A 57,671-nucleotide genomic window follows, 5' to 3' on the forward strand; every position below is an offset into this window, starting at 1 on the left:
GCTCCAGGTCGTCTTGCCGCAGGTGGTGCAGGCGGTGGGGAAGCACACGGGACGTTCTCCTTCAGGGTGGGGGTCGTGCGGGGTCGTGCGGGGGTCGTGCTCAGGCGAGCGTGAGGAAGAGCTTCTCGAGCTCGGCGGTGGTGATGCCGTCGGCGCGCTCGCCGTCGGGCTCCGTGACGCACTCCTTCATCGCGGTGGCGATGACGGCGAAGCCGGCGCGGTCGAGCGCGCTGGACACGGCGGCGAGCTGGGTCACGACGTCGCGGCACGAGCCGCCGTTCTCGACGGCGTCGATGACGGCGCTCAGCTGGCCGCGGGCGCGGGTCAGCCGGTGCAGGATGCGGCGCTGGGCGTCCGCGTCGGTGCTGATCACGAGGGTCCTTCCGGTCGGGCGGAGGTCGGGACGAGTGGGCTCAGACGAGGGCGGGTGCGGCCGTCAGCATGGCGTCGGCACGCTCACCGAGCACCGCGCGCAGCGTGAGGACGCCGCCGGACAGCGACGCGGAGTCGACGCCCGCCTGCGCGAGGACGCGGTGCGCGATCGCCGAGCGGACCCCGGACGCGCACAGCACGCGCACCGGCCGGCCGGCTACCGCCGCGCGCACCTCGTCCAGGCGCGCCCGCAGCTGCGTGTGCGGGACGTGCAGGGCGCCGGGCAGCATGCCCGTGGCGACCTCGGCGGCGGTACGCACGTCGAGGACGAGCGCCGAGTCCAGCACGGCGTCGAGGTCCTGGGCGTACCAGAGCCGCAGCGTGCCGTCGAGGACGTTGGCGCCGACCATGCCGACGAGGTTCACCGCGTCCTTGGCCTGCCCGTAGGGCGGGGAGTACGCGAGGTCGAGGTCGATGAGGTCGTCGACGGCGAGGCCGGCGCGCAGCGCGGTCGCGAGGACGTCGATCCGCTTGTCGACGCCGTCCGTGCCGACGGCCTGCGCGCCCAGCAGGCGTCCGTCCTGCGCCCCGACGTGCACGACGAGGTGGATCTGCGCCGCACCGGGGAACCAGCCGACGTGCTGGTTCGGGTGCAGGTGCAGCGTGCGGTACGGAACCTGCGCCGCGTCGAGCGCCGCCCGGTTCGCGCCGGTCGTCGCGGCGGTGAGCGCGCCGACGCGCACGACCGCCGTGCCGAGCGGTGCGGGCAGCGGACGCGCCGACCCGGGGCGCAGGATGTCGTCCGCCACGAGCCGCCCGGCACGGTTGGCCGGACCGGCCAGCGGCACGGGCCGGCGCACGCCCGTGACGGCGTCGGTCGACACGACGGCGTCCCCGACCGCCCACACGCCGGGCGCCGACGTGCGCCCGTGCTCGTCGACGACGATCGCGCCGCGCTCGCACACGATCCCCGCGGCCTCGAAGGCCTCGGTGTCCGGCCGCACGCCGGCCGACAGCACCACGAGATGCGCGGGCACGCGGGACCCGTCCGACAGCACGACGACGTCGTGGTCCGTGCCCGCCTCGACGGCCGTCGCGGCGGTCCCGGCGCGCACGTCGACGCCGAGGCGCGCGAGCTCCTCGGTGACGGGGCGGGCGATCTCGTCCTCGAGCGGCGGCAGCACGTGCCCGGCCCGCTCCACCACGGTCACCTGCAGCCCGCGGTGCGCCAGCGCCTCGGCCGCCTCGAGCCCGATGAACCCGGCTCCCAGCACGACGGCCCGGCGGGCGCCGGCGTCGACGCCCGTACGCAGCGCGACCGCGTCGGCGACGGTGCGCAGCGTGCGCACGCGCGGCGAGTCCAGGCCCGGGACCGGCGGTCGCACGGCCCGCGCGCCGGGGGCCAGGACCAGCGCGTCGTACGCGAGCTCCTGCTCCCCCGCGGCCGTGCGAACCGTCACCACCCGGCGCTCGGTGTCGACCCCGCGCACGTCGTGGCCGGGGCGCACGTCGAGGCGGAGCGAGGCGCGCAGCGACTCGGGTGTCTGGACGAGCAGCCCGTCGGCCTCCTCGATCTCGCCGCCCACGTGGTACGGCAGGCCGCAGCTCGCGAACGAGACGTGCTCCCCGCGCTCGAGCACGACGATCTCGGCCGACTCGTCGAGTCGGCGCGCACGCGCGGCGCAGCTCATCCCGCCGGCCACGCCCCCGACGACGACGAGCCTCATCGCGGCGCCCCGGTGGGGTCGGTCGCCGCCACGACGGCGGGGAGGGGCGGGCCGGCCGCGGGCGCCGTCGGCGCGGACGCGGGGCGCCGGGAAGGGGAGGTCGTCATGCCGTCGACCATACCCCCGGGGGTATGTGCACCCGGTGGCCGTCACGTGAAGGTCCCCGACGCGCGCCGCCCCGGCCCCCGCCGTGCGGAGGGGACCGGGGCGTGGCGCCCGCTCGGGACCGGACGGGCTGGGGTCAGCCCGCGGCCACCACCGGCACGCCCTCCGACGGCTGGACGATGACGAAGCCCGGCCCGTGGAACTTGTACTGGAACGCCTCGCCCGTGCCGCCGCGCAGCAGCGACGACACGTTCATGCTGGAGACGACCTCGGGCGACAGGTTCGCCGACCAGCAGACCGCGGCGGTCGGGTCGACGAACGTCGGCTGCTGCGAGCAGTCGAGGATGACCGGCGGGCCGTCGGACGTCAGCGCGACCGAGCCGTGCCCGTGGATGAGGGTGCTGAACAGGCCGCCCGTCATCATCCCGGCGCCCCGCGTGCGGTGCAGGTCCCACTGCAGGGCCGCGTCGAACGCGAGCAGGTTGCCGCCGCCGATGCTGAGGGCGTCGCCCTCGAGCTCGAGGATGAACACGTCGTGCGCGTAGCGGGCGAAGAACACGTCGCCCTGCCCGGAGACGGTCATGAGCGCCTGGTCGTCGGAGCTGATGGCCCGCTTGACGAACTTGGCGAGGCTGTCGGCGCCCTTGTGGTGGAACTGGACGGCGCCCTGGTACGCCACCATCACGCCCTTGGCGGCGATGACGGGCTCACCGAGCGCCACCTTGAGCATCTTGCGGTTCTGCAGGGCGAACCGGCGGCTGCCGTCCACCTCGAGGTTGGCCTGGTCGAAGATCTCGCTGCGCATGGGCGCCATCCTGCCGGTCCCCGGGCGCCGGCAGACCGCACCGGCGGGTGAACCGCCGTGGCGGCCCTGCCCTCCTTCGGGTGGAGCGGGCTACGCCGCGAGGACGTGCGGCGGGAAGCCGCGGGGGCGCACCTCGGCACCCTCGGGGACGTGCGCCTCGGGGGCCACGACCACGCCGTCCTCCAGGCGCGCGCCGGCGCCGACCTCGGCCCGTGAGCCGAGCCGGACGTCGCGGCCGAGCACGGCGTCGCGTCCCACGTGCACGTACGTGGCCAGGTGTGCACCCTCCGCGACGACGGCGCCGGGCTCGACCCAGCAGTGCCGGCCGACGTGGGCGCCGGCCTGCACCTGCGCGCCCGGGTCGACCCAGGTGCCGTCGGCGACGAAGGCGTCCTCGGACACGCGTGCGCCCTTGGCGACCATGCCGCCGCCGTTCCGGTGCCGGACGTAGCGGATCACACGGCCGTCGTCGGTCTCGAGTTCCTCGTATCGCTTCCTCATAGCACATGTCCTAACGCGGTACAGACATGGGATGTTCCCATGATCCGACGCGAACCGGACGTCTGTCCAACCGGCCGCCACCGGCGGCCGCCGCCTCAGCCCAGCGGCGCACGCCACGTCGTCGTCCGGGCCACCGACACCGCGTCGAGTGCACCCAGCGGACCGCGCACCGACCGCCGTCGGTCGGCCGCGTCCGCCGGGAGCCAGACGCGGGCGTCGGGGTGCAGCGGCAGGACGCGCACGCCCACGCGGTCACCCTCCGCGCCGTCGAGCACGTCGAGGTCGACGTGCCACGGGCTGCCGTCCCCGAACCGGTCCGCGACCACCCGGCCGTCGACGAGCAGCTGGGCGACGTCCCCGGCCCAGTCGACGCGCAGCAGCCGCACGGTGCCCGGCACGGGGGTGCCGACGTCCGCGAGCCGGTGCTCGGCCGCGAGCGCGGCGACGCGCTCCGGCGTGGGCGCGGACGCACGGCCGCCGGCCTCGCCGTAGGACACGGGCACGTCGCCGGCCGGGCGTACGCACGCCGTGCGCACGGCCCCGCCGGACGGCGCGGCCTCCCCCGCCACCGGCGCGTCGGGGGCCACGTCGACCGCCGCCCACCGGTCGCCGACCCACCGGCGCACGACCGGCACGTCGGCGGAGCGCACCACCACGTCGTCCCCGTCCGTCCACAGCGGCGCGTCGGCGAGCAGCAGCTCCCGCCCCGCCGGTCCCTCGACGACCCAGACGCGGTCGGCGTCCGACGCGCCGACGACCAGCACGCGCGCCGCCCCGCCCGCGAGCGCGAGCAGGCCGCCCGTGCGCGGGTCGGCCCGGTGCACGCCGGGCGCGACGGTCGTCCAGCCGTCACCGGCCGCCTCGACCGCGGCGTCGACCGCCACCTCGGCGGGCAGACCGTCGTGCGCGAGCAGCACGAGCGTGCCGTCGCCCAGCTCGGTGAGCGCCGACGCCGTGGCCCAGCGCAGCCGCACGCCGGCCTCGCCCCCCACACGCAGCCCCAGCGGCCAGCGGGCGAGCGTGCCCGGCGGCACGTCGACCGGCGACGACGGCAGCACGAGCGGCCCGCCGGGCAGGTCGACGCGCAGGCGGACGCCGCGCAGCAGGGGCAGCGCCACGTGCGGCTGGTGCCACGCCAGCAGCGCGAACCCGGTGCCGTCGTCGTCCGCGCGCACGGCCCAGCGCAGGCGTGCCGCGTCGTCGACGCCCGTCGGCACCTCGTCGGGGAGGGTCGAGGGCATGGTCGCGAGCCGGTCCCCGAACGCGGCGAGGAACGCGTGCTGCACGCGCAGCGCCGCGTGCGACGGCGCGAGCACCCCGGCGGCGCCGATCGGGGCGTGGAAGTCGTAGTCGAAGGTCGGCACGTCGTTCGGGTAGCCGGTCGCCTGCGACTCCTGCAGCCCGGCGGCCGGGTTCGTGCCGCCCGCGTACATGTAGTAGCCCTGCCACGCGGACCCGGCCGCGAGCTTGGTCTGCGCGACGGTCGCGACGTCGAGCGCGGTCGGCGCGTGCCGCCGGTGGTACGCCGTGGCCATGCCGCCGCCGAGCTCGCACGTCGCCGGCGGCCAGGACTCGTCGCGGTCGACCGTCGCCGCCGCGGGCTCCTCGCCGCGGACGTCGGCGCCGATGCCCGGGTCGTCCCACGTGTGCGAGACGAGGTAGTGCGCGCGGAACGCGGGGTGCCAGCCCGCGTCGGCGTCGACCCAGAACCCGTCGCCGTACCCGCCGTACAGCGGCAGCACCTCACCGTCGGGCAGCTGCGCACCGCCCCACGCGGTCGCCGTCCACAGCGGCGCGACGATCCCCGCCTCCCGCGCGAGCCGCTTGAGCGTCACCAGGTGGTCGGGCTGGTCGTAGAGCTCGTTGTCGAGCTGGACCGCGAGCACCGGGCCGCCGGGCCGGCAGACCTCCGCGAGCTGCTCCCCCAGGCGGCCGAACCACTCCCGCACGAGCTCCAGGTACGCCGGGTCGTCCGTCCGGTGGCGCACCGGCGCCGCCTGCACCCAGTCCGGGAAGCCACCGTTGCGCACCTCGCCGTGCACCCACGGCCCGACGCGCAGCACGACGTGCAGCCCGAGCTCGCCCGCGAGCCGCACGAACGCCGCGACGTCGAGCCCGCCGGTGAAGTCGGCGCGCCCGCGCTCCGGCTCGTGGTGGATCCACGTGACGTACGTCGAGACGACGTCGACGCCGCCCGACCGCACGAGCTGCAGCCGCTCGCGCCACCGCTCGCGCGGGATCCGGGCGTAGTGCACCTCCCCCGAGACCGGCACCCACGGCCGCCCGTCGCGCTCGAGGTACCGCGAGGTCAGGGCCAGGCCGGGGCGGGCGTCCTCCTCGTTCGCCATCGCGGGTCGGGTCAGGGGGCGCGACCAGCCGCCCGGGCGGACGTGCAGGTGGGCGGGGACCTCGGAGGTGCTCATCACCCCCCATCCTCACCGACGTCGCGGGCGCCGCGCGCCCGGCGTACGGTCCGCAGGACGGCACCGCAGCCGGCGGCACGCGAGGAGGCGCCCGTGGACCGGCACACCGCGGCCGCCCGGCTCGTCACCGAGCTCACGCGCGGCTGCGTGCTGGAGGTGGGCAGCGGCCCGCGGGGCCTCGCGTCGCACCTCGTCGGGACCGTCGCCCGGTACGACGCGCTGGACCGGTCCGCCACGGCGACCGACCGCCTGCGCACGTGGCTGCAGGTCGGCGCGCCCGCCGGGGCGTGGGGCGTGCACACGGGCGCGCTCGCCGACCTCGGCCGCCTCCCGGACGCCCCGCCGCCCGCCGACGTCGTGGTCGCGGTCAACGTCAACGCGTTCTGGACCGCGCCGGCGGACGCGGGTCTGGCTGCCGTCGCCGCGCACCTGCGCACCGGCGGCCGGCTCGTCCTCGTGCTGGAGACCCCGGACGACGTCGACGCGCGCGTGGACCCGGCGCTGCGGTCCCGGCTGACCGCCGCCGGCTGGTCCTGGGACGAGCGCACCGACCTGGGCGGGCCCCGTCGCGTCGCGCTGACGGCATCCCCGGGTGGCTCGCGCGCGGCGTCTCCGGCAGGGTGAACGGGTGGTGGACGACGCAGGGGGGCGGCAGCCGGGGGACGCGCCGGTGCAGCACGTCGTGGTCATGGGGGTCGCCGGCTCGGGCAAGACGACGCTCGCCACGGTGCTGCGCGAGCGGCTGGGCTGGCCGTACGCCGAGGCCGACGAGTTCCACCCGCCCGCCAACATCGCCCGGATGACGGGCGGCACGCCGCTGGACGACGCCGACCGGTGGCCGTGGCTCGAGGGCATCCGCGACTGGCTGACCGAGCAGGCCCGCGCGGGCCACCCGTCCATCGTCGCGTGCTCGGCGCTCAAGCGGAGCTACCGCGACGTGCTGCGCTCGGCCGAGGGGCGCGTGCGGTTCGTCCACCTCACTGCCCCGCGCGAGCTGCTCGCGCGCCGCATGTCCGGCCGGTCCGGGCACTTCATGCCCCCGACGCTGCTGCCGTCGCAGCTCGCGACGCTCGAACCGCTGGCCGAGGAGGAGCAGGGCGTCACGATCGTCGTCGACGTGCCGCCCGACGCCGTCGCGGACCGCGCCATCCGTGCGCTGGGGCTCGTCCCCGCGGGACGCCCGCCGTCCGACTGACCGCCCGACCCGCACCGCGGGACACCGCGGGCGCCGACCGCCAGGGGGAGCCGTGCCACCGGAGGACTGGGAACAGACACTGGGAGCCGGGCCGCTGCTCGGCATCGCGGCCGCGGCGATCGCGCTGCTGCTCTTCCTCATCATCAGGCTGCGCCTGCACGCGTTCCTCGCGCTGATCCTCGTCTCGCTCGTCACGGCGTTCGCGACGGGTGTGCCGGCCGGGTCGGTGGTCGACGTGCTCACCACCGGCTTCGGCACGACGCTCGGGTCCGTGGCCCTGCTCGTCGGCCTGGGGGCGATGCTCGGCCGGATGGTCGAGACGTCCGGCGGCGCGAAGGTCATGGCGGACACGCTCGTGCGGCGGTTCGGGGAGCGGCGGGCCCCGCTGGCGCTGGGCGTCGCGTCGCTCATCTTCGGGTTCCCGATCTTCTTCGACGCCGGCCTGGTCGTCATGCTGCCGATCGTGTTCGCGGTCGCGCGGCGCCTCGGCGGGTCGGTGCTCACGTACGGGCTGCCGGCGGCGGGCGCGTTCTCCGTCATGCACGTGTTCGTCCCGCCGCACCCCGGGCCGGTCGCGGCGTCGGAGCTGCTGGGCGCGAACCCCGGGCTGGTGGTGCTGCTCGGCCTCGTCGTCGCGATCCCGACCTGGTACGTGACGTCCTACCTGTTCGGCCTGTGGGCCGGGCGGCGGTGGGTGCTGCCCGTGCCGGAGCTGCTCGGGAAGACGTCCGACGAGGAGCACCCCGACCGCCCGCCGTCGTTCGGCACGGTCCTCGGCGTGCTGCTGCTGCCACTGCTGCTGATCTTCGTCAACACGGGCCTGGACACCCTCGGCAGCGCGGGCGTCGTCGACGAGGACGCCACGTGGGTGCAGGTCGCGCGCGCGATCGGCTCGACGCCCGTCGCGCTGCTCGTCGCCGTGCTCGTCGCCGCCTGGGTGATGGGCCGGCGGCGCGGGCGCGACCGGACCGCGGTCGAGCGGCTGCTCGAGTCGGCGCTCGGCCCGGTGTGCTCGGTCATCCTCATCACGGGCGCCGGCGGCATGTTCGGCGCGGTGCTGCGGGCGTCGGGCATCGGCGCCGCCCTCGAGGACGCCCTCGGCGACCTGGGGCTGCCGATCATCGTCGCGGGCTTCCTCATCGCGACGGTCCTGCGGATCGCGCAGGGCTCGGCGACGGTCGCGCTCATCACCACCGCGGGCCTGATCGAGCCCGCGGTCGCGTCCGGCGGCTTCTCGGCCGTGCAGCTCGCCGCGATCGTGCTCGCCGTCGCCGCGGGGTCGGTGATGACGTCGCACGTCAACGACTCCGGCTTCTGGCTGGTCGGCCGGTTCTTCGGCATGGACGTCCGCACGACCCTCAAGACGTGGACGGTCCTCGAGACCCTCATCGGCCTCATGGGCTTCGCGATCGCGCTGGTGTTCTTCGCGGTCGGCTGACCGGGGGACGCGGGACCGGGTGCCGCGGCCGCCGGCACCCGGTCCCCTGCGGCCGTCCACCCCCCGTGCGAGGATCGGCCGCATGACGACCGAGCAGGACACCCCTGCCCCCGCGGGGGACCCGATGGCCAACGCCGGTGACACCGCGCTCTGGCTGGAGCGCACCGGTCCGCGCCGCTACACCGGTCGCAGCTCGCGCGGCGCCGAGGTGCTGATCGGGTCCACCGGCGACGAGGGCTCCTTCTCCCCCGGCGAGCTGCTGAAGATCGCGCTCGGCGCGTGCACGGGCCTGTCGAGCGACGCCGCGCTCACGCGCCGGCTCGGCGACGACGTGCGCGTGACGATCCGCGTCGGCGGCCTCGCACACCCCACCGAGGACCGGTACCCGCACCTCACCGAGGAGCTCGAGGTCGACCTGTCGTCGCTCGACGACGCCGCGCGCGAGCGGCTCGTGGCCGTCGTGCACCGCGCCGTCGAGCTGAAGTGCACCGTCGGCCGCACGCTCGAGGCCGGCGCCACCACCACCCTGCACGTGACCGAGGAGCGCTGAGCATGCCGAAGCTCGTCCAGACGGCCCTCGACAAGGCCGTGACCATCCCGTCCGCGACCATCCACGCGCACGTCGAGAGCCTGCGCCGGCGCAACCCCGAGGCCGGGCCCGACCGGATCATCGAGCTGCTCGAGAAGGAGTTCCTGCTCGTCGTGGCCGGTGCGGGCGGTGCCGTCGGGGCGGCCGCGGCGGCGCCCGTCGTGGGCACCGGCATCGCGACGGCCCTGACGGTCAGCGACGTCGCGACGTTCTTCGGCGCGTCGGCGGCGTTCTCGCTGGCCGTCGCGTCGGTGCACGGCATCGAGGTCGAGGACACCGAGCGGCGTAAGGCGCTGCTGCTCGCGAGCGTGCTCGGCGAGGACGGCGCGAAAGCCGTCGAGAGCGCCGCCAGCATGTCGTCCGTGCGCATGGGACGCCTGCTGCTCACGCGCATGCCGCGGTCCTCGGTGAAGCAGGTCAACAGCACCCTGACGCGCAAGCTGCTGCAGAAGCAGGCGGCCAAGTTCGCCGGGCTCGCGCTCGGGCGCCTCGCGCCCTACGGCATCGGCGCCGCGATCGGCGTGGCGGGCGGGCGCGCGATGGGCCGGACCGTCGTCGACGGCGCGCGCCTCGCGTTCGGCCCGCCGCCGCAGCGGTTCCCGGAGGTCGTCGAGGGCGTCGCGCACGACGTCGACCGGCCGCGCCTGAACGGCCGCACGCCGTCGCTGCCGCGCGGTCGCTGACGCACGCACGGACGGGGCCCGGTGCGGGTGGGGTCGCCCCCACCGGCACCGGGCCCCGTCCGTCGTCGTGGGCGCCCCCGCGTCACCAGCGGTCGTGCACGTGCTCCTGGATCCGCCGGTCGTAGACGTCCGCGAGCGCCGCGAGCGTGGCGTCGTCCAGGGGCGGGAGCTGCTCGGCCGCCGCGTTCGCGCGCGCCTGCTCCGGGGTGCGCGCCCCGGGGATGACGACGGAGACGCCCGGCTGGTCGATGATCCACCGCAGCGCGAGCTGGGCCGTCGACGCGCCCGCCGGGGTGTGCTGGGCGACCTCGCGCGCCGCCTCGACGCCGATGTCGTACGGCACGCCCGCGAACGTCTCGCCGACGTCGAACGCCTCGCCGTTGCGGTTGAAGCTGCGGTGGTCGTCGTCCGCGAACCGCGTCGACGCGTCGTACTTGCCGCTCAGCAGGCCGGACGCGAGCGGCACGCGCGCGATGATGCCGACGCCCGCCTCCGCCGCGGCGGGCAGCACCCGCTCGAGCGGCTTGCGGCGGAACACGTTGAGGATGATCTGCACGCTCGCGACGTGCGGGCGCGCGATGGCGGCGAGCGCCTCGTCGACCGTCTCGACCGAGACGCCGTAGGCCGCGACCCGCTTCTCCTCGACGAGGGCGTCGAGCGCGTCGAACACGTCGTCGCGCGCGTACACGGGCGTCGGCGGGCAGTGCAGCTGCACGAGGTCGAGGGTGTCGACGCCGAGGTTCGTCCGGCTGCGGTCCGTCCAGGCGCGGAACGCGTCGGCCGTGTACGCGTCGGCGACGTGCGGGTCCGCGCGGCGGCCCATCTTGGTCGCGACCGTCACGCGCTCCGCGACCTCGGGCCGCTCCGCGAGGAAGCGCCCGATCACCTTCTCGGACCGGCCGTCCCCGTACACGTCGGCGGTGTCGAGGAACGTCACGCCGGCGCCCACCGCGGCGTCGAGCACCTCCAGCGCCGTGTCGTCGCCGACCGTCCCCCAGTCGCCGCCGAGCTGCCAGCAGCCCAGCCCGACGACCCCGACCTCACGTCCTGTCCTACCCAGTACCCGCGTCCGCATGCCCCCGACCGTACCCCGGTGCAGGATCGGTGCATGCCGACGCCGACCCCCCTCGCCACCGGCCCCGCCGTGCCCGCCGGTGTCACGGGTGCGCGCGTCACCCGGAGGTTCCCCGCGCCCGCGCGCACCGCCTTCGCGGCCCTGACGGACGCGCGCAACCACGCCCGCTGGGTCCCGCAGACCCGGGTGCGCACGGACGGCCCGCCGCGGCGGGGCTCGGTCGTCGAGGCGGTGTCGGGGCCGTTCGCGCGGTTCGGCGCCCCCGGGCTGCCGGACCGGATGACGATCACGCGGTACGAGCGGCCGGGCGGCGAGGCTGCGGGGGCCGCACCCGGTGTCGCGGTGTTCGCCAAGCACGGGCCGCTGCTGCTCGGCGAGGCGACGATCCGGGTCGAGCCCGTCGACGACGCGAGCTGCCTCGTGACGTGGGAGGAGCGCGTGCCGCTCGCCGGGCCCCTGCCCGGTGCGCTCACGTCCCGGCTGACGGCGCCGGCGCTCGCGCTGATGCTGCGCGTCGTGCTGGCGCGCGCCGCGCGCGAGCTGGCGGTGTGACGCACGCACGTCCTCGACGTCACGCGCGCGTTTCGGCGCAACGGACCGGTGGTCGGCCGCGCCCGCGCGCAACGGATGCGGCCTCGACGCGCAACGCGACGTGCCGGATCCGCCGCGCGGGCGCTCGTACGCTCGTGGGGGCCGGTGCGCCACCCGTGCGCCGGCCGCCCGCCCCGCGCACCCACGAGGAGCCCCATGACCGCGCACGCCCCCGGCCGCACCGCCCGCCAGTACCTGATGTGCGAGCCCTCCCACTACACGGTCTCGTACGAGATCAACCCGTGGATGGACCGGACGCGGCACACCGACGTGGACCTGGCCGTGCGGCAGTGGCGGACGCTGCGTGACACCTTCCTCGACCTCGGGCACACCGTCGAGACGATCGACCCGCTGCCGGGGCTGCCCGACATGGTCTACGCCGCCAACGGCGCGACCGTCGTCGACGGCGTCGTGTACTCCGCGAAGTTCCGCTACCCCGAGCGCCAGCCCGAGGGGCCCGCGTACCAGAAGTGGTTCGCCGACCGCGGCTGGGTCACGCACACCGCCGAGCAGACCAACGAGGGCGAGGGCGACCTGCTCGTCGTGGGCGACCTGATCCTCGCGGGCACCGGCTTCCGCACGTCCCGCGCCGCGCACGCCGAGCTCCAGGAGCTCGTCGGGCGGCCCGTGATCTCGCTCGAGCTGGTCGACCCGCACTACTACCACCTCGACACGGCGCTCACGGTCCTCTCCTCCGACGCCGCCGCCCCGCAGGTCGCGTACTACCCGCCGGCGTTCTCGCCGGGGTCGCGCGCCGTGCTCGCGCAGCTCTTCCCCGAGGCCGTGGTCGCGACCGCCGACGACGCCGCCGCCCTGGGCCTCAACGCGGTCTCGGACGGCGAGAACGTGGTGGTGGCGCCGGCCGCGACGCACTTCGCCGGGGCGCTGCGCGAGCGCGGCTACACGCCCGTCCCCGTCGACACGAGCGAGCTGCTCAAGGGCGGCGGCGGGGCCAAGTGCTGCACCCTCGAGCTGCGGCGGTGAGCACGGTGGCGACCGGCGCGGGTGCGCACGGGGGGACGCCCGCGGGCGTCGGGTCGGCGCTCGCGCCGAACTACCACCCGCTGCCCGTGACGGTCGCCACGGCCGAGGGCGCGTGGGTCACCGACACCGCCGGGCGCCGCTACCTCGACCTGCTCTCGGCGTACTCCGCGCTCAACTTCGGCCACCGGCACCCGGCGCTCGTCGCCGCCGCGCACGCGCAGCTCGACCGCCTGACGCTCACGTCGCGCGCGTTCGACCACGAGCTGCTCGAGCCGTTCGCGCAGGCCCTGGCCGGGCTCGTCGGCCCGCTCCTCGCCGGCCGCTCGCACCTCGTGCTGCCGATGAACACGGGCGCGGAGGCCGTGGAGACGGCGATCAAGGCGAGCCGCAAGTGGGGCTACGAGGTCCGCGGCGTGCCGGCGGACCGCGCGACGATCGTCGTCGCGGAGGGCAACTTCCACGGCCGCACGACGACCGTCGTGTCCTTCTCCACCGACCCCGACGCGCGCCGCGGCTTCGGCCCCTACACGCCGGGCTTCGTCACCGTCCCCTACGGCGACGCCGACGCGGTCGCGCGCGCGGTCGACGCGACGACGGTCGCCGTCCTGCTGGAGCCCGTGCAGGGCGAGCAGGGCGTCGTCGTGCCGCCGGACGACTACCTGCCGGCGGTGCGCCGCGTGTGCGACGAGGCGGGCGTGCTGCTGGTGGCCGACGAGATCCAGTCCGGCCTCGGCCGCACGGGCTCGACGCTGGCGTGCGAGCGCTGGGACGTGCGGCCCGACCTCGTCACGCTCGGCAAGGCCCTGGGCGGCGGCATCGTGCCCGTCTCCGCGGTCGTGGGACGCGCGGACGTGCTGGAGGTGCTCACCCCCGGCACGCACGGGTCCACCTTCGGGGGCAACCCGCTCGCGTGCGCGGTGGGTCTGGCCGTGGTCGACCTGCTCACGCCGGGCACGCTGCAGGCCCGCGCGCGCACGGTCGGGGAGCACCTGGCGGGCCGCCTCGACGTGCTCCTGGACCGCGGCCTGCTGCACGGGGTGCGGACCGTCGGCCTGTGGGCGGGCCTGGACGTGGCGCCCGGCCTGACCGGCGGGCCGGCGTCGGGGCGCGAGCTGTGCGAGCGGCTGCTCGCCCGCGGCGTGCTCGCCAAGGACACGCACGGCGCGACCGTGCGCCTCGCGCCCCCGCTGACGGTCGAGGTGCCCGACCTCGACCACGCCCTCGACGAGCTGACGACGGCCCTGACGACCCCCTGACGCGCCGGCGCGCGCCCCTCAGCCGAACGTGATGGACGTGTACATCCACCCGTCGTGCAGGACCACGCCGATGTACGCGGTCGAGTAGCTCCCGAGCATCTGCGCGTTGTGCCCGCCGGACGCCGCGTAGGCGGCGATCATGCGGCTCGCGCTCGCCGGCGAGACGCGCCCGACGATCTCCGGCCGCGCCTTCGGTGAGCCCGTGCGCGTGCCCGAGTGCCAGATGCTGTCCGACGCGGCCATCTGCATCGCGTGCTCGCCGCGCGCGCCCGACGAGGCGATGCTCAGCGCACCCAGCCCGTTGGCGGCCCGGTGCGCGTTGAGCGCCGCACCGACGTCGCCCGCGCCCACCACCGAGCCCGCGAGCGGGAGGCCCGCGGCAGGTGCGGGGGCCCCGCCGCCACCGGACGCGGCCGGCGCCGACGTGGTGCCCCGGGGTGCGCGCGCAGCGGCGGCGCGCGGGGCGGCGGCCCGCGGCGCGCGCGCGGCGCTGCCCCCGGCGGACGCGCGCGCTGCCGCGGCGGCGGCAGCAGCCTGCTCGGCGGCGGCGCGCTCGGCCGCGATGCGGGCGTCCTCGGCGGCCTGCCACGCCGCCTGCGCCTCGACGACGGTCTTCTCCGGTGCGGCGATGGCCGCCGTGGTCGCGCGCATCGACGTCAGCGACACGGCGGACGCCCCCAGCACGGCGGACGTCGCGTCGACGGCCTGCTGCAGCGCGCCGCGCGGGCCGTCGCCGGCCTGCGGCGCGGCGGCGAGCGTCGCGACGGCGTGGTCGGCCGCCGCCCGCGCGGAGGCGGCAGCGGCGCTCCGCTGGCCCGCGGCGACGGCGGCGCCGGCGAGCGCCGTCTCCGCGCGCGGCGCGGCGAGCTCGGGTGCGCGGGCCTCGACCGCGGCGGCGACGCGGGCGGCGGCGGCGGCCTCGGCCGAGGCGCGCGCACGGTGGTCCTGCTCCGCGGTCCACACGGTGCCGGCCGCGGCGAGCACGGCCGCCACGGCGACGAGCGCGGTGGCGCGGCGGGCGCCGTGGGGGCGCGCCGCGTCCGCGGCCGGCCGCTGCTGCGGCACGTGGTGCAGGCCCCCGACCCGCGCCGGGTCGGCGTCGCGCCCCGGAGCGGGCAGCTGCTGCGGCTGCGGCACGGGGTCGGCGGTGGGGTGCGGCACGAGCGGCGTGGGCGCGGACACCACGGGCCCGGCCTGCGTCGGCAGCAGCGGCGCCACGGGCGCCGGCACGGCCGGCGTCGGCGCGGAGGCCACCGGTCCCGCCTGGCGCGGCACACCGGGCGCTGCGTCACCCCTGGTGCGTCGTGCCCCGGTGCGTCCCGGTGCTGCTGCGTCCCGGCGCATGCCGGAGTCCTGCCGTCCGCTCATCGGTCGTTCCCCCCTCGGCGAGGTCGCGTCGTCACGACCCCATCGGCATCTGCAGCGTCCGACCTGAGCACATGTGCCGCAATCGGTGGCACATCGGACCAATGGCACTGCACGGGCGTGCACGGCGCGACCCGCGCAGGCGTCAGGATGGGACGGTGCACGCCGACCGCCTCGACGACCTCGACACCGCCATCCTGCGCGTGCTCGCGCACGACGCCCGTGCGACGTTCGCGCAGGTGGGCGCCCAGGTGGCCCTCAGCGCTCCGGCCGTGAAGCGGCGCGTGGACCGGCTGCGGGAGCGCGGGGTGATCCGCGGGTTCACCGTCCGCCTCGACCCCGCGGCGCTCGGCTGGCACACCGAGGCGTTCGTCGAGCTGTTCTGCCACGGCTCGACGAGCCCGGCGACCATGCGCACCGCCGTCGAGGACTACCCGGAGGTCGTCGCCGCGAGCACCGTGACCGGCGACGTGGACCTCGTGCTGCAGGTGCGGGCGCGCGACATGCGTCACCTGGAGCGTGTGGTCGAGCAGCTCGCGGCGGAGCCGTTCGTGTCGCGCACGCGGTCCACCGTCGTGCTGTCGGCGCTCGTCCGCCGGCCCGACGTGCCACCCGCGGCCGGCTGACGGCCACGGCTCAGCGGGCGCGGTCCCCCGCGGCGCGGGCGGTCACGACCATGACGGGGCAGCGCGTGTGGTGCAGCACCGCCTGGCTCGTCGAGCCGAGCAGCAGCCCCGCGAACCCGCCGCGGCCGCGCGAGCCCACCACGATGAGGTCCGTCGCCACCGAGAACTCGGTGAGCAGCTCGGCGCCCGTGCCGTCCAGCACGTGCCGCTTCACCGTGACGCCGGGGTGCTGGGCCAGTGCGCGGTCGACGACCACGTCCAGCCCCTCCGCGGCGTCGCGCAGCACCTGGTCGTGGTCCACGGCCGAGGGCAGCCACGCCAGGACGCCGGCCATCGCGTTGACCGGCACCCCGGACACCGCGATGAGCTCGGCACCCCACGCCTCCGCCTCCCGGATCGCCAGGCGGAGCGCCACCTCGGCGGACGGCGAGCCGTCCACGCCGACGACGATCCGCCGGATGGGCCGGACGGGTGCGGGGTCGTCCTTCACCGGACGGCCGTCGGCACCGCGCAACGGCACGACGACGGTCGGGCACCACGAGTGGGCGGGCAGCGCCGACGACACCGTGCCGAGCAGCCGCTCGGCGAAGCCGCCGCGCCCGCGCGTCCCGACGACGACGAGGTCGGCCGTGCGGGACGCGTCGACGAGCACCGCGGCCGCGTCGCCCGTGACGACGCGCCCCTCGACGGGGACGCCGCAGCGCCCGACGTGCAGGAGCGCCTCGTCCAGCACCGACTGCGCACCGGCACGGATGGTCTCGTCGTCGATCACGGCGTAGGCGCCGTCGAGGCCGGCGACCGTGAACGACGGCAGCGCGTACGCGACCAGCAGGCGGAGCCGGGCGCCGCGGGTGCGCGCCTCGTGCGTCGCCCAGTCGAGGGCGTGGAGGCCGGCGACCGACCCGTCCACCCCGACGAGGATCTCGTGCTCGCGCGTCATGCCCGCCTCCGCGTCGGTGCCCGTCGCGCCGTCACGACGAGTCTGTGGTGCTGACCTGACCCCATCGTGGCACATCCATGACGATCAGCGGACGGACCTCGGTCCCCCACCTCCGGCCCACGGCCGGCCCACCACCGGCCCGAACCCCGCCGCCCTCAGGCGACGAGGTAGGGCGACCAGGCCGGCTCCGTGCGCGCCGCGGCACCACCGACCGTGAAGGACCACCGGGGTGCGTGCGGACGAAAGGGCAGCTCCCACCCGAGCTCGTGGAGGGTCCGGTCCGCCTTGCGGTGGTTGCACCGGACGCACGCCGCGACGACGTTCGTCCACTCGTGGCGGCCGCCGCGCGAGCGGGGGTGCACGTGGTCGACGGTGTCGGCGCCACCACCGCAGTAGGCGCAGCGGTGGCCGTCGCGCTGCAGCACCGTGCGGCGCGTGGGCGGCACGGGCCGGCGCGCGGGCACGTGCACGTACCGGGTGAGGACGAGCACCACGGGCAGGGGCACCTCCTGGCGTTCGGAGTGCAGCACGCGGCCGTCCGACTCGAGCACCGTCGCCTTGCCGGTCATCACCAGGACCACCGCGCGGTGCATCGTCACGACGCACAGCGGCTCACCGCTGGCGTTGAGCAGCAGCGTCCGGTTCGGCACGGGCACGGGTGGGGGGCCGGGCGGGCCCTCCGAAGGGACGGTCGTCAGCACGGTGCACTCCTGACCTCGGTGGTCGGCCCGGCTGGCTGCCGGTCCGCGACGAGAAGGAACAGCGTCGATGCGGGACCAGGGTACGCGCACGCACATTCGGTCCGGATGCGACGAGGCCCCGACGACCATCAGGTCGTCGGGGCCTCGTCACGTCGGCGTCGGCCGGGTCAGCCGATCCGGATGAACGTCGGCGAGCTCTGCCAGATCGAGCGGAACTGCACCGTCTTACCGGGGCGGGGAGCGTCGATCATCATGTCGCCGCCGGCGTAGATGCCGATGTGCCCGGGGCTCCAGATGAGGTCACCCGGCTGGGCCTCGGCACGCGACACGACCGTGCCGGCGTTGCGCTGGGCCGACGACGTGCGCGGCAGGGTGATGCCGAGCTGCGCGTAGACGTACGACGTGAAGCCGGAGCAGTCCATGCCCGAAGGCGACGCGCCGCCGGAGACGTACGGGACGCCCACGTAGCGGGCGGCGACCTCGAGGACCGCGTTGCCCGACACGCTCTGCGGGATCGGGTTGTTGGACGCCTTCTGCGTCGACGCGGAGGCGGTCGAGGCCGACTCGGTCGAGGCGGCGGCCCGCTCGGCCGTGCGGGAGGCGGCGCGCGTGCGCACCGGCTCGGGGGCCGGGGGCGGCGGCGGAGGCGGCTTGACGGCCGAGACCATCGGGGCGTCGACCGTGAAGACGGCCTCGGCCGGGGCCGAGACGACCGGGGAGGTGTTGAGGACGGCTCGTGCGGAGGCCGTCAGGGCAGCCGTGTCGACGGCCGCCAGGCTGCCGGCGGACTCGCCGGTGGCAGCGCTCGAAGGAAGGGCCAGCATGGAGACCATGAGCCCCGAGGACGCGGCGACGACGGCAGAACGGCGGCCGACGGTACCCATCTGCTCGGAAGCGGCGCTGGCAAACTCGGTCAGTGGCGTCGACGGACGACGCGCGGCGCGGTGGCGCGCCCGGGTGATGCTCTCGGACAACGTGTGCCTCTCCTGGCGCCTACGAGGTGAGCTGTCGGGTTCGGGTGGGAGAACACCCGGCCGGTCGTCCGTCCCGACCACGCGCACCGAGGTGCGTGCTGTCGTTCCGTCCGCCCGGCTTCACCCCAAGGGCACCGTCTCCGGTACCCGCGATTTGGGTCCCCCGCCCCTGCCGGCGAGTCGTACGGAACCTGTGAGCGGCGGCAGGGTTCGGCGTTCCGCTCGTAGGGCTCCCACGGAGGAGGGTTCCGAGAAGCAGGACGAACGTACATGACGCTCTGCGCGATTGTCACGCTCCGGTCACGACGATCTCGGAACGATCATGGACGGCCGTCCGGGGCCGCCGGCGCGGCCGGGCACCGGCGTGCCCCTGACGTGCAGGGCAGCGGTCCCGGGCGCCTCGACGCCGCGCGTGGGAACGCGACCGGCGTGACAGGGTTCACCCGTTCGAGGGACGCGCGTGCGCCGACCCCGTCGCGTCAGCCGCGTCCGACGAAGATGTGCCGCGCGATCTCCAGCGGCAGGTCCACGACTGTGCCCGAGCCGGGCACGCCGATCGTCACGATGCCGGGCCCGCGCTCGACCGAGACCTCCACGCCGGGCTGCACGCCGGCGTCGGCCAGCCGCTCGAGCAGCTCGACGTCGACCTGCAGCGGCTCCGCGATGCGCGCGACGACCGCCGTGGGGCGCACCGCGGCGTCGGCGGACGTCAGCGGGACCACGCCGTCGAGGAACCGCACGGGCGTGCGCTCCTCCCCGATCTCGTCGAGCCCGGGGATCGGGTTGCCGTAGGGGTCGAAGTGCGGGTGGTCGAGCAGGGCGGCGAGCCGCTTCTCCACGCGCTCGCTCATGACGTGCTCCCAGCGGCACGCCTCCTCGTGGACGTGCGGCCAGTCCAGCCCGATGACGTCGGTGAGGAGGCGCTCGGCGAGGCGGTGCTTGCGCATGACGCGGACGGCCTTCGACTGGCCCACCTCGGTGAGCTCGAGGTGGCGGTCGCCCGTGACGACGACGAGACCGTCGCGCTCCATGCGCGCGACGGTCTGCGACACGGTCGGGCCCGAGTGCCCGAGCCGCTCGGCGATGCGGGCGCGCAGGGGGGTGATGCCTTCCTCGGTGAGCTCGTAGATCGTCTTGAGGTACATCTCCGTCGTGTCGATCAGGTCGCTCACCGCTCGGCCTCCCACTCGCGCTCCGGCGGCGGGTCGACCGCCGCGTGTGCGGGACCAGGGTAGTCGGCGCCCCCGCGCGCGGGTGCGGCCGGACGGAGGGCCCCGGGGCGACCCGCGGACGCCCCGCCCGCCGGCCGGACCGGCGTCGTTATCCTCGGCAGGTGCCCGATGCCCAGGCCCCCGCCGTCACGATCCCCGCCGACCTGCTGCCGCGCGACGGCCGGTTCGGGTGCGGCCCGTCCAAGGTCCGGCCCGCGCAGGTCGACGCCCTCGCTGCCGCGGGCCGCTCGCTGCTCGGCACGTCGCACCGGCAGGCGCCCGTGCGTGCTCTGGTCGGGCGGGTGCGGGCCGGGCTGTCCGAGCTGTTCGGCGCCCCCGACGGGTACGAGGTCGTGCTCGGCAACGGCGGCTCGACGGCGTTCTGGGACGTGGCGACCGTCTCCCTCGTGCGCGGGCGGGCGGCGCACGCGCAGTTCGGGGAGTTCGGCGCCAAGTTCGCCGCCGCGACGTCGCGCGCCCCGTTCCTCGCCGACTCGCACGTGGTGAGCGCCCCGGCGGGCGAGGCGGTCGTCCCCACCCTCGTCGACGGCGCCGACGTGTACGCGTGGCCGCACAACGAGACCTCCACGGGCGTGCTCGCGCCCGTGCGGCGCGTGCCGGGCTCGCGGGAGGCGGGAGCGCTCGTCGTGGTGGACGGCACGTCCGCCGCCGGCGGCGTCACGGTCGACGTGGCCGAGACCGACGTCTACTACTTCGCGCCGCAGAAGTCGTTCGCCGCGGACGGCGGCCTGTGGCTGGCGCTCGCGTCGCCGGCGGCGGTCGAGCGCGCCGCCGCGGTGGAGCGGTCGGGCCGGTGGGTGCCGGAGTTCCTGTCCTTCACCGCGGCCGTGACGAACTCGCGTGCCGACCAGACCCTGAACACCCCGGCCCTCGCGACGCTCGTGCTGCTCGCCGAGCAGGTCGAGTGGCTGCTCGCGCAGGGCGGGCTGACGTGGGCCGCCGCGCGCACCGCGGAGTCCTCCGGCCACCTCTACGCGTGGGCGCAGGAGCGCGCGTGGGCGACCCCGTTCGTCGCCGACCCCGCGCTGCGCTCCCCCGTGGTCGGCACGGTCGACCTCGACGCCGCGATCGACGCCACGGCCGTCACCGCGGTCCTGCGCCGGCACGGAGTCGTCGACGTCGAGCCGTACCGCAAGCTCGGGCGCAACCAGCTGCGGGTGGGCATGTTCCCCGCCGTGGACCCGGACGACGTCCGGGCGCTCACGGCGTGCGTCGACCACGTCGTCGCCCGGCTGGGCTGACCCCCTCGTCGCGGCGTACCGCTCCCCGGCGTCAGCCCTGGCGGCGCCGGCGGAGTGCGACCGCGCCCATGCCGAGGGCCACGAGGCCCGCGGCACCCGCGGCCAGCACCGCGACCTGGGCGCCCGTCGCCGCGAGCACCTCGGAGCGCTCTCCGGCTCCGTCTCCGGGCCCGACGCCGGGCTCGGCGCCGGCGGCGAGCACGTCGCTGCGGGGTGGGGCCGTGAGGCACACGGGCGACGACGGCGGGTAGGCGACCGTCACGGTCGCCGCCGGGTTGACGTCGAAGCGGACCGTGACCTCGGGCCGGACCCAGTCGTACTCGTCGCCCTGCACCCACGTGCCGCCCTCGAGGCGCCAGCCCGGCCAGTCGACGGGCCGGCCGCCGGCGTCGACCACGGCGCCCGGCCACGGCACGGTCCCGGACAGCGGCTGGTCCGCCTGGACGACGTCCTCGCCGTCCGGGTTCACCCAGGTGACGTCGACGGTGTCGCGCGCGGCGCCGACGACGGTCAGGGCGTACCGGAGCTTCGGCACGTCGGCGTCGCAGACGGGCGAGAGCACCTCGACGCGGACCTCGCACGGCAGCGGGGCGCCGTACTCGTCGACCGCGGGCGTGCAGTCCGCCGCCGGGTCGGCCGCCGGCGTGGCGGAGGCGACTGACGGCGCGACGCCGACCGACGCGAGGAGGAGGGCCGCCGCTCCCGCGGCCCGGACGGTGTGGCGCATGGCGACTCCCTCGTCGATCCGGACATTTCGGGACCATCGTCACTCCACGGGCACGCGTCGGCGAAGCTGCACCCGGGTGAAGCGTGTCCGTTTCGTCCTAATTCACCCGTCCGTGGGACGGTCAGGGGCAGCGGAAGGACGCGACGCCGGGCGACGAGACCGTCGGCGTCGTCCAGAGGGTCAGCGCGCCGTCGTGCAGCGGCAGGTCGACCGCGACCTCCTGGTGCGCCCCCGGCGCCAGCACGGACCCCACCTGCTGGACGTCGCGGCCGGCGAGCGTCGTGGTGGTGCCGCCGACGGCCACCCCGTCGCGGCGCAGCGGGGCCGGGCCCGCGCCGAGCGGCGACCACACGGACACCGTCGTGGTCAGCGTGCCGAGCGGGACGCCGAGGGACGGCGAGCCGACCACGCGTTCCGGCAACGTCGCCACGTCGGCCGGCGGCCGGTAGTCGAGCGTGAGGACCGCGGTCACACGCGGGCGCGCGTCGTCGCAGCGCGCGTCGCGGAACGTCACGGCGGCCGCGAGGTCGACGCCGAGCTTGCCCTGGCTCGCGTCGTCGAGGAACAGCCCGGCCTGCGCCGCGAACGGAGCGTCGAGGAAGGCGCCGCCCACGACCGTCCCGGCGAGGACCTCCTGCTCGTCGGCGTGCGCCGACCACACCCGCACGCGGCGGTCGTCGACCGCGCCGGTGAGCGCTGCCACGAGGTCCTCGGTGCTGCCGGCGCCGCCGGCGACGGCCGCGACGACCGACGAGGCCACGGACGCGAAGTACGCGTCGGACGCTGCGCCGTCGGGGTGCCGGACGTACACGTCCCGCAGGACCGTGCGCAGGAACCCGTCGGCGCTGAGGGTGCCCCCGTCGGGGTCCGTCAGCGGGCCGACGGCGCCGACGAGCGCGCCGATCGCGACGGGGTCGGTGGCGACCACGCCGTCGACGGGGCCGCCGACGTCCCGCCGCCAGCGCGCCGCGACGAGCTCGGCGGTGCGCGGGAAGTGCGGTGTCAGGGCCGCGTTCTGCAGCCAGCGTCCGAGGCGGTCCGTGTGCGTCGCGACCTCCTCGGCCGTCAGCGGCAGGATCGGCGCGTCGAGCGAGCGGAGGTCCTCGGTGCTGCGCTGGTCGACGACCCGCACGGCGCCGTCCTCGACGTGGACGGCCGTCACGGAGCCGACGATCCCGCCGGGTGCGCGCAGCTCGGCGGAGTTGAGGGCGAGGACGAGGTACGTGCGCGGCGCGTCGGCGCCGAGGAGCCCGGGCACGAGCGCGAGGCCGCGCGCCGCGGGGGCGAGGGCGGCGTCGGCGCGGGCGACGGCGCCCTGCACCTCCCGCACGGGCCCGGCCAGCGGGCCGACGAGCTGCCCGGGGTCCAGGGCGTCGAGGCGCTCCCGGGCGGCGGAGGTCGTCGCCGCGGCGGTGCGCAGGGAGTCGGCGCCGCGCTGGACGGCGGCGACGTCGACCCGGCCGTCCGGGCCGCGCAGGCCGTCGTCGAGGAGGCCGCCGAGCGCGTCGACGGCGGGCAGCGCGTCGCGCACGAGGTCGTCGACGGACGTCGCCACGACGCGCACGGCCGTCAGCTGGTCGCCCGCCCACGGGACGACCTCCGCCGCCCGCCACACCGGGTCGGACGCCGCGTCGCGGGCGCGCGACGTGTGCGTGCGCAGCCCCTCCAGGTCGCCGGCGGCCGCACCGGCCGCGCGGGGGTCGACCTCGACGCCGGCCAGCCCCGCGCGCGCGTCCTGCAGCGCCCCGGCCGCCTGCGCCACGCGGAACGCGACCCACCCGGCCGCGGCGAGCAGCAGGACGACGAGGGCGAGGAGGACACGGGCGACCGTCCGGCCGCGGCGCCGACCCGCGCCGGCATCCGCGCCGCGGGGCCGGCCGGCGTCCGCGCGCGGCTCGTCGGCGTCCGCGCCGGCGTCGCCCGCGCCGGTCCCGGTGGACGGGTCGGCACCGCGGCCGGGAGCGTGCGTCGGCAGACCGGGGTGCTCCACGCCGACGATGCTGACATCCGGGACGTACCGGACACCGGCGTCCGGCCGGGTTTCACCCGGACCGTCACCCGCGGCGCGGGGCCGCGCGGCCTCGTCAGGCCGCGTGCTGGCGGTCCGCGGCCTCCTGCGCGCCGACGCGCGCGGGCGCGGACGCGGCGCGCCGCTCGCCGGCGGCGTTCGCGCTCAGCGCGTCCTCGGCGTCCGCGTCGCCGCCCGGCAGGCCGAGGTGCACGACCTCGACGTGGGGCCGGCCCGTCACGTGGTAGCGGAGACGCACGTTCCAGTGCGACCGGGCCCACCACGCCGCGCCGACCGAGACGAGGAGGGCGCTGATCGACCCGACGCCGATGGACCACCGGGCACCGAACGTCTCGCCGATCCAGCCGACGATGGGCGACCCGATGGGCGTCGCGCCGAGGAAGACCATCATGTAGAGCGCCATGACGCGTCCGCGCATCGCGGGGTCGGTGCTCATCTGGATGGCGGTGTTCGCGGCCGTCATCATCGTCAGGGACGCGAAGCCGACGGGGATGCACGCGATCGCGTAGCTCGTGTACGTCGGCATGAGCGCCATCACGCCGGTCGTGACGCCGAACGCGAAGGCGGCGCCGATGACCAGGCGCACGCGCGGCCGCTCGCGCCGGGCGGCGAGCAGCGCACCGGTGAGCGAGCCGATCGCGAGGACGGACCCGAGGATCCCGTACTCCTGCGCGCCGCGGCCGAACTCGAGGCGCGCCATGAGGGCGCTGGTCAGCTGGAAGTTCAGGCCGAACGTGGAGACCACGCCGACGACGACCATGATGACGAGGATGTCGCTGCGGTTGCGCACGTACGCGACGCCCTCGCGGATCTGCCCCTTGGCGCGCTTGGCGTGCGGCATCGGGTAGAGGTCGGCGCGGCGCATGAGGACGAGCGAGACGATCGTCGCCGCGAACGTCACGGCGTTGATGACGAACACCCAGCCGGTGCCGACGGCGGCGATGAGCAGCCCGGCGGCGCCGGGTCCGATGAGCCGTGCCGCGTTGAACGACGCGCTGTTCAGGCCGACCGCGTTCGAGAGGCGCCCCGCGGGGACGAGCTCCGCGACGAACGTCTGCCGGACGGGACCGTCGATCGCGGTGACGCAGCCGAGCAGGCCGGCGAACACGTACACGTGCCAGAGCTGCGCGTGCCCGCTGAGCACGAGGGCGCCGAGGCCTGCGGCGAGCACGCCCTGCGCGACCTGCGTGAGGACGAGGAGCTTGCGGCGGTCGAACCGGTCGGCGAGCACGCCGGCCCAGGCGGACAGCACGAGCGTCGGCCCGAACTGCAGCGCCGTCGTGATGCCGACGGCGACGCCGGAGTCGGCGGTGAGCTGGGTCAGCACGAGCCAGTCCTGCGCGACGCGCTGCATCCAGGTGCCGACGTTGGCGACGAGGGCACCCGCGAACCACAGGCGGTAGTTGCGGAAGGTCAGGGAGGAGAAGGTGGCACTCACGAGGCGGCGATCCTCCGGAGCAGCTCGGCGGCCTGGACCAGGGTGGCCCGCTCGGCGGCGGTGAGGTCGGCGAGGCGGGCGGACAGCCACGCGTCGCGGCGGCGGCGCGTCTCGGCGACCTCGGCCTCCCCCGCCTCGGTGAGCGTGACGACGACCTGGCGGCCGTCGGTGGGGTGCTCCTCCTTGCGGACGAGCCCGCGCTCCACGAGGCAGTTGACGGTGCGCGTCATGGCGGGCGGCTGGATCCGCTCGACGTCGGCGAGCCCGCCGGGGGACATGGGTCCCTCGCGCAGCAGGATCGCGAGCACGTTGAACTGCGGGTCCGACAGCCCGGCCTCGCCCCGCTCCCCCTTGAGGCGCCGCGTCGCGCGCCCGAGCGAGACGCGGAGCTCGGCGGCGAGCGCGAGGTCCGCGGCGAGCGTCACGTCGGCGGCGGGGACGTCGGAGGTCGTGGTCACAGGTCATTACTTTACATCATTACCCGGGGAAACGGTTGGTGCGCCGGGTCACTCCTCCCCCGTCGGGCCGTGGCAGCATGCCCGGGTGCCCCACGACGACCCCTCCCCCGCGGCGGCGCGGCGCGCGCCGCTGCCGGGCACGGCGGTCCTGCTGTTCGCGCTCGCCGCGGTGCTCCTGGTGGTCGCGGTCGTCGTGACGCTCGGGACGAGCCGCGGGGACGGTGCGCCCGTACCGGCCGGGGAGCCGAGCACGCCGGCCGTCCTGGACCTGGCGGGCGTGGACCCCGCCGACTACGCGCGCGAGCTGCTCGCCGCCGCGACCGCCGAGCGCGTGGCCGCGGGGCTGCCCGCGTGGGGCGACGCCCCCTGCGCGGCCGATGCGGCCGGTGCGCGCGCCGCCGCCCTCGTGGGGCAGGCGCTCGAGCACGCCCCGCTCACTGACGTGCTGGCGGCGTGCGCGCCCCGCAGCACCGCGGCGGAGAACCTCAGCCGGGCGGCCGCCGACCCGGTCGACGTGGCGGCGGCGTGGATGGCGTCGCCCGGCCACCGCGCGAACGTGGTCGACCCCGGTCTGGAGCAGGCGGTCACCGCGTGCACGCGCGACGGCGACGCGATGGTCTGCACGCTCGTGCTGGTCGGGCCGTAGCGGCCGGAGGGGGTACCGGGACGCTCAGGGGCGCCCGAGCGCCCGGTACGTGAAGCCGGCGGCGCGCCACGCACGCGGGTCGAGCACGTTGCGACCGTCGACGATCGTGCGCCGGGCGACCACGGCGCCGAGCTCGGCCGGGTCCAGCTCGCGGTACTCGGCCCACTCGGTGGCGAGCAGCACGACGTCGGCGTCCTGCGCCGCCTCGAGCGCGGTGGCCGCGTACTTGAGGTCGGGCCACTTGGCGCGCGCGTTCTCGACCGCCTGCGGGTCGGTCACCGTGACGTGGGCGCCCTGCAGCTGCATCTGCGCGGCCACCGAGAGCGCGGGCGAGTCGCGGACGTCGTCGCTGTCCGGCTTGAACGCGGCGCCCAGCACCGCGACGCGCCGCCCGACGATCGACCCGGCGCAGACCTCGCGCGCCAGGTCGACCATGCGCACGCGCCGGCGCATGTTGATGGAGTCGACCTCGCGCAGGAACGACAGCGCCTGGTCCACGCCGAGCTCGCCGGCGCGGGCCATGAAGGCGCGGATGTCCTTGGGCAGGCAGCCGCCGCCGAAGCCGAGCCCCGCGTTGAGGAAGCGGCGGCCGATGCGGGCGTCGTAGCCGATCGCGTCGGCGAGGCTCGTCACGTCCGCGCCGGTCGCCTCGCACAGCTCGGCCATCGCGTTGATGAAGGAGATCTTCGTGGCGAGGAACGAGTTGGCGGCGACCTTGACGAGCTGGGCGGTCGCGTAGTCCGTGGTGACGAGCGGCGTGCCCTCGGCGAGCGGGGTCGCGTAGACGGCGTCGAGCAGCGCGTGCGCGGCCTCGCCCGCGGGCGTCGGGTTGCCCTCGTCGTCCGTCGGCAGGCCGTACACGAGGCGGTCGGGGTGCAGCGTGTCCTTGACCGCGAAGCCCTCGCGCAGGAACTCGGGGTTCCACACGAGCGCCGCCCCCGTGGGCGTGAGCCGGGACGCGAGCGCCTCCGCGGTGCCGACGGGCACGGTCGACTTCCCGGCGACGACGTCACCCGGTGCGACGTGCGGCAGCAGCGCCGTGAACGCCGCGTCGACGTAGGAGAGGTCCGCGCGGAACTCACCGTGCTTCTGCGGCGTCCCGACGCAGAGGAAGTGCACCTGCGCACCGGCGGCGTCGGCCATGTCGGTGCTGAACCGCAGCCGGCCCGTGCTGCCGACCTCGGCGAGCAGCTCCGGCAGGCCCGGCTCGTAGAACGGCGCGGTGCCGGCGGCCAGGCGCGCGACCTTGTCGGCGTCGACGTCGATGCCGACCACGTCGTGCCCGAGCGACGCCATGCTCGCCGCGTGCACCGCGCCGAGGTAGCCGCAGCCGATGACCGAGATGCGCACGAGTGCTCCGCCTGTCGTCGAAGGATGGGGTTGGGGCGACTCTAGCGGCGCCGCACCGCGCTGGCCTGGGTGAACATCCGCGCGCGGCCGGGCGGGCATGCTGGGCCGATGCCGTCGTCCGCGCCGTCCCCCGTGCCGTCCCCGGTGCCGCGTCGCGTCGTCGTGCCCGTCCTCGTCGGCTACCTCGCGGCGGTCGCGGCGGTCACGCTGACGCCGGGCCGGACGCACGACGGGTCCCTCGGGGTCGTCCGCACCGTGCTCGCGTGGCTGACCGACCGGGGCGTGCCGCTCACCTTCGAGGCCCTGGAGGCCGTCGCGAACGTGGTCATGTTCGTGCCGTTCGGCGTGCTGGTCGGCCTGCTGCTGGGCGCCCGGCGGTGGTGGGCCGTGGTGCTGCTGGCGCTCGCGACGAGCGTGACCATCGAGACGGTGCAGCGCGCGCTGCCGGACCGGTTCCCCACGGTGCAGGACGTCGTGCTCAACACCCTCGGCGCGGCGGTGGGCGTCGCGGCGCTCGCCTGGGCGCTGCCCCGGGTGCTGCGGCGGCCCGGACGCACGCGGCCCGGGTCCGCGAGTGCGGACCCGGGCCGGGGGCAGAGCCGGCCGGCGGCCGCCGAGGGCGGGCCGGCGCGGTAGACGTCAGATGCCGAGGGCGTCCTGGATCGGGCCGAGCGTGAAGTACAGGACGAACGCCGCCGCGGCGACCCACATGAGCGGGTGCACCTGGCGGGCCTTGCCGAGGGCGATCTTGATGACGACGAACGCGATGAAGCCCGCGCCGATGCCGGTCGTGATCGAGTAGGTGAACGGCATGAGCGCCAGCGTCAGGAACGCCGGGATGGCGATCTCCGGCGACTTCCAGTCGAGGTTCGCCACCTGCGTGACCATGAGGAAGCCGACGACGACCAGCACGGGCGCGGCCGCCTCCGACGGGACCATCGCCACGAGCGGCGACAGGAACGTCGAGAGCAGGAACGCGATGCCGGTGACGACCGACGCGAGGCCCGTGCGCGCACCCTCCGCGACTCCGGACGTCGACTCGACGTAGGCGGTGTTGGAGGAGACCGAGCCCATGCCGCCCGCGACGGCGCCGAGGGAGTCGACGAGCAGGATCTGCTTGGTGCGGGGCGGGTTGCCACCCTCGTCGAGCAGGCCGGCCTCGGACCCGACCGCGACCATCGTGCCCATCGTGTCGAAGAAGTCGGCGAGCAGGATGGCGAAGACGAGCAGCGCCACGGCGAGGATGCCGATCTTGCCGACGGCCCCGAAGAGCGAGAACTGGCCGAGCAGCGACAGGTCCGGCAGGGACGCGAGCGAGTCGGGCAGCGCCGGGACGTTCTGGTGCCAGCCGGTCGGGTTCTCGCCGCCTGCCGTGTCGCCGATCTTCGCGATGGCCTCGACGACGACCGCGAGCACCGTGGTCGCGATGACGGCGATGAGCAGACCGCCGCGCACGCGCCTGACCATGAGGACGATCGCCGTGATGAGCCCGAGCACGAACACGAGCGACGGCCAGCCGGCGAGCGAGCCGCCGATGCCCAGCTCGAGCGGCGTGCCGCCGCCCTGCCGGACGAAGCCGGCGTTGACGAAGCCAATGAGCGCGATGAACAGGCCGATGCCGACGCCGATCGCGGTCTTGAGCTCGCGCGGGACGGCGCGGAACACGGCGGTGCGGAACCCGGTGAGGACGAGCGCCAGGATGATCAGGCCCTCGAGCACGACGACGCCCATGGCGTCCGCCCACGTCACGTCCGGCAGGGACGCGATGGTGAACGCCACGACGGCGTTGAGGCCGAGACCCGCGGCCAGGGCCATCGGGAAGTTCGCGACGAGGCCCATGAGGACGGACAGCACGCCCGCGACCAGCGCGGTCGCCGCGGCGATGAGCGGGAGGTTGCTGCCGTCGCCCGTGCCGCCGCCGAGGAACTCGCCGGTGCCGTCGGGGACGAAGCCGAGGATGAGGGGGTTGAGCACGATGATGTAGCTCATCGTGAAGAAGGTGACGAGGCCGCCACGGACCTCGGTGCCGATGGTGGAGCCGCGCTCGGTGATCTTGAAGAAGCGGTCGACCGCGCTGCGGGGGGCAGCGGTGGTCTCGACCGGCATCTCCTCAGGGGGAGAGGTCGCCATGCGGCGCAGTGTGGCAGAGGCGTGTTACGAGCGGTGGCGGCGTCCGGCCCGTGATGCGGCGACGGGGGCCGCGCCACGCGGTCGCCTCACCGGCCGCCGCACATGTGGGTGAATTCCCCCCACGATTCGCACCTTTGCGTCATTTTATGGCGCCGAATGTCCGGTTTATGCCCGGCGCCCTGCTCGAGTGACCCTGTTAGCGTTCCCGGTTACTGGGTGGAATGCAATTCCACATCACCCGAGGGGGACCATGGGCGCGACGGTGGGAGTCACCGCGCGCAGGGTCGCCGAGGACGCCCCGGCGACGAGCGCGAGCGCACCTTCCCTGCACTGGGCACGGGCCTACGCCCACCGGGTGGCCGTCACCGACGCAGCCGCCGTCGTCGTCGCGGTCGCCGTCGCCTATGCCGTGCGATTTCCCCTCGACGACCCCGCCGTCGTCTCGGGCGAGTTCTCCCCCTCGTATCTGAGCGTGTCCCTCGTGCTGCTCGTCGCCTGGTGCGCCGCACTCACCTTCGGCCGTACACGCGACCGCCGACTCGTCGGGACGGGCCCGGGTGAGTTCACGCGCGTCACGCAGGTGACGTGGCACCTCTTCGCGTCCGTCGCCGTCATCGGCTTCCTCTTCCGCATGGAGATCGGCCGCGGCTACCTCGGCATCGCGGCGCCCCTCGGGCTCCTCCTGGTGCTCGCCGGCCGCATGGCCTGGCGCCGTCGGCTGCACCGCAGTCGCGACGCCGGCGCGGACCGGTCGGACGTCCTCGTCGTGGGCCCGCGCAGCACCGTCGCCGCACTCATCCACGAGTTCCACCGCAACCCCCGCGCCGGTTACCAGGTGACCGGCGTCTGCCTCGTCGACCACGACGCACGGCCACGCGCGCACGCGGTGGCCGGCGTCCCCGTGCTGGGGGCGCACACCGACGCGGCCCGCCTCGCCCAGCAGCAGGGGGTCGCAGCCGTGGCGGTCGCGGGCTCGTACTCGATGTCCAACGAGGAGGTGCGTGCGCTCGCCTGGGACCTCGAGGGCAGCGGCATCGACATGGCGATCACACTCAACCTCACCGACGTCGCCGGCCCCCGCGTGCTCATGCAGCCTGTGAACGGCCTGCCGCTCGTCTACGTCGACGAGGCCCGCTTCACGGGGTCGAAGTACATCGTGAAGTCGCTGTTCGACTGGTTCGGCGCCCTCGCCATCACGCTCGTGATCTCCCCGGTCCTGCTGGTCCTCGCGCTGCTGGTGAAGCTCACGAGCCGCGGACCCGTGCTGTACAAGCAGGAGCGCATCGGCAAGGACGGGCGCCCGTTCCACATCTACAAGTTCCGCTCCATGCAGGTGGGCGCGCACGACAGGCTCGCCGAGGTGCTCGCCGCCGAGGGCGTGACGGCGGTCGGCGTCTTCTACAAGCCGAAGAACGACCCCCGCGTGACACCGGTGGGGCGCGTGCTGCGCCGGTACTCGCTCGACGAGCTGCCGCAGCTGTTCAACGTGCTGCGCGGGGAGATGAGCCTGGTGGGGCCGCGGCCGCAGATCGAGGCGGAGGTGGCGACGTACGACCGGGCGGCCCACCGCCGGCTCCGCGTGCGGCCCGGGCTGACGGGTCTCTGGCAGGTCTCGGGCCGCTCCAACCTCGACGCCGAGACGGCGATGCGGATGGACGTCGCCTACGTCGAGAACTGGACGCTCTTCGGAGATGTCATGATCCTGGCGCGAACGCTGCGCGCCATGCTCGCGGGCGAGGGGGCGCGGTAAGAGCGCAGTGAACGGCGCCGCGCCTACCCTTCCTCGAGCAACAACTAGCGGACAGAGACTGATGCGACTAGGGCACTACGGGACCTTCGACGTCCTGAACTACGGCGACCTTCTTTTCCCTCTCCTTGTGCGTCATCGGTTGAGCGACCTTTTCGACGAGATCGTCCATGTTTCGCCGGTCGGGGGGCAGCCCTACCTGGACGTCCCCGCGTCGATCTCCACGCGCGAGGCCACTGCGCTCAGCTTCGACGCCGTGATCGTGGGCGGGGGCAATATCCTGCACACCCGGACGACGAACCTTCCGACTTACCGTTCGGTCCGCTCCAGCGCGTACGCGGACCTGTGGGTGGGCGCGGCACGTCAGGCCATCCGCGACAAGGCACCGCTGGTCATCAACGCCGCCGGTGCCCCCCGCGCCCCGATCGGGCTTTCGCGGCCCGCCGCCCGAGCGGCGCTCCGCGCCGCGGACTATGTAGCTGTGCGGGACGAAAAGAGTGCCGCCACCCTTCAGCTTGACTCGGACCTCTCCCTCGCCGTGGTCCCCGACACCGCGCTCGAACTGTCGGACGCGGCCCCGGACACCCGAGACGGGCGCGGGGAGTGGCCTGATGAGCTGCGCTCTGCACCGGCGCACGGATACGTCGTTGCCCACCTCAACGGACGCTACGGTCACCGGGACCACCAGCACGCCGCCGCCGCGCTGGACGCCGTGGCCACCGCCACCGGCCGACGCATCTGCCTGATCGGGATCGGCGAGTGCCACGGCGACGACGAGCTGGCACGGTCCGTCGGTGCAGCCATGGCGACGGCGCCGATCGTCTTCGACCGCCCTCGGTCCGCTCGGGCGGTGATCGAGGCGATCCGCAACTCCGCCGGATACGTGGGTTCCTCGATGCACGGGTACGTGACTGCGGCGTCGTACGGCGTTCCAGCGGCGCTAGTCGTGGATTCGGCGGCGCAGCACAAGTTCGACGGCCTCCTCGCGCACCTCGGCGGGACGCGCGTCTCCTGGAAGAGCTGGGACGAGGCAGCCGGTGCCTTGACCCGAGGGGGGCTTAACGCGCTGGGCCGCCTCGACACGACACGTGCGCGCAAGGCGATCAACGCGCACTGGGATGAGGTCCGTCGCGTCCTCACTGATCGCCCAGCGCGTAGCGGGGACGTCCACGTAGCTCTGCGAGCAGGTCCTTACCGGGCATCGGTTCACCTGCCGGCCGAGGCGCGTCAGCTGATTCGCGATGCCAGACATCGTTCGCGTCGGCTCCTCCGGTGAGCGAGGCCAATCTTGCGGGAAAGGCCGTGCGGGGGACGCGTACCAGCCTGCTGGGACTCGCGGCGAAGGTCGGACTCCAGATCGTCGGACTCCTGGTCCTGTCCCGGCTCCTCTCGCCGGCCGACTTCGGCCTTGTCGCTGTGCCGGTGGCGGCCGTCGGTGTGGGAGAGGTCATCCGTGACCTGGGACTGTCCGTCGCAGCGATCCAGGCAAAGGAGCTCAGCGCGAGTCAGCGCTCGAACCTGTTCTGGGCCAACCTCGTCGTCGGAGTGCTGTTGTGCGCCCTCTACATCGCAGCGTCACGGCCCATCGCCGCGGCCTTCGGCTCGCCCGAGGCTGCGGTGATAACCGCGGTCCTCAGCTCGACTTTCGTGCTCAACGGCTTCGCAGCGCAGTTCCGCGCGAGCCTCAACAGGGACATGAGGTTCACCGCGCTGGTAGTGGCCGACGTCGTCGCGGCCACGCTGGCGATCTTCGTCGCAGTGGTTCTCGCGGCGAACGGCGCCGGCTTCTGGGCGGTCGTCACGCAGTACGTCTGCAGCGCCGGGGTGGGCGCCGTGATTCTGGCCGCGGCGGCACAGTGGTGGCCCGGCATGCCGAGCTCCCTGGCGGAGAGCGCGCACCTCGTACGCTTCGGGGCAAGCGTCTCGGCGGCCCAGGTCGTCGCCTATCTCGGGAACAACGCCGATACGTTCGTCCTCGGGTTCACGACTACACCGCAACGGCTCGGCCTGTACTCGCGCTCGTTCCAACTGGTGGTCGCTCCCCTCGGCCAATTCAAGACCCCTCTCACGACAGTGGCACTCCCCGTCCTCTCGCGCCTACGAGGAGACGGACAGCGCTATGCCCGGTACCTACGAGTGGGCCAAGCAGCCCTCGGCTACGGGGTCATCCCCATTGCGGCGGTCGCCATCTGCGCCCCGGCGGCACTCGCCGACTTCGCGCTAGGCCCGCAGTGGTCTGCTGCCGTCCCCGTCATCCAGGTACTCGGCGCCGCAGGCGCGTTGCAGCAGGTGTCATACGTCGCCTACTGGATCTTCGTCTCACACGGCCTCGGCAACAGCCTCCTTCGGTACAGCGTCGTGGCGGCCGTGGTCCGCACGGCAGCAATCCTGGCTCTCTCTCCCCTTGGACCCGTCGGAGTCGCGTGGGGCTACGTCACTGGCTCAGCGCTGATGTGGCCGGTTGCGCTCGTGTGGTCTTGCCGCATGGCCGGCGTTCCGCTGCGGCCCGTGCTTACCGGCGCCGGCCGAATCGTCCTGTGCACCGGTACCGGCGTCGCTGCGGCCTGGGCCGCAGTCTCCGCTCTCGACGCACCGGCGATTCTGGAGGTCCTCGCTGTGCCGTGCTGCTTCGCGCTCGTCTACGTCCTGGCGGCAATCGTCGTACGCCCGGTGCGCATGGACCTACTTGGACTGTGGGACCTCGCCCGCCGATTCGTCCGGCGCGGCGGATGACGTCTCGCGACGAGCGCCGCGCCGTACATTCGCCGTCGACAGGGAAACCATCTGTGAGAGTCGTCTTCGTCACCCCAGCCCTCGGCGACAACTCACTCGGCCGCACGTACGCGCTGTGGCTACTTGCGCGGCACCTGGGGTGGGAGACCAGTGTGGTGGCGCTCCACGACGCACAGCTCTGGGGCCCTCTGGCCCAGACGGCCTTCGCCGCCGACTGCCGCGCCGTCGGTACGTCGCCACACGACGTCGCGGCAGCCCTGGCCGGAGCAGACCTGTGCGTCGCAATCAAGCCCTTCGCCAACTCCTTAGGCGCCGCTCACGCGGCTGCCCGAGCAGCAGGTGTACCGCTCCTGGCCGACGTCGATGACCCGGACATCGAGAAGACGCTCGCATTCGGCAACACGGCGACGGCGTGGACGAAGCGCGTCGCTCGCGAGCTAATGCGTCGACCGAAGGTCGCAGAGATGCGACGCATGCGAAGGCTTCTCCAAGACGTCCCGGTTCTCACGAGCAACCCCACACTGCAGCAGCGCTACGGCGGCACGGTGATCCCGCACGCCCGGCCGGATCTCGGGCAGGGCGCGCCCCACGTACATCGACGACCGACCGTCGCCTTCGTGGGGACCAACCGCGCACACAAGGGCGTCCCGGAACTGAGGGCAGCGGTGGCCCGCCTGCAGGACGACGGCTACCGCCTCGTCATCACGGACGACGCGCCGTCCGACGCGCACACGTGGGAGACGTGGATGGGCACCACGACCCTCGACGTCGGCCTATCCGTGACGCGCGACTCCGACGTCGTTGCCATCCCTAGTCACGCCGGGATCGTCTCTCGCGGGCAGCTTCCGGCCAAGTTGATCGACGCCATGATGCTCGGGCGGGCGATCGTAGCGAGCGATCTGCCGCCCGTGCGGTGGGCGCTCGGCGAAGCAGGCATTCTCGTCCGGCCGGGCTCGGTCGCCGAGCTCACTGCCGCTTTGGCTCGACTCGCCGATCCCGGTTTGCGCACATCTCTCGGCGCGAGGGCAAGGAAGCGCGCTTTGAGCCACTTCACGGTTGAACAACTCGCGCCCGAATTTGCAGCCGCCTCTAACCGACTCGTTTGACGCACAGGAGCGTCGAGCTTGGCTCCACCGCCGGGCCCCTTGGCGAAAAGCGTGTTCGAGCAAAACCATGTGCTTAGCTAGCGCTGGAACGCGCTGAGCTCCCCGCTGCCCGGCTGGGCTTCCGCGGTCCTGGTCGGCGACGATGGTGCATTGGTGCGATGGATTGAACCGGCACGCCCACGGTGAAGGCCCTGGTGCCTGGGCGCACGGTCACCGCTTCATCCGCTCTGAGCGTACGGACGGCGACAGCGAAGGTCACCACCGCAGCCAGTGCCAGCAAGCGCCCGCCATAGTTGAAGAACCACGCATTGGTGGACCAGAGGATCGACGCTACAACGCCCGCATACATTGCGGCCGCGACAGTCCGTCCGGCCAGTGCGCGGCGATATACCGCCTGCGCAACGATGCCGTACGTCGCCATACTGACAAAAGCAGCAAAAACCCCCGCCGTCGAGAAAACGCTTCGCATCATGGTCGCGGCATTGGAGCTCAAGCCGGCACCGATGTACTCGTATCCTCCAGAGTCGTCGCCGCCCTCGGTCCCTGCGCCGAACAGCGCGTACACGCCGCCGAGGAGCCCGGGCGAGACCTCGCCCGCGTTTGACCCACCATTGTCATACCAGGCAGAGAATGTCGGAATGTATCCCGCCACCCAAAGTCGCGCCGAAGCGAAGGTGTCGCCGCTGAGGCTCGCTCCATCGCCACTGACGCGCACGGCCCGAAAGTAGACCACTAGGAGCGCCAGCACAGCGACCGATGCACCCGCTCGAAGCAGGGTCTTCGGCGGTAGAACGAACGTACCTTGACGAACAGCCGCCGCTACGTATCCTGCAACTGCCCACACCGCCAGTATGAGCAGATACGACCGCTGCGTGGTGATAGAGCTCCAGAGCATGGCCGTGAGCAGGAACGCACCGCACCACATCACTGCGGTGCGAGAGCGCTCTAGCCGCACCTTGGCACCCGCAAGCACCGACCCTGCCTGCAGGAGGGCGAAGGACGCCTTCTGCAACTGCGTCAGTTCCGCTTCCCCGCGGAAGATCAACACGGCGTTCTGTTGCCCCGCAGAGAAGAGCTCACCGAGGGAACGTAGTTCGAGCAGGGCCGTCCCGAAGGAGCGGCTTAACTCAACGGCACCGAGCAGGCCTACCCCCACACATGCCAGCAAGATCCAGGACGGGATACGTCTCGGCATGGTGTCGTCGCGCCGCTCGCCATCCCGCGGCGCGCTGTCCACCAGGACCGCGCCGACATTGAATGTGAGCACCGCCAAGAACAGGATCATGACCGCGTTCGTGGAGTATATGAAGTCGGCTCCCAACGCGCCCGTAGCGAGGAACAGCACCGCCCATGCCGCGTTCCATAGTGGCGCGGGTGCCAAAATCGAGGACGCCCTGTAAGCGGTCAGCGCAAAAAGCAGCACCAGGACCGATCCGAAGATGAAGAGATGTGCGGGGCTCACGGTCGACCTCTGTTCACAATACGCCGCATCGAGCTGGGGCTTTAATTGCGGGTGTCCGCTGGCGCCGGTCGCTCACCGGGAGACAGGCGGCGTCCACGTCGACACCGTGCGTCCTCTCATCGCAAGCATCACGCCGGCGAGCGTCGCCACCATAGCGAGGAGCACCTCGAGCACCGAATCCACGGATGTCAGCCGCCGGCCGCGCCACGCGACCAGCAACGTGGCTCCAAGCAACACTGCCGCAAGGGCGACCGACGCGCGGCCGACGAGCACCGTACCGGCAAGAGCGACAATACTGGCCCAAAGCGCACCCCACCAACGTACAAATTTGTGGGAGAAGTACTTGAATCGATCGAACCGGCGCATGGCACGAACCCGTCCAATCATTTGACGATGGGTGTGATACGCGCGTGCCGCGATACGCACCTTCCGCCGGAACTCGTCGCTGCTGCCCGACACCAGGCGCTCGTAGGCGACGACATCGTCCACGTAGATGAGGCGCGCGCCGGCGAAGACGACGGACATTGTCACCGTGAAGTCGTCCTGCACGGTGTCGGGGAATTCGGGGTACAGGGTGCGCCGGACAGCAAAGATCGAGCCGTCGCCCCCCATGACGTTACCGGTGGCGGACTCCCGCTTCTTGATCTGCTCCTCGATGCGCCAGTACCGCCCGCCCACCCGTTCGGTCGCGGTCTCGGACTGAAACAGGTACTCGAGGTGCCCGCACACGCCACCGACGGACGGGTCCGCGAACCATGCCTGCAGCGCCGACAGCGCGCCGTCATCAAGGAGCACGTTCGCATCCGTGAACACCAGGAGCTCACGGTCGGTCCGCGCCACCAGGGTCTTCATGCCATGGGCCTTGCCGCGCCGGCCCTCTCCGACGACCAGCGTCAGGAGGTCGCCGGCCGCAGCCAGCATCTCCCGCGTGCCGTCCGTCGAGCCGTCGTCGTAGACCAGCACGGCGAGCGCGGGGTACCGATCCCGCAGCTGTCGTAGGTTCGCCAGCTTCTCAGGGAGGACCGCCGCCTCGTTGTACGCCGAGAACAGCAGCGCGAACGATGCACCGTCACTCGGACGCGCTCGGCGCGCTACCGGCTGGGGAGAGAGGCGCCCGAGGACCCACGGATAGACTACGTACGGGTACACCACCGCGAGTGCCGCCAGCCCGGCCAGCCCCACGAGGACCAGGTCAACGACCGTCATGAGCGGAGCGCTCCGCGGACGGGTGCGACCCTGCTCCGGTGGAGTCGGCTCATCGCGCGACCTTGAGGCGCCCGCGGACCTTGCGGAGCCGCGCCCGCACACCCACGTAGAGGCGACGGACCGCGGCGTACTGCTGGCCGGCGACGCGCACGAGCAACGAGCGGGTGGCGACGTCCAGGGAGACGGGAACCAACGCCGCGATCTCGCCAAGGCGCATCCGTCCCACCACGTCCTTGATCTCCGCTCGTGCCACGTCCGCCGAGCTGAGCCGGAGCGCGGTGTTGACGCGCGCGAGATGCCACGCGTGGTAGTCGTAGTGGAGGAGCAGCCGCTCCCGTCCCTCGCTCGGTGGCAGCGTCTCCGCGACACGCCGCACCGTCTCCCGGCAGCGATTCAGGTTGTCCAGCACGGGGTGCCGGGAGTTCGTGATGGAGCCTTCGCGGATCACGTGGTGGTAGAGGACGTCGGGCACCGTGGCGACGGTCGCGGCGGCCGCCAGCACAGGGACTAGGCCGCAGAAGTCGCTCTGCGACTGCATCGGGGGGAACGGATCCGCACCCAGCAGGTCGCGGCGGAACAGCTTGCTCCAGAGGTAGCCCCTGAAGCGGCCTGCCAGGACGAGATCGAATGCCTCCGGGCCCGTGAGCGTCCGTGCGGCCGGCAGCCCATCGAGCACCGCGGTGTCGAGCCCGTCGGGCTGACGCCACGTCGCCCGGCACACGACGACGTCAGCGCGCGCTTCTCGTGCGCGCTCAACGAGCTTCTCGGCGATCGACTCGTCCCACTCGTCGTCCCAGTCGAGGAACCACACGTACTCGCCTCGCGCGAGGGCCAACGCGGTATTGCGTGCGGCGGCGACACCGCCGTTCTGCTCGAGGAGGACCGGCCGGACTCGCGCGTCCCGTGCCGCGAACGAACGGACGCGGTGCGCGGTACCGTCCGTCGAGCCGTCGTCGACGACCAGGATCTCCGCGTCCGGCAGCCGGGTGCGGGATATCCGGGCGAAGCTCTGCTCGAGCGCCACCCCCGCCTGGTAGACGGGCAGGATGACGCTCACGGCCGGTTCACCCACGAGGAGCCCCTGGGGCCACGGCACCGGCGTTGCTGCCATCGCCGTCGAAGGCATCGACGACGGGACGAATGTGCCCGCTCCACGTGAACCGGCGGGGCGCTACCTCACGTGCCTTGTCGCCGAGCGAACGCCGCAGACCCTGGTCGACGATGACGGATCGCAGAGCGGCGACCAAGGCCGCACTGTCGTGCCCGTCGACCAGCAGCCCTGTCGAGGCGTGGTCCACCACCTCCCGAGGTCCGCCGGCATCCCCGCTGATCACCGCGCAGCCGAACGACATCGCGTCGGCGATTACGAGCCCGAATCCCTCGAAGTCCCGCCCCTCCCCGACGTGGGTGTGTGGGTGCAGGAAGACGTCGGCACGCTGGTACAGGCGGGGGAGCTCCTCGTCCGGGACGTACCCGAGAAAGTGGACCTTGTCCGCGAGGCCGAGTGTCTGCGCGAGCGCCTCCAACTCCTCGCGCATGGGCCCGGTCCCGGCCACGTTCATCTCGAATGCATCGACGCCCTCCTCCCTCAGCACCGCCAAGGCCGCCAGGCTGCCCTGGACGTTCTTGCGAGGGACGAGCCGCGAGAGCGACAGGATTCTCACTGGTCCCTCGGGGCGAACGGTCAGCACGTCGTCGGACGAGAGAAAGGAGAGGCCGTTGTAGCTGACCTTCCAGCGTGGCCCGTCGACGGACGGGCCCAGTTCGGCGCGCGCAGCGGCCCGGGTCGCCTCCGAGACTGCGACGACTACATCGGCGCCGCCCAGGACCCATCGCATCGCCGGCCGCAGGAAGGCAGGCACGTTCATCACCTCACGGCCGTGAACCGTGACGGCCTTCGTGGCTCGTCCCATGACGAGCGCCGCGACAAGTGCGACGCGCCATGTGGTCGCGTGCACGCGAGCGACCGGCCGGCGGCGGACGAGGCGCCTCGCCTCGCCCAGCATGCGGAGGAAGGTCAGTGCCTGACCGCCACTGCCCGCGTTCCACAACGTGTACGGGCGCCCGTTGGCACGTCGCGTCGTCCAGCCGCGGCTGCCTGTCGTCTGGGTCAGCACAGCGACCTCGTACCCGACGGCCAGGTAAGCGGCCGCGACCTCCCCCGAGTACTTCTCCACGCCACCTGTCGTCGGGGGGTAGCCCTTCGCGAGCACCACCACCAGGTCACCGGTCGTCGGCGGCTGACTGCCGTCCTTCGTCATGTCGTCCGTCTTCCGTGGGATCGAGGCCGGTGGCGTGCGACGCACCGACGGACCGGCCGGCAAGTCCCGTCCGTCGAGGTCGCGCTACCTGGCACCACGCTGGTGCTGCGGCGACAGCCCTCGTCGCTCGCGGAGTGCTGCCTCGGACATCGACTCGCCGGGCCACAACGGGGCGGCGTGCCCGGCCGCGCCGGACTGGAGGGGCGGCGCCACCTCCGGCGCCGCCAGGCGAGCCGCGGACCTGACCTTCGTCGACCTCGTCCGTCGACTCGGCTTCCGGGGCGCCGAGGAACCTGAGCGGTCCGACGTGTACTCGTAGTACTGGTACGCACTGCTCTGGCGTCGCGGCTCGCGGTTGACCACGATGCCCAGCACGTGCGCATCGACCGCGTCGAGCGCGCCCAGCGCCTCCGCGAGCTGATTGCGGTGAACGCGGCCAGCACCGACCACGAGGAGAACACCCCCCGACAGGCGGCCGAGGATCGCGGCATCCGTCACGGGCAGCAACGGCGGCGTGTCGATGAGGACGATGTCGTAGAGGCCGAGCGCCTGCTCGAGGAGCGTCGACATGGCCTTCGAACCGAGAAGTTCGCTGGGGTTGGGTGGGATCTGTCCCGACGGCAGCACATGGAGCCTGCCGTTGCCCCACGGCTGGACAACGTCGGTGAGCGACGCACGGCCGATGAGGACGGTCGTCAGGCCGACGCTGCCCTCGATCCCCAGCCTCTTCGCGACCGACGGCCGGCGCAGGTCCGCGTCGACGAGGAGCACGCGGGTACCAGCATCCGCAAGAGCGATCGCGAGGTTGATCGTCGTCGTCGACTTACCCTCGCCTGGCAGCGACGACGTCACCACGATGGTGCTCGGGCGATCGTCCACCTCGAGGAACTGCACGTTCGTCCGTAGTCGACGGAACGCCTCCGCTCGAGGGCTCTGGGGATCGGTCTGGACGATCAGCGGTCGGCTGTCCACGTCCTCGTCGAACGCGATGACCCCGACGACGGACGTGTCGGTGACGTTGGCGACGGACGCCTCGTCACGCACGCGTGTGTCCAACAGCTCGCGGAGCACAGCAACGGCCACGCCGACGGCGAGGCCGACGAGAAGGCCGAGCGCTACGTTCAGCTTCGGGTTAGGCGACGACGGCTCCTCGGGTGCAGCCGCGTCGCGGACGACCGTGAGCTTGACGTTCGACGGCGTACCGTCCGTCGGCGCGTCCAGCTCCGACACGGCGGTCCGGAACTCTCCGGCGACCGCGTTGGCGAGCGCGGCCGCGAGGGACGGCGACTCGTCCGAGACGCTGATGCTGACGATGGCCGAGCTCGGCGGGGTCTCGGCGGTGATCCGGCCTGCGAGGTCGTCTGCCCGCATGTCGAGGCCAAGCTCGTCGATCACAGGCCCCAGGACGAGCGGGGTGGTGACGAGGCGGGCATACGACGCGACCTGCTGGCGCGTGAAGTTGGCGCCCTGCAGGAGGTCGTTCGTGGAACTGGAACCCTGCACCGAGACGTACACCTGCGTGACCGCGGTGTACGTGGGCTTCGCCAGCAGCGTGCCTGCGACGGCGGCACCTACACCGATCACGGTCAGAGCGGCGATGGACACCCATCGCTTGATCACGATCGACAGGTAGTCGCGGAGCTCCATCTTTCATCCTTCGTTCGTCCATGGCTGCTGGCGCGGGGCTGCTGCCACTACCAGTGGTGCCCCATGGCGCCGTGACGCCCACCGGGAGAGCCAGGGAACGCGTGATACAAGGCGGAGGACCCGCGCGGTCCGCGCGGGTCCTCCGCCTTGCTAGGTGATGCGCGGTCTCAGGCGCTCGCGCCCTGACGACGCTTGTTCGCCACCACGATCGCACCCGCACCGGCGAGCATGAGCGCGCCCGCGCCGAGGGCGATCGGCATCGCGTTCGAGCCCGTGGCGCTCAGCTGGCCCGCGCCGGCCGACGCCGTGCCGCCGGCCCCGGAGCCCGCCGCGACGGCGAACGTCTGGGTGCTGAGGACCTCGCCCGACACGCCGTCGGTGACGACGGCGGTGTAGGTGCCGGCCTGCGACAGCGTGACCGAGAAGGTCGCGACACCGTTGGCAGCGGTCGTCTTGGTCGCGGTCCGCGTACCGGCGATCGAGATCGCCGAGTCCGGGATCGACGCGGGGTTCGACGTCACCGTCAGGTTGACCGGCGTGTTCCCCGGGCCCTCGACGGTGATGGTGAAGGACTCACCGAGCGCGGGCGTCGTGTCCGACGCCGTGCCGCGGTTGGTGTAGTCGGCTGCGCCGTACGCGAACGCAGCGGTCGGCGCCAGCGCGAGTGCGGCAGCGGTGACGGCCGTGGCGACCGTGCGGCGGATCTTCATGGGAACTCCCCCAACTGACATGGCCCGCACTCGAGGTCGAGCTGCGGTGTTCGCAGGTTAACTGCTGGATCCGCACGAGGAAAGGGCTGACACATTCCCGAAACCTGCGGCCGTCGGCGTGGTCCGTAGCAGTGGATCACCGCTCTGACCAGGGCCGGTGTGGATTGTGGCGTCGATTGTCCGTTTCTGACCCGGTTCGAACACCCACGTCAGCGAGCCGACACTGAGGTCGTCGTGCACCTGCGCGTGAAGTTGCCCGGGTTGTCCGTCGATGACGAGGTCCGTCATTCGAGAATTACCGGGCAGGTACAGCAGCAGGTTGGTCTGGAATTCACCCGGTTGGACGATGTGATCCAACCCGATCAGGTAGTCGGGCAGCGTCGCTGCGTCAGCCGGCGCGGAATACGTGTACTCCAGCGCCAGCTCGAGCTCCTGGCTCCCGTCCGGGCGGCAGGAGCGGCTCGTCACGCCGCCCTCGACGTCGAGGTAGTAGCCGACCTTCGCCTGCGTCCCGTCGTTGAGGAACACCCCCACGACCGGGGACTCGCCAGCCGTACCGCGCAGCTCACCGGACAGGACCGTGCCCTCCACGAGCGCCTGCTCGTCCGCGTCCGCGGACCAGACCATGAGCCGACCCTGCCGCGCGGCCTCGGCCAGCGCGTCCACGGCGCCAGCCGGGTCGCCCTGCCCGCCGGCGACGGCGCCGAACACCGCCGCAGCCGTCGCCGCGAAGAACGCGTCCTGGTCCCGCGGGTCCTCGAGGTCGAGGTACACGCGGTTGAGGAGCGTCGGCACGACGTCCTCCGCGGTCAGCGCGCCGACACCGGGCACCTGGACGGGGCCCGTGGCGCCGAGCACGAGGGCGAGCGCCCCCGGGTCGACCGACAGCACGCCGTCCACCTCGCCGCCGATCTCCTGCGCCCAGATGCTCCGGGCGATCTGCGCCGACCGCGGGAAGTGCGGCGTGAAGTTGACGTCGCGCATGTCCGTCGCGAGCAGCGGCCCGAAGAGGTCCTGCTCGACCGGGCTCAGCTCGACGACGGGCTCGACGAGACCGGACAGCTCACCGCCGGTGCGCTGCTCCACCACCTCGAGCCGCCCGTCCTCGGCCCGCAGCAGCAGCACGGCGCCCGCGATCCCGCCGGTGGCACGCGGCTCCGCGTTGTTCTGCACGAGGACCAGGTACTCGCGCGGCCCCTCGGCGCCGAGCATCGCGGGGATGAGCTGCACGGCGCGCGACGCGGTCGCGGTGTCCGCGGCGACCGCGGCGACCTGCGCCCGCAGCTCGCGCACCGGCGCCGCGACCTGCGCCACCAGGCCGTCCACGTCGACGGCCGCGAGCTGGTCGGCCGACGCGCGCACCGCCGTGTCGGCGCCCGTGACCTGCGGTGCGATCGCGATGAGCGGGGCCAGGTCGAGCGCACCGTCGACCGGCGCGAGAGCCGCCGGGTCGACGACCTGCGTGGCCTGCACGAGCGGCGGCAGCGCGCGCTGCGCGAGCCCGTCGACCACCTGCGCGACCGTGCGCACGGCCCCGACGTTCGGCCCCGCCCACGGCAGCGCCGCCGCGACCGACCAGAGCGGACCCTCCGTCCGCTCGCGCGCATCGGCGGCGTGGCGCTGGAGGTCGGGGACAACCAGGTCGGCACCGGCGACGTCGCCTGCGGTCACGAGGTCCTGCAGCCGGTTCACGTCGGCGGCGGCCGCCTGGAGCGAGTCACGTGCCCGCAGAGCGTCGAGCGCGAACCACGTGCCCGCGGCGACGACGATCACGAGGACGCCCGCAACCGCGAGGAGAACCGTGCGCGCCGTGCGCCGGGACCGCCGCTGCGGCCGCCGTGCGCGGCCCCGACCGCCGCGAGGTGCGGAGCCGGACGTCCGCGCGACGGGGACCCGCTGCGTCGCCCACTGCTCGCCCCACCCCGGATGTGCCACTGGTCTCCCCCACCGTCGCTGCGTCCGCGTCCTCCGAACGGGGCGCACGCGCCGGTGATGCTAGCCGTCCGGCATGATCACCCCCGTGACCCAGCCCCCCGCGCCCGCCCGCGTCCTCACCGTGTGCACCGGGAACATCTGCCGCTCCCCGGTCGTCGAGCGGCTCCTGCGGCAGCGGCTGGCGGGCACGGACGTGGTGGTGGAGTCCGCCGGGACGCACGCGGTCGTGGGCGCGCCCGTGAGCAGGCCGATGGTGCCGCTCCTCGCCGGCGCGGGCGCGGACGCCGGCGGGTTCGCCGCGCGGCAGCTCACGCCCGCCGTGCTCCGGGACGTCGACCTGGTCGTCACGCTCACGCGCGGGCACCGGTCGGCGGTCGTCGAGCACGCGCCCGCGGCGGTGCGCCGCACGTTCACGCTGCTCGAGCTCGCGCGCCTGCTGCGGCACGTCGACCCGGCCGCTCTCGCGGCGGCGGGGGCCACCCCCGGCGAGCGGGTGCGCGCGCTGCCCGCGCTGGCCGCGGCGGTCCGGCACCTCGCGGGCGTCGGGGAGGACGACGTCGTCGACCCGATCGGGCAGTCCGACGCGGTGTACCGGGCGTCGTTCGACGCGATGGCGCCCGCGGTCGACGCGCTCGCCGCCGCGCTGCTGGCGCCCGCGCGCTGACCCCGCCGCGCGACCGGCCGCGGCTACGATCGAACGGTGCGCTCCCTCCTCGACACCCTCCTGCACCCCCGGCGCACACCGCCCCCGCCGCTCGACGTCGACCTCGCCCGCGTGATGTCCGTCGGGACGGTCGTGTGGGCCCTCGCCCTCGTCGTCACGGGCGCGTTCTGGGCGTTCGGCGCGGCGGAGCCGACCACGGTGGCCGTCTGCGCCGCGGGGACGCTCGTCGGGGTGGTCGGCGTCGTGTGGGCGCGCCGGCTCGCGCGTGAGCAGCGCGAGGCGGAGCAGGACACCGACGCAGCCTGACGACGAGGCGGCCTCAGCCCAGGAACACCTGCGCGCAGAGCCACCCGCGCGGGCCGGACGTGCAGCCGACACCGATCTGCCGGTAGGACGTGCGCAGGATGTTGGCCCGGTGCCCGGACGAGTTCATCCACCCCTCGACCGCGGCCTCGGCGGACCGGTAGCCCAGGGACAGGTTCTCCCCCACCGCGCCGGCGCCGCACGCCGCGACGATCGGCTGCAGGGGGTCGTGCTCGAAGCGTCCCTCGGCGACGAGGACGGCCGTCCGCTGCGTCGCCTGCTGCGCCGCGCACGCCGAGACCGCGAGGTCACCGAGGCCGGCGGCGCGCCGCTCGGCGTTCGTGAGCTCGACGATGCGGGCGGTGAGCGCGTCGGCGGGGGCGGCGGCCGCGGCGGGCGCCGGGGCGGGCTGCTGCGCCGGCGGGGCCGGCGCCGGCGCGGCCTCCGGGGCGGGCGCGGGCGGCGCGGGCTCCGGCGGGGCGGCGGCCTCGGGGGTCACGGTGGGCGCGGGCGCCGACGGGGTCGGCGTGGGCACGTCCGTCGGGGAGGCGGTGGGCGTCACGGTGGGGGTCGCGGCGGCGTCCCGGTCGGTGCTGCGCGACGCGGCGGCGCGTCCGCGGTCCACCAGCTCGACGGCGGCGCTCACCGTGCCCGGCGCCTGCGCACCCGGCGCCAGGGCCACGACGGCACCCGACGCGAGGGCCAGCACACCGACCGGGGCGAGCAGGCGGACCCACGGCCCGCGCCGCCGCCGGCGCTGCTGCCAGCGCCGGATCTCACGTCGGCGGACCACGGGGAGCTCGGGCACGGCGGTGACGTTACCGGACCGTGACGTTTCGGGGTCAACCGGACAGAAAGTGCGCCGCGTCCTCAGCAGCAGCGTCCCTGCGGCGCGCGGTCCTGCCGGTCGGTGCGGTCGCGCCAGAACTGCCGCTCGGTCAGCACACCGGGGTCGCCCGGGCCGCGGCCGTGCGCGGCCTGGTGCTCGAGGTACCGCTCGTACGCGTCCTCGCCGAGCAGGGCGCGCACGAACCACCGCACCCCGCGCCGCGCGCCGGTCCGCGGCGGCGTCACGCGTGCCCCCGCGCGCGCACGGGCGGGTGCGCCGCCTCGTGCTCGCGCCACCGCGCCTCGAGCTCCTTCTCCGGCGGCGTGGGCAGGAAGCCGGCGGGCGCGAAGATCCGCGACGGCGTGGCCGGCACCTCCGCGCTCGGCGCACCCCCGGAGCGCAGCGACCGGTACGTCGCCCCGAGCGCGGTGAGGATGACGACGATCGCGAGGGTCACGAACACGATGGACAGGACGCCCTGGATCATCGTGTTGCGCACGACCGCCTCCATCGCCTCCACGCTGGTCGCGGTGCCGAAGCTGGTCTCCCCCGCCGCGAGCGCGTCCCGGAACGCGCGGTGCTGCGCGAAGTACCCGATCGCGGGGACGGGCGAGAAGATCTTCTGGAACGACGCCGTGATCGTGACGGCCGCCGCGAACGCCAGCGGCAGCGCCACCACCCACAGGTACCGCGCCGTGCCCTGCTTCGCGATGATCGCCATGCAGACCGCGAGCGCGATCGCGGCGAGCAGCTGGTTCGCGATCCCGAACAGCGGGAACAGCGTGTTGATGCCGCCGAGCGGGTCGGTGACGCCCATGAGCAGCACGGCGCCCCACGCGGTGACCATCACCGCGGTGGCGAACCAGGCGCCGGGTCGCCACGACGTGTCGCGGAAGCGCGGGACGACGTTGCCGATGCTGTCCTGCAGCATGAACCGCGCGACGCGCGTGCCCGCGTCGACCGCGGTGAGGATGAACAGCGCCTCGAACATGATCGCGAAGTGGTACCAGAACGCCATCATCCCGGAGCCGCCGACCACCTGCTGCATGATGTGCGCGAGCCCCACGGACAGCGTCGGCGCACCGCCCGTGCGGGACACGATCGTCTCCTCGCCGACGTCCCGCGCCGTCTGCTCGAGCACCCCGGGCGTCAGGTCCACGCCGGTCAGCCCGAGGCCGTTGACGAACGCGACGGCCCCCTCCACGGTGCCGCCCGTCGCGGCCGCCGAGGCGTTCATCGCGAAGTAGATGCCCCGGTCGATCGACAGCGCCGCGACCAGCGCCATGATCGCCACGAACGACTCCATGAGCATGCCGCCGTAGCCGATGAGGCGGGTCTGGCGCTCCTTCTCGACGAGCTTCGGCGTCGTGCCCGACGCGATGAGCGCGTGGAAGCCCGACAGCGCACCGCACGCGATCGTCACGAACAGGAACGGGAACAGCGAGCCCGCGACCACCGGCCCGGTCCCGGTGCTGGCGAACTCGCTCACCGCCGGCTGCTCGAGCACCGGCCGGACCAGCACGATCGCGACGGCGAGCATCACGATCGTGCCGATCTTCATGAACGTCGACAGGTAGTCCCGCGGGGCCAGCAGCAGCCACACCGGCAGCACCGCCGCCACGAAGCCGTACACGACGATGCCCCAGGCGATGGTCGTGCGGTCGAGCGTGAACACGTCGGCGCCCCACGCGGTGTCGGCGATCATGCCGCCGCCCACGATGGCGGTGAGCAGCAGCACGAAGCCGATGACCGACACCTCGGCGACCTTCCCGGGCCGCAGGAACCGCAGGTACACGCCCATGAACAGGGCGATCGGGATGGTCATCGCGACGGAGAAGACGCCCCACGGGCTCTCGGCCAGCGCGTTCACGACGACCAGCGCGAGGATCGCGACGATGATCACCATGATGACGAGCGTCGCGAGCAGCGCCGCCGTGCCGCCGACCACGCCGAGCTCGTCGCGGGCCATCTGCCCCAGCGACCGGCCGCCGCGGCGCATCGAGAAGAACAGCACCAGGTAGTCCTGCACCGCCCCGGCCAGGACGACGCCGACGATGATCCACACCGTCCCCGGCAGGTACCCCATCTGGGCGGCGAGCACGGGGCCCACGAGCGGCCCGGCGCCGGCGATGGCCGCGAAGTGGTGGCCGAACAGCACGCGCCGGTCGGTGGCGACGTAGTCCTTGCCGTCGGCGGAGTACTCGGCCGGGGTCGCGCGCCGGTCGTCCGGGCGCAGCACGTGCCGCTCGATGTACCGCGAGTAGAAGCGGTACGCGATCAGGTACGTGCACACCGCGGCGAACACGAACCAGATCGCGTTGACGGTCTCCCCGCGGACCAGCGCGATGATCACCCACGCCACGCCACCGAGCAGGGCGACGAGGCTCCAGACGACGATCCGCAGCGGGGTCCAGCGACGGTCCTCCGCCTCGACCGCGGCGGCGTCGAGCGCCACCGGCGGCAGGTCGCGGTCCTGGTCCAGCACGCCGTCCCTGCGGCCCCCTGCCACGGGCTGCCCACGATCGGCCATGTCATCTCCCCCTCGAGACGGTCCACCGGGCACTCCGTCTGGCACCCTAGCGACCGCCGCGCCCGCGCGGGGGGCGCGCCGGGATCCGGTGCAGGGCGGGCTCAGCCGAGGACGAGGTCGAGCACGGCGTCGGGACGCCCGGGGTCCACGAGGAGCGCCTCGACCGCGGCGCGCAGGTGCCACGCGCCCGCGGCGGCGGCGAGGCCGGCGGCCAGCGCCGCGACGTGCACGGCGTGCACGCGCGCGTCCGTCCCGGCGCCCTCGACCCACCACTCCACCGGCTCGCCGTCGACCCGCAGGTCGTCGTGCCGCTCCCACACCGCCGGCGCGCCGGCGAGCAGCTCGGCGACGCCCTCCGGGACCGGCTCGGTCTCGCCCGGCTCGTCGACCCGGCCCTCGGCCAGCTCGGACGCGCGCGGCAGGTCGAGCCGCTCGGCGACCTGCGCGGCGTCGGCACCCGCGGGGACGGGGACGAGCGCGCCCAGGTCGCGGCGCTGCCACCACGCCGGGGAGTCGGCGACGACCGCGGACGACGCCTCGGCCATCACGGCGCCGGCGGGCCCGGCGAGCGCCACGACGACGTCCGGGGCCAGCGTGCCCGGCACGCCGCCCGCCGCCCACGCGCGCCACACCCGGCCGGCGACCTGGGGCGGCACGACCGTGCCCGGCGGCCCGAGCCGGTCGAGCACCTCGTCCCAGTCGGCCGGGCCCAGCTCGGCGAGCGAGCCCACACCGCCGAGCGCGCGCAGCACCTCGGCGTCCAGGTGCGCGTACGCGGTCGGCACCGGTGGCAGCAGGCCCGCCGGCGCGTCCGACCCCGCGAGCGCGAACACCGCCGGCAGCGCCGGCTCGACCCGCGTGCGCAGCCACCACGCGGCGTACGACGGCAGCGGCACCGGCGAGCCCTCCGCGCGCACGGGGGTGAGCAGCGCGGCGCGCAGCCGCGGGCGGGAGGCCACGCGCGCGAGCACGCCGAGCCACGCGTCCTCCGCGACCGCGTCGAGGTCGGCGACCGCGTCGAGGTCGCCGACGTACAGGCCCGCGCCCACGGCGTCCGCGAGGTGGTCCACGTACTCGGACCAGCCGTCCAGGGACGCCGCCGCCAGCGCCGCCGGGTCGTCCGGGTCGTCGTCCGCGAGCACGCCCGTGACGACGTCCGGCACGCGCGTCACCACGAGGTCCGCCCGGACGCCGACGGCCGTGAGGACCGCCGGCCCCCACCGGTCGAGCACGTCGATCGCGACGGGCGCGAGCACCCGGTCGTCGAGCAGGCCGGCCGCGGGCGAGCCGGGCAGCACGAGGCCGTGCGCGGGCGACGGCTCGCCGTCGGCCGCGGTCAGCGTCAGCAGGCCCAGCCACCCGGCGGCGTCGGGCGGGACGACGTCGGCGGCCACGGGCCCGTCGGCGTCCCGGACCGCCGGCAGCGCCGCCACCAGGTCCAGCACCGCGTCGGTGACCTGCGCGGCGTGCGCCAGGTCGTCGTCGTCGGCCTGCGCGAGCACCGCGGCCCGCACGGCCGGGTGCGCCAGCAGGGCCGACGCGTCCGGCTGCTCCGCGCCCAGGCGGACGAGCAGGGGCCGCGCCGCACGCGGGTCGACGACGCGCAGCCCGCCCGCCCGCAGGATGGCCAGCGTCCCCGGCGCGAGCGCGTCCGCCAGGTCGGGGTCGAGCACGACCGTGCCCCGCGCGCCGCGCACCGTGCGGCCGTCCGCGAGCGGCACGGGCAGCGCACCCAGCGACTCCCGTGTGCGCGGGTCGGCCGCGGCCGGCTCCAGCGCGTCGTACAGCGCCGCCCAGTCCAGGCCCTCCCCCGCGGGCAGGTCGTCGACCACCTCCGCGAGCGTGCGCTCCTCCACGCCGAGCACCCGGGCCGCGGTGCGCCCCGCGGGCGGCACGTGCACGAGGCCCGTCAGCACCGTGCCCAACGCCCGCACCGCGGCGACGTCCGTCAGGTCCCGCACGAGCACCGCCCGGCGTGGCGCGACGAGGCCCTCCCCCGCCGCCGGCACGAGCAGCGGCGTGCGCACGAGCGCCGCGACGACCCGCTCGCGCAGCGCCGCGTCCAGGGGCCCGTCCGGCAGGCCCGTCGGCACCAGGTCGAGGACGTCACGACCGCTGGCGGCGAGGTCGGCCAGGAGCGCGGCGTACGCGTCCGCGGCGTGGTCCAGCACCGCGTGCGTCAGCGGCCCCGCGGCCACGTGCCGGCGCGAGGGGTCCAGCGGCAGCGTCGCGACGAGCAGCGCCGGCAGGGACAGCGGCTCGTCGGTGGGCGTCGGCGCGTGCACCACCCCCGGGGGCCGCACGCCGGCGCCCGGCCGGGGCACCGCCCACGTGACGCGCCAGCGGCGGGCCGAGCGCTCCTCGACGGGGCGGTCCGCCAGGAGCGCGAGGGGGAGCTCCCCCTCGGCGGTGCCCACGTGCCACCGGTCGGTCACGCCCGTGACCCGCCGCGCCGGCGCGGCGTCGTCCTCGACGACGACCTCGACCAGGGCCGGCAGCGCCAGCAGGAGCGCGTCGCCGACCTCGGCGAGCAGCCCCCGGACCGCGTCCGCGGCGGCGTCGTCACGCAGGTGCAGGACGACGGCCGTGTCGTAGCCCGCTGGCGGCCGGTCCGCGGCCTCCCACGGCAGGCGCAGCGCCGGCAGGGAGCCCTCGCGGCGGTCCACCTCGGCCGCCAGGTCGGGCCGCCCGTGCGCGGCCTCCCGCGCGGCGGTCTCCGCGAGCGCGGCCCGGGTCGCGTCGAGCGAGAAGCGCACCGCGCCCGTCGTGGAGCAGACGACGACGTCGTCCGCGACCGCCCGCACCGCCGCGAACCCCACGCCGAACCTGCCGACGGTCGACGGCGGGCCGTCCCGCTTGGCCGACGCGCGCATCGACGCGAGCGACGCCACGCCCGCGGCGTCGAGCGGCGCACCCGTGTTCGCCGCGACGAGCGTGCGGGGGCCGTCCGGGTCGGACGTCAGCCGCAGGAGCAGCCGGCCGGGGACGCCCGCGCGCGCCGCCGCGTCCGCGGCGTTCTGCGCGAGCTCGACCACGACCCGGTCGCGGTAGTAACCGCGAGCGTGGTCCTCCTCGGTGTTGGCGTCCTCGCGCAGCCGCGCGGGGGACGCCCGCCACGCCTCCAGCACCGCACCGCGCAGCGCGGCCGTGCCGAAGACGTCGGCGGTCACCGGGAGGTCGGTGCGTCGCCGCCGTCGGCGGCCGGGACCTCGGGGTCGTCGTCGGCGGCGGTGTCCGCGTCGGCGGGGGCGTCCGCGTCGGCCGCGGCCTCGGCGAGCGCGGCCTCGGCCGGCGTCGGGGCGGCGGCGTCCTCGTCGGCCGGGACGTCCTCCGTCACGGGCGCGTCGGCCTCCGGGGGTGCCGTCTCGCCCGTCACCGCGTCGCCGGCGTCCGGGGCGGGGACCTCGTCCGTCGGGACCTCGTCGGTGGGGGCCTCGTCCGTCGTGGCCTCGTCGGTGAGGGCCGCGTCCGTGGGGACCTCGTCCGTCGGGACCTCCTCCGTGGGGAGCGCGTCCGTCGGCGCGTCGTCCGCGGCCACGACTGGCGCGACCTCCGCGACGCGCGCCGGCCCGCGGTCCACCACGTCGATGCTGGTCTCGTCGATCAGCGGGCCGCCCGAGGGCCACTCCGACGGCAGCGGGTCGACGTCCGTCTCGGAGTGCGCGCCGCAGCCGTGGTCGAGGCTGACGACCTTGCCGTCGTCGGGCGACCACGCGTTGGCGCACACGCCGAAGACGGTGCCGAGCGACCCCTGCAGCGGCACGAGGAACCCGCACGACCCGCACGCCGCGGCGGACGCGACGGCACCCGCGCTGGTCGGCCCCCGGGACCCGCGGTACCAGCGCTCGGCGGCCTCGTCGCGACCCTGCGGCGACAGCACCCGGACGCGCGCGAGCGCGAGCTCGTCGATCGCGACCTCGTCGAGCTCGGGGTCGCCCGTGGGCGTCCAACCGGGCTCGAGGCGCGGGTCGTCGGGGCGGAACGGCAGCACGTCGCCCGGGCCGATGTCGCCCGGCCGCAGACGCTCCGACCACGGCAGCCACGGCCGCGGCAGGATCGCGTCCTCGGCGGGCAGCAGCTCGGCCTCGCAGACCGTGGCGGTGCGCCCGCGCGGCACGCGCGCGACCGTGACGGTCCACGCCCACCCGCGGTACCCGCGCGCGGTGCACGCGAACCGGTGGGAGACCAGCCGGTCGCCCTCGTGCACGGCACCCAGGTACTCCCCGACGTGCGACGGCTCCTCGGCGATCTCGAGCGCGACCTCCCGCGCGAGGTCGACGGCGCGGTCGAGGACGGCGTCCTTGGTGGCGGCCACGTCAGGCCTCGAGCTTGTCCGCGACGGCGCGCAGCAGCGCGGCGTACTGCCCGGCGCGCGCCCCCTCGGGGTAGCGGCCGCGGCGCAGGTCGTTGCCGATCTTGTCGAGCACCTTGATGAGGTCCTCGACGACCACGGCCATCTCCTCGGCCGGCACACGCTTGGCCTTCACGACGGACGGGACGGGGTCCAGCACGGTGACCGAGAGCGCCTGCGGCCCGCGCCGGCCGTCGGCCACGCCGAAGTCCACGCGCGTGCCGGGCTTGGGCGCGGTGACGCCCGCGGGCAGCGCGGAGGCGTGCAGGAACACCTCGCCACCGTCGTCGCTGGCGATGAAGCCGAAGCCACGCTCGGTGTCGAACCACTTGACCTTGCCGGTGGGCACTGGACTCCTCGGAAAGACGCGCGCGCCCACGGCACGTGGACGCAGCGTCCAGGCTACCGGCAGGCGCACGCGCTGACACGCGATGCCCGCGCCCGGGCGTGGGCCGCCGACCGCGGCGGACCCCTCCCGGCGCGCCGTCCGCCCGGCGGGTGTCGGTGCCGGGTGCTGGACTGTGCGCGTGGACGTCACCGGTGTGGACGCGGACGCGGCACGCGCCCGGCTGCTCGAGCAGCGCGCCGAGGCGGCGGACCGGCTCGCCTCGCTGGGCGCGGCGCGCACCGACGTGGTCGACGCCGCCCGCGGGTCGAACGTCGACGACGAGCACGACCCCGAGGGCACGACGATCGCGTTCGAGCGCGCCCAGCTCGAGGCCCTCGCGGCCGACGCGGTGCGCCGGCTGGCCGAGGTGGACGCGGCGCTCGCCCGCCTGGACGCCGGCACGTACGGCGTCTGCGCGGTGGGCGGCGAGCCCATCGACGCGGACCGGCTCGCGGCCCGGCCCACGGCCACGACGTGCGTACGGCACGCGTGAGCGCGCGGATCACCCGTTCGAGACCGAGGCCCTGAGCACGAGGGCTCGTAGTGTGGATGGCCGTGGACGCATCGCCGGACGAGCCCGCGCCCCCACGGGGCGCGGCGGCGGCGCGCCCGGCACCGGCACCGGCACCGGCACCCATCGCGACCGCCCGTGAGCACCGCCTCTCCTGGTCAGGCCTCACGGGGCGGGCCGGGGGCGACGGGACCGTCGCGGTCCCGTCGTCTTACCAGGAGCGCGACGACGACGCCCCCGTCCGCCGGACCACGGGCTCCCGCCGCGCCGTCGTCGTCTGCCTCGTGGGCGTCCTGACCCTCGCCGGGGTGGCCACGTCCTGGGCGCTCGTCCGCGACGCGCGCACGGCCACGGCGGATGCCTCCGCGAACCGGTCGGCCCCGTGGCCGAGCACGTCACGGACCACGGCACCGGTCGCCGCCGGCGCCCGGTTCATCGCGGTGCGGGACGCGCTCGCAGCTGCGGTCACCGACGGTGAGCTGGTGTGGTCCGCCTCCGCCGGCGTCGTCGACGAGACGCTGCGCACGCGGCTGCGGACCGCCCTCGACGACGCCGCCCGTGTCGGCGACGACGCCTCCGACCCGGGCCCGCCCGGCGGCACCGCGGCCGCGGCACGCCTGGCCGGCGTCGGAGAGGTCCTCCTCGCCGAGACCGCCGCCGTCCGGTCGGCGATGCCGATCACCGGGCCCCCGCCTCCGGCCGCCGTCGCACCCGGCATGGAGGCGCCCCCCGACGCGCCGGCACGTCCGCGGCGGGGCGGCGCGGCCGGCGTGCCGGTGGGCGGTGACGCGCCACCCGCGCCGGTCGCGCCGGTCGCGCCCGGCGCCGACCCCGGCAGCCCGCCTCCGCCGGCACCTGAGCCGCCCGAGCCCGAGCCGCCCGCGCCGGAGCCGTCCACGCCCCAGCCGCCGGTGCCGGAACCGTCGGCGCCCGAGCCGCCGCCGGACCCGAGCACCCCGGCGGAGCCGCCGCCCGACCCCGGCGCCCCGTGAGACGCCCGGGCCTCACGACCCGGTGACGTCCACGCCCCCGGAGACCACGCCGACGCGGCCCGTACCGCGCACCGGCGCGCGGCGGTCGGGTCAGCCCTCCGCGAGCCGGTCGAGCGCGAGCGCAGCGAGCAGCGCCGAGCCGACCGCGAGCGCGTCGTCGGCGAAGCGGGCGCGCGGCGAGTGGTTGTAGGGCGCGGTCTGCGGGTCGTCGCCCGCGGGCGTCGCGCCGAGGAACACGAACGCGCCCGGGACCTCCTGCAGCACGTAGCTGAAGTCCTCAGCGCCGGGCACGGGCTCGCCCGCCGTCAGCCAGCCGGCGTCCCCGAGCAGGGCACGCGCGACGCGCTCGGCCCGGTCGGCCTCGCCCGCGTCGTTGGACGTGACCGGGTAGCCGCGCTCGTAGTCGACCGTGGCGGTCAGGCCGTGCGCGGCGGCGACGTGCTCGGCGAGGCGCGCGATGCGCTCCGGCGCGGCGGCGTGCGTCGCGGCGCTGAACGTGCGGACCGTCGCCTCGATGTGCGCGTCGTCGGGGATGACGTTGTCCCGGCTGCCCGCGCGGATGTGGCCGACCGTGACGACGACCGGGTCGAACACGTCGAACTGGCGCGTGACCATCGCCTGCAGCGCCAGCACGATCCCGGCGGCCACGGGCACGGGGTCCTGCGCGAGGTGCGGCTTGGAGGCGTGCCCGCCCCGCCCGTGCACGGTGACGCGGACGGTGTCGGACGCCGCCATCATCGTCCCGGCGCGGCCGGAGACGAGGCCCGTGGGCAGGATCGACGAGACGACGTGCAGGCCGTACGCCGCGACGACGCGCGGCCCGGCGGCCTCGAGCACGCCCTCCTCGATCATGAGGCGCGCGCCGTGCAGCCCCTCCTCGCCCGGCTGGAACATCAGGACGACCGACCCGGCGATCTCGTCCCGGCGGGCCGCGAGCAGGCGCGCCGCGCCGACGAGACCGGCGACGTGCAGGTCGTGCCCGCAGGCGTGCATGACGCCCGGCTGCTCGGACGCGAACTCCTCGCCCGGCTCCTCCGCCACGGGCAGCGCGTCCATGTCGCCGCGCAGCAGCACCGTGGGCCCGGGCCGTCCGCCGCGGAGCACCGCGGTCACGGACGACAGGGCGCGGCCCGTGTGCACCTCGAGGTCGAGGTCCGCGAGCGCGTCCAGGACGAGGCGCTGCGTGTCGGGCAGGTCGAGGCCGATCTCCGGCACGCGGTGCAGCGCGTGCCGCAGCGCCGCCGTCCGCGGCAGGTCCGCCTGCGCGTCCGCCCGCAGCGCGGCGAGCACGTCCGGCGCCACCGCCGTCCCGTCCGTGCGCGGCTGCTGCGCCCCGGTCCCCTCGTCCACGTGTCCGCCCTCTCGTCGCCCGGCCGCCCCACCCTGCCACACGCCGCGCACGCGGCGACGGACCGTCGGCACCACGTCGCGGACGGCGCGCGGGGAGCCCTCGCACCGCCCCGCGGCGACGATCCGTCGCCCGTTGCGTGCGTGACCGGTCCGGCGCGCTCGTATCGTTGTGCGGATGGCCACGTTCTCCGGGTACCTGCGGGCGCGCAGCGACGACGACCTCGTCGCCCTGCTCACGCGCCGACCTGACCTGGCCACGCCCTCGCCCGCGACCCTCGCGTCGCTGGCCGCGCGGGCGACGAGCCGGTCCAGCCTCGACCGTGCGCTCGCGGGCGTCGACGCCCTGGTGCTGCAGGTCGTCGAGGCCGTCGTCGTGCTCACCGAGGACCCGCAGGCACCCCCGCCGGGTGTCGACGACGTCGTGCGGGCGGTCGGCGCCGCGGCCCCGGCCGACGCCGCCGCCGCGGTCCGCGCGGCCGTCGCGACCGCCGTCGGCCTCGCGCTGCTCTGGCCCGACGACGACGGCCTGCGCGCGGCGCCCGGCACGGCCGACGCGCTCGGTGCGACCGCGGCCGGGCTGGCGCCGGCGTCCGAGCGGCGACGCACCGGCCCCGAGGCGCCCGCCGACCTCCGCGCCGCGCTCGCGCAGGCACCCGCCGCGGCCGGTCAGGTCGTCGACGCCCTGCTGTGGGGCCCACCCGTGGGCCGCGCGCCCGCCGGTGGCCCGGCGGCCGACGCCGTCGACTGGCTCGTGCGGCGCGGCATGCTCCTGCGCGGCGACGACCGGCACGTCGTCATGCCGCGCGACGTCGCCCTGCGCCTGCGGGGCGGGCGCACGCACCGCGCCCCGGCCCTCGCGCCGACCGCGGCCGACGCGCCGACGCGCCCGGCGCCGCTGGTGGCCGCCGAGTCCACGGGGGCCGCCGAGCGGACCGTGCGGCTCGTGCGCCAGCTCGTCCATGTGTGGGAGCAGGCGCCGCCGGGCGTGCTGCGCGCCGGCGGGCTGGGCTCGCGCGACCTGCGCCGCACCGCCCAGGCGCTCGACGTGGACGACGCCGAGGCGGCCTGGCTCGTGGAGCTCGCCGGGGCGGCCGGCCTCGTCGCCGACGACGGCGAGGAGACCCCCGCGTTCGTCCCCACCGTCGAGTCCGACGTCTGGGACGCCGAGGACGTGCCGCAGCGCTGGGTGCGGCTCGCGCGGGCGTGGCTGCTGTCCGTCCGCACGCCGTGGCTCGTCGGCGAGCGCGACGAGCGCGGGACGCTGCGGGCCGCGCTCGACCCCGAGCTCGCACGCCCGTGGGTGCCGCGGCTGCGCCGCACGGTCCTGGACGTGCTCGCCGACGTG

At 74.9% G+C, this 57,671-nt stretch carries 53 protein-coding genes and 1 riboswitch (2 of these 54 running past the window's edge); of the genes, 21 read left to right on the plus strand and 32 right to left on the minus strand.

Annotation, left to right across the window (positions count from 1 at the left end; translation table 11 throughout):
- The 6 genes from E5225_RS14065 to E5225_RS14090 form a co-directional block, all read right to left on the minus strand.
- Positions 1-48, minus strand: partial view of a hypothetical protein gene (locus tag E5225_RS14065; RefSeq protein WP_135972453.1) — the start only. The gene continues 132 nt to the left of window position 1, outside the view; the window shows 48 of its 180 coding nt (coding positions 1-48); its start codon is at positions 46-48; the stop codon falls past the left edge of the window.
- A 52-nt stretch (positions 49-100) separates the two neighbouring features.
- Positions 101-373: a metal-sensitive transcriptional regulator gene (locus E5225_RS14070; protein WP_135972454.1), complete on the minus strand. Its 273-nt coding sequence runs from the start codon at positions 371-373 to the stop codon at positions 101-103.
- Positions 374-413: 40 nt separating this feature from the next.
- Positions 414-2,099, minus strand: a complete 1,686-nt coding sequence (locus E5225_RS14075; protein WP_135972455.1) for an FAD-dependent oxidoreductase — start codon at positions 2,097-2,099, stop codon at positions 414-416.
- Between the two features lie 241 nt (positions 2,100-2,340).
- Positions 2,341-3,009, minus strand: coding sequence for an AIM24 family protein (locus E5225_RS14080; protein ID WP_135972456.1), 669 nt, complete (start codon positions 3,007-3,009; stop codon positions 2,341-2,343).
- 90 nt (positions 3,010-3,099) lie between these two features.
- A complete protein-coding gene (locus E5225_RS14085) occupies positions 3,100-3,510 on the minus strand; it encodes an LbetaH domain-containing protein (RefSeq protein WP_135972457.1) in 411 nt (136 codons plus the stop codon).
- 95 nt (positions 3,511-3,605) lie between these two features.
- Positions 3,606-5,933, minus strand: coding sequence for a beta-galactosidase (locus E5225_RS14090; RefSeq protein ID WP_135972458.1), 2,328 nt, complete (start codon positions 5,931-5,933; stop codon positions 3,606-3,608).
- Positions 5,934-6,026: 93 nt separating this feature from the next.
- Here E5225_RS14090 and E5225_RS14095 point away from each other — a divergent pair, with 93 nt between their 5' ends.
- From E5225_RS14095 to E5225_RS14115, 5 genes are all read left to right on the plus strand, one after another.
- A complete protein-coding gene (locus E5225_RS14095) occupies positions 6,027-6,557 on the plus strand; it encodes a hypothetical protein (protein ID WP_135972459.1) in 531 nt (176 codons plus the stop codon).
- A 64-nt stretch (positions 6,558-6,621) separates the two neighbouring features.
- The gene (locus E5225_RS14100) at positions 6,622-7,128 is read left to right on the plus strand and encodes a gluconokinase (protein ID WP_135972472.1); all 507 of its coding nucleotides are present in this window, start codon (positions 6,622-6,624) and stop codon (positions 7,126-7,128) included.
- A gap of 52 nt (positions 7,129-7,180) precedes the next feature.
- Positions 7,181-8,566: a GntP family permease gene (locus tag E5225_RS14105; protein WP_135972460.1), complete on the plus strand. Its 1,386-nt coding sequence runs from the start codon at positions 7,181-7,183 to the stop codon at positions 8,564-8,566.
- Positions 8,567-8,648: 82 nt separating this feature from the next.
- Positions 8,649-9,116 (plus strand): OsmC family protein, encoded by a 468-nt coding sequence (locus tag E5225_RS14110; protein WP_135972461.1) that lies wholly within the window; start codon positions 8,649-8,651, stop codon positions 9,114-9,116.
- A gap of 2 nt (positions 9,117-9,118) precedes the next feature.
- The gene (locus tag E5225_RS14115; RefSeq protein WP_208012466.1) at positions 9,119-9,838 is read left to right on the plus strand and encodes a hypothetical protein; all 720 of its coding nucleotides are present in this window, start codon (positions 9,119-9,121) and stop codon (positions 9,836-9,838) included.
- Positions 9,839-9,920: 82 nt separating this feature from the next.
- Here the strand turns inward: E5225_RS14115 and E5225_RS14120 are convergent, their stop codons facing one another.
- Entirely contained in the window at positions 9,921-10,913 is a 993-nt protein-coding gene (locus E5225_RS14120) for an aldo/keto reductase (RefSeq protein ID WP_135972462.1), read from the minus strand.
- A 33-nt stretch (positions 10,914-10,946) separates the two neighbouring features.
- Between E5225_RS14120 and E5225_RS14125 the strand changes: the two genes are divergently transcribed.
- From E5225_RS14125 to rocD, 3 genes are all read left to right on the plus strand, one after another.
- Positions 10,947-11,465, plus strand: a complete 519-nt coding sequence (locus E5225_RS14125; protein WP_135972463.1) for an SRPBCC family protein — start codon at positions 10,947-10,949, stop codon at positions 11,463-11,465.
- A 195-nt stretch (positions 11,466-11,660) separates the two neighbouring features.
- Positions 11,661-12,488 carry a dimethylargininase gene (gene ddaH, locus E5225_RS14130; protein WP_135972464.1) on the plus strand — a complete coding sequence of 276 codons (828 nt, stop codon included), beginning with the start codon at positions 11,661-11,663 and terminating at the stop codon, positions 12,486-12,488.
- Positions 12,489-12,493: 5 nt separating this feature from the next.
- Positions 12,494-13,744: an ornithine--oxo-acid transaminase gene (gene rocD, locus E5225_RS14135; RefSeq protein WP_135972473.1), complete on the plus strand. Its 1,251-nt coding sequence runs from the start codon at positions 12,494-12,496 to the stop codon at positions 13,742-13,744.
- Positions 13,745-13,762: 18 nt separating this feature from the next.
- Here the strand turns inward: rocD and E5225_RS14140 are convergent, their stop codons facing one another.
- Positions 13,763-14,998 (minus strand): CAP domain-containing protein, encoded by a 1,236-nt coding sequence (locus tag E5225_RS14140; protein WP_136225480.1) that lies wholly within the window; start codon positions 14,996-14,998, stop codon positions 13,763-13,765.
- Positions 14,999-15,267: 269 nt separating this feature from the next.
- Between E5225_RS14140 and E5225_RS14145 the strand changes: the two genes are divergently transcribed.
- Positions 15,268-15,735 (plus strand): Lrp/AsnC family transcriptional regulator, encoded by a 468-nt coding sequence (locus tag E5225_RS14145; protein WP_135975207.1) that lies wholly within the window; start codon positions 15,268-15,270, stop codon positions 15,733-15,735.
- 10 nt (positions 15,736-15,745) lie between these two features.
- Here the strand turns inward: E5225_RS14145 and E5225_RS14150 are convergent, their stop codons facing one another.
- The 4 genes from E5225_RS14150 to E5225_RS14165 form a co-directional block, all read right to left on the minus strand.
- Complete coding sequence (locus E5225_RS14150; protein ID WP_135975209.1) at positions 15,746-16,675, minus strand: universal stress protein; 930 nt, start codon at positions 16,673-16,675, stop codon at positions 15,746-15,748.
- A 155-nt stretch (positions 16,676-16,830) separates the two neighbouring features.
- Entirely contained in the window at positions 16,831-17,376 is a 546-nt protein-coding gene (locus tag E5225_RS14155) for an HNH endonuclease (RefSeq protein WP_425267381.1), read from the minus strand.
- A gap of 167 nt (positions 17,377-17,543) precedes the next feature.
- Entirely contained in the window at positions 17,544-18,350 is an 807-nt protein-coding gene (locus tag E5225_RS14160) for a C40 family peptidase (protein WP_135975211.1), read from the minus strand.
- 2 nt (positions 18,351-18,352) lie between these two features.
- Positions 18,353-18,576: riboswitch (cyclic di-AMP (ydaO/yuaA leader) on the minus strand.
- 253 nt (positions 18,577-18,829) lie between these two features.
- Positions 18,830-19,522, minus strand: coding sequence for an iron-dependent transcriptional repressor DtxR (locus tag E5225_RS14165; protein WP_135975213.1), 693 nt, complete (start codon positions 19,520-19,522; stop codon positions 18,830-18,832).
- A gap of 161 nt (positions 19,523-19,683) precedes the next feature.
- Here E5225_RS14165 and serC point away from each other — a divergent pair, with 161 nt between their 5' ends.
- Entirely contained in the window at positions 19,684-20,823 is a 1,140-nt protein-coding gene (serC, locus tag E5225_RS14170) for a phosphoserine transaminase (protein WP_135975215.1), read from the plus strand.
- A gap of 31 nt (positions 20,824-20,854) precedes the next feature.
- Here the strand turns inward: serC and E5225_RS14175 are convergent, their stop codons facing one another.
- From E5225_RS14175 to E5225_RS14190, 4 genes are all read right to left on the minus strand, one after another.
- Positions 20,855-21,550, minus strand: a complete 696-nt coding sequence (locus E5225_RS14175; protein WP_135975217.1) for a peptidase — start codon at positions 21,548-21,550, stop codon at positions 20,855-20,857.
- A 121-nt stretch (positions 21,551-21,671) separates the two neighbouring features.
- Positions 21,672-23,540: a DUF4012 domain-containing protein gene (locus E5225_RS14180; protein ID WP_136225482.1), complete on the minus strand. Its 1,869-nt coding sequence runs from the start codon at positions 23,538-23,540 to the stop codon at positions 21,672-21,674.
- Positions 23,541-23,634: 94 nt separating this feature from the next.
- The gene (locus E5225_RS14185; RefSeq protein ID WP_135974257.1) at positions 23,635-25,017 is read right to left on the minus strand and encodes an MFS transporter; all 1,383 of its coding nucleotides are present in this window, start codon (positions 25,015-25,017) and stop codon (positions 23,635-23,637) included.
- A complete protein-coding gene (locus E5225_RS14190; RefSeq protein ID WP_243738325.1) occupies positions 25,014-25,475 on the minus strand; it encodes a MarR family winged helix-turn-helix transcriptional regulator in 462 nt (153 codons plus the stop codon). Before E5225_RS14190 ends, E5225_RS14185 begins: the two co-directional genes overlap by 4 nt.
- An 85-nt stretch (positions 25,476-25,560) precedes the next feature.
- Between E5225_RS14190 and E5225_RS14195 the strand changes: the two genes are divergently transcribed.
- Positions 25,561-26,121 carry a CAP domain-containing protein gene (locus E5225_RS14195; protein WP_135974258.1) on the plus strand — a complete coding sequence of 187 codons (561 nt, stop codon included), beginning with the start codon at positions 25,561-25,563 and terminating at the stop codon, positions 26,119-26,121.
- 24 nt (positions 26,122-26,145) lie between these two features.
- Here the strand turns inward: E5225_RS14195 and E5225_RS14200 are convergent, their stop codons facing one another.
- Positions 26,146-27,471 (minus strand): UDP-glucose dehydrogenase family protein, encoded by a 1,326-nt coding sequence (locus tag E5225_RS14200; RefSeq protein ID WP_135974259.1) that lies wholly within the window; start codon positions 27,469-27,471, stop codon positions 26,146-26,148.
- Between the two features lie 108 nt (positions 27,472-27,579).
- Between E5225_RS14200 and E5225_RS14205 the strand changes: the two genes are divergently transcribed.
- The gene (locus E5225_RS14205) at positions 27,580-28,107 is read left to right on the plus strand and encodes a VanZ family protein (RefSeq protein WP_135974260.1); all 528 of its coding nucleotides are present in this window, start codon (positions 27,580-27,582) and stop codon (positions 28,105-28,107) included.
- 3 nt (positions 28,108-28,110) lie between these two features.
- On the opposite strand, the gene E5225_RS14210 is transcribed toward E5225_RS14205, so the two are convergent.
- Complete coding sequence (locus E5225_RS14210; RefSeq protein WP_243738326.1) at positions 28,111-29,601, minus strand: NCS2 family permease; 1,491 nt, start codon at positions 29,599-29,601, stop codon at positions 28,111-28,113.
- Between the two features lie 355 nt (positions 29,602-29,956).
- Between E5225_RS14210 and E5225_RS14215 the strand changes: the two genes are divergently transcribed.
- The 4 genes from E5225_RS14215 (at position 29,957) to E5225_RS14230 (ending at position 35,187) form a co-directional block, all read left to right on the plus strand.
- Positions 29,957-31,351 carry a sugar transferase gene (locus E5225_RS14215; protein WP_243738327.1) on the plus strand — a complete coding sequence of 465 codons (1,395 nt, stop codon included), beginning with the start codon at positions 29,957-29,959 and terminating at the stop codon, positions 31,349-31,351.
- A 61-nt stretch (positions 31,352-31,412) separates the two neighbouring features.
- On the plus strand, positions 31,413-32,624 hold the full coding sequence (locus E5225_RS14220; RefSeq protein WP_135974262.1) for a polysaccharide pyruvyl transferase family protein: 1,212 nt from the start codon (positions 31,413-31,415) through the stop codon (positions 32,622-32,624).
- Entirely contained in the window at positions 32,621-34,081 is a 1,461-nt protein-coding gene (locus E5225_RS14225) for a lipopolysaccharide biosynthesis protein (RefSeq protein ID WP_166436003.1), read from the plus strand. Before E5225_RS14220 ends, E5225_RS14225 begins: the two co-directional genes overlap by 4 nt.
- Before the next feature lie 53 nt (positions 34,082-34,134).
- Complete coding sequence (locus tag E5225_RS14230) at positions 34,135-35,187, plus strand: glycosyltransferase family 4 protein (RefSeq protein ID WP_166436004.1); 1,053 nt, start codon at positions 34,135-34,137, stop codon at positions 35,185-35,187.
- Between the two features lie 73 nt (positions 35,188-35,260).
- Here the strand turns inward: E5225_RS14230 and E5225_RS14235 are convergent, their stop codons facing one another.
- From E5225_RS14235 to E5225_RS14265, 7 genes are all read right to left on the minus strand, one after another.
- Positions 35,261-36,649: a hypothetical protein gene (locus E5225_RS14235; RefSeq protein WP_135974265.1), complete on the minus strand. Its 1,389-nt coding sequence runs from the start codon at positions 36,647-36,649 to the stop codon at positions 35,261-35,263.
- Positions 36,650-36,721: 72 nt separating this feature from the next.
- Positions 36,722-37,855 carry a glycosyltransferase gene (locus E5225_RS14240; RefSeq protein ID WP_135974266.1) on the minus strand — a complete coding sequence of 378 codons (1,134 nt, stop codon included), beginning with the start codon at positions 37,853-37,855 and terminating at the stop codon, positions 36,722-36,724.
- Between the two features lie 49 nt (positions 37,856-37,904).
- Positions 37,905-38,981: a glycosyltransferase family 2 protein gene (locus tag E5225_RS14245; RefSeq protein WP_135974267.1), complete on the minus strand. Its 1,077-nt coding sequence runs from the start codon at positions 38,979-38,981 to the stop codon at positions 37,905-37,907.
- On the minus strand, positions 38,920-40,116 hold the full coding sequence (locus E5225_RS14250; RefSeq protein ID WP_135974268.1) for a glycosyltransferase family 4 protein: 1,197 nt from the start codon (positions 40,114-40,116) through the stop codon (positions 38,920-38,922). The genes E5225_RS14245 and E5225_RS14250 overlap by 62 nt, the downstream gene beginning before the upstream one ends.
- Before the next feature lie 84 nt (positions 40,117-40,200).
- The gene (locus E5225_RS14255) at positions 40,201-41,763 is read right to left on the minus strand and encodes a tyrosine-protein kinase domain-containing protein (protein ID WP_135974269.1); all 1,563 of its coding nucleotides are present in this window, start codon (positions 41,761-41,763) and stop codon (positions 40,201-40,203) included.
- Positions 41,764-41,930: 167 nt separating this feature from the next.
- Positions 41,931-42,473 (minus strand): LPXTG cell wall anchor domain-containing protein, encoded by a 543-nt coding sequence (locus E5225_RS14260; protein WP_135974270.1) that lies wholly within the window; start codon positions 42,471-42,473, stop codon positions 41,931-41,933.
- Between the two features lie 57 nt (positions 42,474-42,530).
- Positions 42,531-44,246: a DUF4012 domain-containing protein gene (locus E5225_RS14265; RefSeq protein ID WP_135974271.1), complete on the minus strand. Its 1,716-nt coding sequence runs from the start codon at positions 44,244-44,246 to the stop codon at positions 42,531-42,533.
- 247 nt (positions 44,247-44,493) lie between these two features.
- On the opposite strand from E5225_RS14265, the gene E5225_RS14270 reads away from it, so the two are divergent.
- Together E5225_RS14270 and E5225_RS14275 are read left to right on the plus strand one after the other, a co-directional pair.
- Positions 44,494-45,072: an arsenate reductase/protein-tyrosine-phosphatase family protein gene (locus E5225_RS14270; protein WP_135974272.1), complete on the plus strand. Its 579-nt coding sequence runs from the start codon at positions 44,494-44,496 to the stop codon at positions 45,070-45,072.
- A 36-nt stretch (positions 45,073-45,108) separates the two neighbouring features.
- Positions 45,109-45,378: a DUF2530 domain-containing protein gene (locus tag E5225_RS14275; RefSeq protein WP_135974273.1), complete on the plus strand. Its 270-nt coding sequence runs from the start codon at positions 45,109-45,111 to the stop codon at positions 45,376-45,378.
- Positions 45,379-45,391: 13 nt separating this feature from the next.
- On the opposite strand, the gene E5225_RS14280 is transcribed toward E5225_RS14275, so the two are convergent.
- From E5225_RS14280 to E5225_RS14305, 6 genes are all read right to left on the minus strand, one after another.
- On the minus strand, positions 45,392-46,183 hold the full coding sequence (locus E5225_RS14280; protein ID WP_136225484.1) for a CAP domain-containing protein: 792 nt from the start codon (positions 46,181-46,183) through the stop codon (positions 45,392-45,394).
- Positions 46,184-46,245: 62 nt separating this feature from the next.
- Complete coding sequence (locus tag E5225_RS14285; protein WP_135975182.1) at positions 46,246-46,449, minus strand: YbdD/YjiX family protein; 204 nt, start codon at positions 46,447-46,449, stop codon at positions 46,246-46,248.
- Positions 46,446-48,734 (minus strand): carbon starvation CstA family protein, encoded by a 2,289-nt coding sequence (locus E5225_RS14290; protein ID WP_135975184.1) that lies wholly within the window; start codon positions 48,732-48,734, stop codon positions 46,446-46,448. The genes E5225_RS14285 and E5225_RS14290 overlap by 4 nt, the downstream gene beginning before the upstream one ends.
- Before the next feature lie 101 nt (positions 48,735-48,835).
- Positions 48,836-51,904 (minus strand): sacsin N-terminal ATP-binding-like domain-containing protein, encoded by a 3,069-nt coding sequence (locus E5225_RS14295; RefSeq protein WP_135975186.1) that lies wholly within the window; start codon positions 51,902-51,904, stop codon positions 48,836-48,838.
- Positions 51,901-53,049 (minus strand): DUF3027 domain-containing protein, encoded by a 1,149-nt coding sequence (locus E5225_RS17780; protein ID WP_135975187.1) that lies wholly within the window; start codon positions 53,047-53,049, stop codon positions 51,901-51,903. Before E5225_RS17780 ends, E5225_RS14295 begins: the two co-directional genes overlap by 4 nt.
- Position 53,050: 1 nt before the next feature.
- Positions 53,051-53,434: a cold-shock protein gene (locus E5225_RS14305; RefSeq protein ID WP_135975189.1), complete on the minus strand. Its 384-nt coding sequence runs from the start codon at positions 53,432-53,434 to the stop codon at positions 53,051-53,053.
- 178 nt (positions 53,435-53,612) lie between these two features.
- Here E5225_RS14305 and E5225_RS14310 point away from each other — a divergent pair, with 178 nt between their 5' ends.
- Positions 53,613-53,966 (plus strand): TraR/DksA family transcriptional regulator, encoded by a 354-nt coding sequence (locus E5225_RS14310; RefSeq protein WP_243738394.1) that lies wholly within the window; start codon positions 53,613-53,615, stop codon positions 53,964-53,966.
- Between the two features lie 62 nt (positions 53,967-54,028).
- Positions 54,029-54,976, plus strand: a complete 948-nt coding sequence (locus E5225_RS14315) for a hypothetical protein (protein ID WP_136225486.1) — start codon at positions 54,029-54,031, stop codon at positions 54,974-54,976.
- A 90-nt stretch (positions 54,977-55,066) separates the two neighbouring features.
- On the opposite strand, the gene E5225_RS14320 is transcribed toward E5225_RS14315, so the two are convergent.
- Entirely contained in the window at positions 55,067-56,326 is a 1,260-nt protein-coding gene (locus tag E5225_RS14320; protein WP_424945161.1) for a M20 metallopeptidase family protein, read from the minus strand.
- A gap of 175 nt (positions 56,327-56,501) precedes the next feature.
- Between E5225_RS14320 and E5225_RS14325 the strand changes: the two genes are divergently transcribed.
- Positions 56,502-57,671, plus strand: partial view of a helicase-associated domain-containing protein gene (locus tag E5225_RS14325; RefSeq protein ID WP_136225488.1) — the 5' portion only. 1,302 nt of this gene lie beyond the right edge of the window; the window shows 1,170 of its 2,472 coding nt (coding positions 1-1,170); the start codon lies at positions 56,502-56,504; the stop codon falls past the right edge of the window.

It is taken from the genome of Cellulomonas shaoxiangyii (assembly GCF_004798685.1).
Lineage (GTDB): Bacteria > Actinomycetota > Actinomycetes > Actinomycetales > Cellulomonadaceae > Cellulomonas > Cellulomonas shaoxiangyii.

Excerpts from the sequence above, each read along its gene's own strand:
- E5225_RS14075 (WP_135972455.1), bottom strand. The coding sequence starts at position 2,099 with ATGAGGCTCGTCGTCGTCGGGGGCGTGGCCGGCGGGATGAGCTGCGCC.
- E5225_RS14080 (WP_135972456.1), bottom strand. The coding sequence starts at position 3,009 with ATGCGCAGCGAGATCTTCGACCAGGCCAACCTCGAGGTGGACGGCAGC.
- E5225_RS14085 (WP_135972457.1), bottom strand. The coding sequence starts at position 3,510 with ATGAGGAAGCGATACGAGGAACTCGAGACCGACGACGGCCGTGTGATC.
- E5225_RS14090 (WP_135972458.1), bottom strand. The coding sequence starts at position 5,933 with ATGAGCACCTCCGAGGTCCCCGCCCACCTGCACGTCCGCCCGGGCGGC.
- E5225_RS14100 (WP_135972472.1), top strand. The coding sequence starts at position 6,622 with ATGGGGGTCGCCGGCTCGGGCAAGACGACGCTCGCCACGGTGCTGCGC.
- E5225_RS14110 (WP_135972461.1), top strand. The coding sequence starts at position 8,649 with ATGACGACCGAGCAGGACACCCCTGCCCCCGCGGGGGACCCGATGGCC.
- E5225_RS14115 (WP_208012466.1), top strand. The coding sequence starts at position 9,119 with ATGCCGAAGCTCGTCCAGACGGCCCTCGACAAGGCCGTGACCATCCCG.
- E5225_RS14120 (WP_135972462.1), bottom strand. The coding sequence starts at position 10,913 with ATGCGGACGCGGGTACTGGGTAGGACAGGACGTGAGGTCGGGGTCGTC.
- E5225_RS14125 (WP_135972463.1), top strand. The coding sequence starts at position 10,947 with ATGCCGACGCCGACCCCCCTCGCCACCGGCCCCGCCGTGCCCGCCGGT.
- ddaH (WP_135972464.1), top strand. The coding sequence starts at position 11,661 with ATGACCGCGCACGCCCCCGGCCGCACCGCCCGCCAGTACCTGATGTGC.
- E5225_RS14150 (WP_135975209.1), bottom strand. The coding sequence starts at position 16,675 with ATGACGCGCGAGCACGAGATCCTCGTCGGGGTGGACGGGTCGGTCGCC.
- E5225_RS14175 (WP_135975217.1), bottom strand. The coding sequence starts at position 21,550 with ATGCGCCACACCGTCCGGGCCGCGGGAGCGGCGGCCCTCCTCCTCGCG.
- E5225_RS14205 (WP_135974260.1), top strand. The coding sequence starts at position 27,580 with ATGCCGTCGTCCGCGCCGTCCCCCGTGCCGTCCCCGGTGCCGCGTCGC.
- E5225_RS14210 (WP_243738326.1), bottom strand. The coding sequence starts at position 29,601 with ATGGCGACCTCTCCCCCTGAGGAGATGCCGGTCGAGACCACCGCTGCC.
- E5225_RS14220 (WP_135974262.1), top strand. The coding sequence starts at position 31,413 with ATGCGACTAGGGCACTACGGGACCTTCGACGTCCTGAACTACGGCGAC.
- E5225_RS14240 (WP_135974266.1), bottom strand. The coding sequence starts at position 37,855 with ATGACGGTCGTTGACCTGGTCCTCGTGGGGCTGGCCGGGCTGGCGGCA.
- E5225_RS14245 (WP_135974267.1), bottom strand. The coding sequence starts at position 38,981 with ATGCCTTCGACGGCGATGGCAGCAACGCCGGTGCCGTGGCCCCAGGGG.
- E5225_RS14250 (WP_135974268.1), bottom strand. The coding sequence starts at position 40,116 with ATGACGAAGGACGGCAGTCAGCCGCCGACGACCGGTGACCTGGTGGTG.
- E5225_RS14255 (WP_135974269.1), bottom strand. The coding sequence starts at position 41,763 with ATGGAGCTCCGCGACTACCTGTCGATCGTGATCAAGCGATGGGTGTCC.
- E5225_RS14260 (WP_135974270.1), bottom strand. The coding sequence starts at position 42,473 with ATGAAGATCCGCCGCACGGTCGCCACGGCCGTCACCGCTGCCGCACTC.
- E5225_RS14290 (WP_135975184.1), bottom strand. The coding sequence starts at position 48,734 with ATGGCCGATCGTGGGCAGCCCGTGGCAGGGGGCCGCAGGGACGGCGTG.